The sequence below is a fragment of the Shigella sp. SIG6 genome (assembly GCF_053555815.1).
The window spans coordinates 1-49,789 of sequence record NZ_JBQZXC010000013.1; the positions used below are offsets into that span (position 1 = coordinate 1).

The window sequence follows — 49,789 nt, forward strand, 5'->3', positions numbered from 1 at the left end:
GGTCCTGGCAACCCGATGGAGCAGCCGAAAGATGCCAAAGGCACGGGTACGGAATCCGGCATTCAGCCACAGTACGGTGTACCGTATGGTGTCACGCTCAACCCGTTCCTCTCACCATTTGGTCTGCCATGTAAACAGCCAGCATGGGGTTATATCTCGGCGCTGGATCTGAAAACTAATGAAGTGGTGTGGAAGAAACGTATTGGTACGCCGCAGGACAGTATGCCGTTCCCGATGCCGGTTCCGGTGCCGTTCAATATGGGTATGCCGATGCTGGGCGGGCCAATCTCCACGGCGGGTAACGTGCTGTTTATCGCCGCTACGGCAGATAACTACCTGCGCGCTTACAACATGAGCAACGGTGAAAAACTGTGGCAGGGTCGTTTACCGGCGGGTGGTCAGGCAACACCGATGACCTATGAAGTGAATGGCAAGCAGTACGTGGTGATCTCCGCAGGCGGTCACGGTTCATTTGGTACGAAGATGGGCGACTATATTGTGGCTTATGCCCTGCCGGATGATGTGAAATAACCATAATGCCCGGAGAGATCCGGGCATATTTCCGAATACGGTCTTTTTATACCGTAAACCCTAACATCATCCCCGTATCTTCATGCTCCAGCAGATGGCAGTGCGCCATATAAGCATGTTCTTTCGGTGCGTTGTGATTAAACTTCACCAGCACTTCACTGACATTGCCTTCTACCTTAACGGTATCTTTCCAGCCCGCGCGATGAGCCGCTGGCGGTTTGCCATTTTCTGACAAGATACGGAACTGCGTGCCGTGAATATGGAACGGATGCAGCATCATGTCGCCCACGCCAGAGATAACCCAACGTTCGTACTGCCCTTTCGCCGCCGCAAACATCGGCTTATTCATATCAAACGCCTGACCGTTGATTTTATTGGCATGGTGGAAATCGAACTTCCCGCCGTGGTTCATATGATTCATATTGCCGTGCCCCATATGGCCCATCATCTGGCTGTGATCCATTCCGGCCATCGCCTGATCGCCATATTTCTCCATTAGCATCTGCATCCCCATCATATCGAGCATCGGGTCCATAGAAAGTTGCAGCTTGCGTACCGTCAGCCCTTCCAGCGAAGGTAACGCAGGCAGGCTATCAGGCAAAGCACCGGAGGCACTAATAGCAATCGGCTGAATCCGCATTACCGGATGCGGCTTGTCAAACGGTGCAATCGCCATCCCCATCTGGCTGACCGGCAGCGTCACCAGGTCAAAGGGTTTGTTGTCGTTAACCTCCACCAGCACTTCAAAACGCTCGCCCATCAGCACCGGCAGCTCGCTCACCTTCACCGGTTCAGGTAGCAGACCACCGTCGCTGGCAATCACATACAGCGGGCGATTGTCGCTGGTGGCGAAATTGAGCGAGCGGGCATTACAGCCATTGAGCAAACGCAGGCGCAGCCAACCACGCGGGGCAGCGTGTTGTGGGTAGATTGCACCGTTGGTCAGCAGCGTATCGCCAAACCAGCCCACGGCGGCGGTCATCACATCCAGTTGATAATCAATCTGCCCGTCGGCGCTAAATTTCTTATCCTGAACGATCACCGGAACATCATCGATACCCCACTGTTTTGGCAGCATTAATTTCAGAATCTCGTCATCTTCAATCACCACCAGACCAGCCAGCCCCATCGCCACCTGTCGCCCGGTCTTGCCATGTTGATGTGGATGGAACCAGCAGGTAGCGGCAGGTTGATCAACGTTCAACGTCACCGAGCGCTTGCCACCTGGCGGAATAATTCCCTGTGGGCCGCCGTCGACGTCACCCGGTACTTCCAGCCCGTGCCAGTGCAACGTCGTCTCTTCCGCCAGTTGGTTGTAGATATCAACCGTTACCGCTTTACCGCGCTGTAATTTCACCGCCGGCCCCAGCAGATTGCCGTTATAGCCCCAGGTAGTTGCAGTTTTCTCGCCAAAGGTGGACTGACCTGCGCCAATAGTTAACTGAATGCGATTACGGGCATCGGTCGTGAGCAAATCAGGGATCGGTAACGTTGGGCGTTCCGCCGCAAAGACTGCACGGCTCCACAGTGGCAAGGCTGAAGCCACACCCAGTGCGACGGAATATTTCAAGAAATCACGACGTTGCATAGTTATTTCCTTATTCTTAAGCAGGCGAAACAAAATCAAACGTTGAGCATAGTCCTTCCCCTTACGGGAAGGTCAAGCCGCAGACACAATTTAATCGACAATAATGGTCGTCGCCTCGCTCGCAGTGTGCTAACGTTTATCTTCTTTAAGCCCCTGGTAGAAGCAATGAAGACGTTTTTCAGAACAGTGTTATTCGGCAGCCTGATGGCCGTTTGCGCAAACAGTTACGCGCTCAGCGAGTCTGAAGCCGAAGATATGGCCGATTTAACGGCAGTTTTTGTCTTTCTGAAGAACGATTGTGGTTACCAGAACTTACCTAACGGGCAAATTCGTCGCGCACTGGTCTTTTTCGCCCAGCAAAACCAGTGGGATCTCAGTAATTACGACACCTTCGACATGAAAGCTCTCGGTGAAGACAGCTACCGCGATCTCAGCGGCATTGGCATTCCCGTCGCTAAAAAATGCAAAGCCCTGGCCCGCGATTCCTTAAGCCTGCTTGCCTACGTCAAATAATCCCTGATACCTTTTTGTAGAAATATTGACCGTGCATCCGCGGTCAATGTTAGCTATTATGTTGCGCCCTTTTTTTACGGGTGTTAACAAAGGAGGTATCAACCCATGGCCGAAAAAAAACAGTGGCATGAAACGCTACACGACCAGTTTGGGCAGTACTTTGCGGTAGATAACGTTCTGTATCATGAAAAGACCGATCACCAGGATCTGATCATTTTTGAGAACGCTGCATTTGGTCGCGTAATGGCGCTGGATGGCGTAGTACAAACCACCGAGCGCGACGAGTTTATCTATCATGAGATGATGACCCATGTTCCGCTACTGGCCCATGGTCACGCGAAACATGTGCTGATTATCGGCGGCGGCGACGGTGCCATGCTGCGTGAAGTAACCCGACATAAAAACGTTGAGTCAATCACGATGGTGGAAATCGATGCGGGTGTCGTGTCGTTCTGCCGTCAGTATCTGCCCAACCATAACGCCGGTAGCTACGACGATCCGCGCTTTCAACTAGTGATCGACGATGGCGTCAATTTCGTTAATCAAACCAGCCAGACCTTTGATGTCATTATCTCCGACTGCACCGATCCTATCGGTCCCGGCAAAAGCCTGTTCACCTCAGCATTTTATGAAGGCTGCAAACGTTGCCTGAATCCTGGCGGTATCTTCGTCGCACAAAACGGCGTCTGCTTTTTACAGCAGGAAGAAGCCATCGACAGCCATCGCAAACTCAGCCATTACTTCAGCGACGTTGGCTTTTATCAGGCGGCGATCCCGACCTATTACGGCGGTATCATGACTTTTGCATGGGCGACAGATAACGACGCCTTACGCCATCTCTCAACCGAAATTATTCAGGCGCGTTTTCTCGCTTCTGGCCTGAAATGCCGTTATTACAATCCGGCAATCCATACGGCAGCTTTTGCCTTACCTCAGTATCTGCAAGACGCACTGGCTTCACAGCCGTCCTAAGGAGAAGATAAGAAATTGAAAAAACTGAAACTGCATGGCTTTAATAATCTGACCAAAAGTCTGAGTTTTTGTATTTACGATATCTGCTACGCCAAAACTGCCGAAGAGCGCGACGGTTATATTGCTTATATCGATGAACTCTATAATGCCAACCGTCTGACCGAAATCCTGTCAGAAACCTGTTCCATTATCGGGGCCAATATTCTTAACATCGCCCGCCAGGATTACGAACCACAGGGTGCCAGCGTCACTATTCTGGTGAGTGAAGAACCGGTTGACCCGAAACTCATCGACAAAACAGAACACCCCGGCCCACTGCCAGAAACGGTGGTTGCTCATCTCGATAAAAGTCATATTTGCGTACATACCTACCCGGAAAGTCATCCTGAAGGCGGTTTATGTACCTTCCGCGCCGATATTGAAGTCTCTACCTGCGGCGTGATTTCTCCGCTGAAGGCGCTGAATTACCTGATCCACCAGCTTGAGTCCGATATCGTAACCATTGATTATCGCGTGCGCGGTTTTACTCGCGACATTAACGGTATGAAGCACTTTATCGACCATGAGATTAATTCGATTCAGAACTTTATGTCTGACGATATGAAGGCGCTGTATGACATGGTGGATGTAAACGTCTATCAGGAAAATATCTTCCATACCAAGATGTTGCTTAAAGAGTTCGACCTTAAGCACTACATGTTCCACACCAAACCGGAAGATTTAACCGACAGCGAGCGCCAGGAAATTACCGCTGCGCTGTGGAAAGAAATGCGCGAGATTTATTACGGGCGCAATATGCCAGCTGTTTAACGGCTCTGGCGGAGCTCCCAGGCTCCGCCAGATTTATTTACTTCTGCTGCACAAAATTGCGGTAAGCCGCCACGACCTGCAGAAAATCCTCAACGCCGCATAGCGACAGGCTTTCTTCGTCGTAGTAGTTCATCCCCTCTTCCATTTCATCGCCAGCGAATTCCAGTTGATTGGCGCGAACCATCACCTCTTCAGCGTCCATCCACAGGGTGTATTCATGCCCTGCCCGTTGCCAGGACCGTTCGCTACCTTTCAGTGCGTGCGCTGCTTGTTCCACTTCATCAAGCAAGGCCAGGTTTTCTTTCACCTCTTCATTAAACCAGTGCCCGACCACTTCATGCCCCATGGACATACGCACCTTTACCACTCCGGTAATATCGCGCAGAAATTCGTAATCCATAGTGTGTTCCTCTGCTCCCGGCAATGCGCCGAAATCGCATCGCGCCATTGATGTAATTATCGCAGCCTTACCGGAGAAAAACAGCGGAACGGCGATGGTTTAGAAATAAAAAATGCCCGGGAATCTCATTCACCGGGCATTGTGTCGTTTATGCGCAGCGCGTGCGCTTACTTATTACACCGCAGTCTGGAAAATCACCCCATCGGCTTTTTCGGTGTACTGAGAAAGCTGGTTGAAGTTCAGATAACGATAAGTATCAACGGCAGTTTTATCTACTTGCGCAACGTAGGTCTGGTACTCTTCCGGCGTCGGCAGTTTGCCAATCAGCGCCGCAACAGCCGCCAGTTCTGCAGAAGCCAGGAAGACATTCGCGCCAGTACCCAAACGGTTCGGGAAGTTACGGGTAGAGGTGGAAACCACCGTCGCACCGTCTGCTACACGCGCCTGGTTACCCATACACAGGGAACAGCCCGGGATCTCGATACGAGCCCCGCTCTTACCGAAGACGCTGTAGTAGCCTTCTTCCGTCAGTTGCGCGGCGTCCATACGGGTTGGCGGTGCCACCCACAGGCGGGTCGGCAACTGACCTTTGTGCGCATCCAGCAGTTTACCAGCGGCACGGAAGTGACCGATGTTAGTCATGCAAGAACCGATAAATACTTCGTCGATCTTCTCGCCCTGTACCCCAGACAGCGGACGTGCGTCATCCGGATCGTTCGGAGCACACAGGATTGGCTCTTTAATCTCCGCCAGATCGATGTCGATCACTGCCGCGTATTCCGCATCTGCATCGGCTTCCAGCAGCTCAGGATTCGCCAGCCATTTTTCCATGCCCTGAATACGGCGTTCCAGGGTACGACGATCGCCGTAACCTTCCGCGATCATCCACTTCAGCAGGACGATGTTGGAGTTCAGGTATTCGATGATCGGTTCTTTGTTCAGCTTGATAGTACAACCAGCGGCAGAACGCTCGGCGGACGCATCGGTTAGCTCAAAGGCCTGCTCAACTTTCAGATCCGGCAGACCTTCAATTTCCAGAATGCGACCAGAGAAGATGTTTTTCTTGCCTTTCTTCTCAACGGTCAGCAGACCTTGTTTGATCGCATACAGCGGAATGGCGTGTACCAGATCGCGCAGGGTGATGCCCGGCTGCATTTTGCCTTTGAAGCGCACCAGAACGGATTCCGGCATATCCAGCGGCATTACGCCAGTTGCGGCAGCAAACGCCACCAGACCAGAACCCGCCGGGAAAGAGATACCGATCGGGAAACGGGTATGGGAGTCACCGCCGGTACCGACGGTATCCGGCAGCAGCATACGGTTCAGCCAGGAGTGAATGACGCCGTCACCCGGACGCAGCGACACACCGCCACGGTTCATAATGAAGTCCGGCAGCGTGTGGTGCGTGTTCACGTCAACTGGCTTCGGATACGCCGCGGTGTGGCAGAAAGACTGCATCACCAGGTCAGCCGAGAAGCCCAGGCACGCCAGGTCTTTCAGTTCATCACGGGTCATCGGGCCGGTGGTGTCCTGAGAGCCTACAGAAGTCATTTTCGGTTCGCAGTACGCGCCCGGACGAATGCCTTTCACGCCACAGGCACGGCCTACCATTTTCTGCGCCAGCGAGAAGCCGCGATCGCTCTCAGCGACATCTTTCGCCTGACGGAACACATCACTGTGCGGCAGACCAAGTGCTTCACGCGCTTTGGTGGTCAGGCCACGCCCGATAATCAGCGGAATACGGCCGCCAGCACGCACTTCATCAATCAGCACGTCGGTTTTCAGTTCGAAGGTCGCCAGCAGTTCGCCTGTTTCGTGGTTACGCACTTCACCTTTGTACGGGTAAACGTCAATCACGTCGCCCATGTTCAGGTTAGAGACGTTGACTTCGATTGGCAGTGCACCCGCGTCTTCCATCGTGTTAAAGAAGATGGGTGCAATTTTACCGCCGAGGCACAAACCACCGCCGCGTTTGTTCGGCACATGTGGAATATCATCGCCCATAAACCACAGAACGGAGTTCGTGGCGGATTTACGCGATGAACCCGTACCCACAACGTCACCGACGTACGCCAGCGGGAAACCTTTCTGTTGCAGAGCTTCAATCTGTTTGATCGGGCCAACAACACCTGGCTGGTCTGGCTCAATACCTTCACGGGCGTTTTTCAGCATCGCCAGCGCGTGCAGTGGGATATCCGGGCGTGACCACGCATCCGGTGCCGGAGAAAGGTCATCGGTGTTGGTTTCGCCAGTGACTTTAAAGACGGTAACGGTCAGTTTTTCAGCCAGCGCCGGGCGATTCAGGAACCATTCGGCATCCGCCCAGGACTGCATTACCTGCTTCGCATATTCGTTGCCTGCTTTCGCTTTCTCTTCTACGTCATAGAAGTTATCGAACATCAGCAGCGTGTGAGAAAGTGCTTTGGCAGCAATAGGTGCCAGTTTGGCATCATCCAGCGCGTCGATCAGCGGATGAATGTTGTAACCACCCTGCATGGTGCCCAGCAGTTCGATAGCTTTTTCCGGAGTCAGCAGAGGGGATTTAGCTTCGCCTTTAGCGATAGCAGCCAGGAAGCCTGCTTTTACATAGGCGGCTTCATCGACGCCTGGGGGAACACGGTTGGTTAACAGATCTAACAGGAATTCTTCTTCGCCCGCGGGCGGGTTTTTCAGCAGCTCTACAAGCGCGGCCATTTGGTTTGCATCCAGGGGTTTGGGCGCAATCCCCTCAGCGGCACGCTCAGCTACGTGCTTACGGTATTCTTCTAGCACGACGGTTCTCCTCGCTCTCATTGTCATAGTGCGGCAGGCGATTCTCTTCACGCTCCTGTGAGACAGCAGTTTGTAGGGTAAATGCCCAGTACCGCAACGGGCAGAATAGCAGGATTTTGACGACGTGTTAATCTGTTTACAAAAAAGCAACATAAAAAAGTGGCTGAATCGTTAAGGATGGTCTAGAGATTGTTTCCCTCCGTAAAAACTTCGTTAATTCGCATGGTGATAATCACCTTTCTCAACGAATCCCAAGATTAGTCAAAATTTAAACTACCGCCTCTTTATACTCGGATTCACAGCACCTGCGGGTGGCAGTTCGCCGACCATTGCGATTTCCTTGAGATCCGAATTATGAAAATGACTTTGCCGTTTAAACCCCATGTGCTGGCGCTAATTTGCAGTGCCGGGCTTTGTGCTGCCTCTGCCGGGCTATATATAAAAAGCCGCACAGTGGAAGCGCCTGTAGAACCGCAATCGACACAACTGGCTGTGTCTGACGCTGCCGCTGTTACGCTTCCTGCAACGGTTTCCGCACCTCCCGTAATACCCGCAGTCGTCAAATCCGCATTCAGCACTGCACAAATAGATCAATGGGTCGCACCCGTCGCGCTGTATCCCGACGCCCTACTTTCGCAGGTGCTGATGGCATCAACCTATCCGACAAACGTTGCTCAAGCAGTGCAATGGTCGCACGATAATCCACTTAAACAAGGCGATGCTGCTATTCAGGCGGTATCTGACCAGCCGTGGGACGCCAGCGTTAAATCACTGGTGGCCTTTCCACAATTGATGGCATTGATGGGCGAAAACCCGCAATGGGTGCAAAACCTGGGCGATGCTTTTCTGGCGCAGCCGCAGGACGTGATGGACTCGGTACAGCGATTGCGGCAACTGGCGCAACAAACCGGCTCGCTGAAGTCATCAACCGAACAGAAAGTTATTACCACAACGAAGAAAGCTGTACCGGTAAAACAGACAGTCACGGCACCCGTCATACCATCCAATACCGTTTTAACTGCCAACCCCGTCATTACAGAGCCGGCAACAACCGTCATTTCCATTGAGCCCGCCAATCCTGATGTGGTCTATATTCCCAACTACAACCCAACCGTGGTTTACGGGAACTGGGCCAATACTGCGTATCCGCCGGTTTATCTGCCACCACCAGCCGGAGAACCGTTTGTTGACAGCTTTGTGCGCGGATTCGGCTATAGCATGGGCGTTGCTACCACGTACGCACTATTCAGCAGCATCGACTGGGATGACGACGATCATGACCATCATCATCATGACGATGATGATTATCATCACCACGATGGCGGTCATCGTGACAGTAATGGCTGGCAACACAACGGCGACAACATCAATATCGACGTCAACAATTTCAACCGTATCACCGGTGAGCATCTTACTGATAAGAATATGGCATGGCGGCACAATCCAAACTACCGTAATGGTGTGCCCTATCATGATCAGGATATGGCAAAGCGGTTTCATCAAACCGATGTCAACGGCGGAATGAGTGCCACGCAGCTACCTGCTCCAACACGCGACAGCCAGCGTCAGGCGGCAGCAAGTCAGTTTCAGCAACGAACACACGCCGCCCCCGTCATTACACGAGATACCCAACGTCAGGCAGCGGCACAGCGGTTTAATGAAGCTGAACACTATGGGAGCTATGACGACTTCCGCGACTTCAGCCGTCGCCAACCACTGACCCAGCAGCAAAAGGACGCCGCTCGTCAGCGTTATCAGTCGGCCTCTCCTGAGCAGCGCCAGGCAGTCCGCGAGAAAATGCAGACTAACCCGCAGATCCAGCAGCGAAGGGAGGCGGCGCGCCAGCGTATACAATCGGCATCACCTGAACAACGTCAGGTTTTTCGGGAGAAAGTTCAGGAGAGCCGCCCACAACGTCTAAACGACAGTAACCATACTGTCAGGCTGAATAACGAGCAACGGTCAGCAGTACGCGAACGTCTCTCTGAACGTGGAGCAAGAAGACTGGAAAGGTAAATTGCAGACGTAAAAAAAGCGGCGTGGTTAGCCGCTTTTTTAATTGCCGGATGTTCCGGCAAACGAAAAATTACTTCTTCTTCGCTTTCGGGTTCGGCAGGTCGGTAATGCTACCTTCGAACACTTCTGCCGCCAGGCCCACAGACTCGTGCAGAGTCGGGTGCGCGTGGATGGTCAGTGCGATGTCTTCAGCATCACAACCCATTTCGATTGCCAGGCCGATTTCACCCAGCAGCTCGCCGCCGTTGGTACCAACAATCGCACCACCGATCACACGGTGAGATTCTTTGTCGAAAATCAGCTTGGTCATACCGTCTGCGCAGTCAGAAGCGATAGCACGACCAGAAGCAGCCCACGGGAAGGTGGCGGTTTCATAGCTGATGCCTTTCTCTTTCGCTTCTTTCTCAGTCAGACCTACCCATGCAACTTCTGGTTCGGTATAGGCGATGGACGGGATAACTTTCGGATCGAAGTAGTGTTTCTTACCGGCGATAACTTCAGCGGCAACGTGACCTTCGTGAACACCTTTGTGTGCCAGCATCGGCTGACCGACGATATCGCCGATAGCAAAGATGTGCGGTACGTTGGTACGCAGCTGTTTGTCAACGCGGATGAAACCACGGTCGTCAACTTCCACGCCAGCTTTGCCTGCGTCGAGGTTTTTACCGTTCGGCACACGACCAATCGCTACCAGCACGGCGTCGTAACGCTGCGGTTCAGCTGGTGCTTTTTTGCCTTCCATCGTCACATAAATACCGTCTTCTTTCGCTTCAACGGCGGTAACTTTGGTTTCCAGCATCAGGTTGAATTTCTTGCTGATACGCTTGGTGAAGACTTTAACGATGTCTTTGTCAGCTGCCGGGATAACCTGGTCGAACATTTCAACCACGTCAATCTGTGAACCCAGCGCGTGGTAAACGGTGCCCATTTCCAGACCGATGATACCGCCACCCATTACCAGCAGGCGTTCTGGTACTTCTCTCAGTTCCAGCGCGTCAGTGGAGTCCCAGATACGCGGATCTTCATGCGGAATAAACGGCAGTTGGATCGGGCGAGAACCCGCTGCAATGATCGCATTGTCGAAGTTGATCACGGTTTTGCCGTTCTCACCTTCAACTTCCAGGGTGTTAGCCCCGGTGAATTTACCCAGACCGTTGACCACTTTGACTTTGCGGCCTTTCGCCATACCAGCCAGACCACCGGTCAGCTGATTGATCACTTTCTCTTTCCAGGTACGAATCTTGTCAATATCGGTTTTCGGTTCGCCGAAGACGATACCGTGTTCAGCCAGCGCTTTGGCTTCTTCGATAACTTTTGCTACGTGCAGCAGTGCTTTAGAAGGGATACAGCCGACGTTCAGGCAAACACCGCCAAGGGTGTTGTAACGTTCTACGATTACGGTTTCCAGACCTAAATCAGCGCAACGGAAGGCAGCGGAGTAACCTGCGGGGCCTGCCCCAAGTACCACGACCTGAGTTTTGATTTCAGTACTCATCATGACCTCTATATATTTATCTCCGGCGGTCATACCCGTCGTCTTTCAGGCCGCAGCGGCGTTAGCTTCACGCCCTCACCCCAGTCACGTACTTATGTAAGCTCCTGGGGATTCTGGCGCTTGCTACCTTGCTGCACCCAGAAATCCATAGGGTATGTGAAGTAATACCCTAACCACCACCGGGTCGTTCTATCCGTCGGTATTTTACAAAATTGTTAACAATTTTTAAACAACAAACGGCAACCGATTTGTTTATTCGCTAATAACCTCAATACATTCATGAGATTACCAGAAAAAAGCCGGCCGTTGGGCCGGCTCTTTTACTTACATCACCAGACGGCGAATGTCAGACAGCGTGTTGTTAATGATGGTAATGAAACGGGCACCATCAGCACCGTCAATCACGCGGTGGTCGAAGGAGAGAGAAATCGGCAGCATCAGACGCGGCACGAACTCTTTACCATTCCACACCGGCTCCATCGCGGACTTGGAAACGCCGAGGATAGCCACTTCCGGCGCGTTCACAATCGGCGCGAAGTGGGTAGTACCCAGGCCGCCGATGCTGGAGATGGTGAAGCAACCGCCCTGCATTTCGCCCGCAGTCAGCTTACCGTCACGCGCTTTCTTAGAAATAGTCATCAGCTCGCGAGACAGCTCGATGATGCCTTTCTTGTTGACGTCTTTGAATACCGGAACAACCAGACCGTTCGGGGTATCCACCGCCACACCGATGTTGATGTATTTCTTCAGGGTCAGACGCTGACCGTCTTCCGACAGCGAACTATTGAAGCGAGGCATCTGCTCAAGAGCTGCAGCAACGGCTTTCATGATGAAGACAACCGGGGTGATCTTCACATCCAGCTTACGTTTCGCCGCTTCTTCGTTCTGCTGTTTACGGAACGCTTCCAGCTCGGTGATATCGGTTTTGTCGAAGTGGGTAACATGCGGGATCATCACCCAGTTACGGCTCAGGTTAGCACCAGAAATTTTCTGGATACGGCCCAGTTCCACTTCTTCGATTTCGCCAAACTTGCTGAAGTCCACCTTCGGCCACGGCAGCATGCCAGGGATACCACCGCCAGTCGCCGCCGGAGCTGCTTCTGCACGTTTGATAGCTTCTTTCACGTAAGCCTGAACGTCTTCGCGCAGGATACGACCTTTACGGCCAGTGCCCTTCACTTTCGCCAGGTTAACGCCAAACTCGCGTGCCAGACGGCGGATCAGCGGGGTCGCGTGAACGTAAGCGTCGTTTTCAGCAAATTCAGATTTGCCTTCCGCTTTCGCAGCCGGAGCTGCTGCCGGAGCTTCAGCTTTTGCTGCCGGAGCCGGCGCTGCCGCTTCCTGTTTCGCAGGAGCTGCCGCAGGCGCTGCGCCTTCAACTTCGAAGATCATAATCAGCGAACCAGTTTTCACTTTATCGCCAACGTTGACTTTCAGTTCCTTCACGACGCCTGCAAACGGAGCCGGAACTTCCATAGAAGCTTTATCGCCTTCTACGGTAATCAGTGACTGTTCAGCGGCAACTTTGTCGCCCACTTTCACCATCACTTCGGTCACTTCAACTTCGTCACCGCCGATATCCGGAACGTTAACTTCTTTCACGCCAGCTGCTGGTGCAGGGGTCGCTGCCGGAGTCGCTTCCTGTTTAGCCGCCGGAGCTGCCGCGCCTGCTTCACCCGCGACTTCGAAGACCATAATCAGCGAGCCGGTAGACACTTTGTCACCCACGTTCACTTTGATCTCTTTCACGGTACCTGCAAACGGAGCCGGAACTTCCATAGAAGCCTTGTCGCCTTCTACGGTGATCAGCGACTGTTCAGCTTCAACTTTATCGCCAACTTTCACCAGGATTTCGGTCACTTCAACTTCGTCGCTGCCGATATCCGGAACGTTAACGTCTTTTGCCACCGCAGCCGCGGGTGCTGCTGCCTGAGCTGCTTCTTTCTTCTCTTCTGCCTGAGCAGGTGCAGCGTCTGCTGCACCGTCGGCGGAATCGAAAATCATAATCAGTGCGCCGGTCTGGGTTTTATCGCCAACAGAGACTTTGATCTCTTTAACGATACCCGCCTGCGGAGATGGAACTTCCATAGAGGCTTTGTCGCCTTCTACGGTGATCAGCGACTGTTCGGCTTCAACTTTGTCGCCCACTTTGACCAGGATCTCGGTGATTTCAACTTCATCAGCCCCGATGTCCGGTACTTTGATTTCGATAGCCATTATTCTTTTACCTCTTACGCCAGACGCGGGTTAACTTTATCTGCATCGATGTTGAATTTGGCGATTGCGTCAGCAACCACTTTCTTATCGATTTCGCCACGTTTAGCCAGTTCGCCCAGCGCCGCAACCACGACATAAGAAGCATCAACTTCGAAGTGGTGACGCAGGTTCTCACGGCTGTCGGAACGACCGAAGCCATCAGTACCCAGTACGCGATAGTCGTCAGCCGGTACGTAAGTACGGACCTGCTCAGCGAACAGTTTCATATAGTCGGTAGATGCCACTGCCGGCGCGTCGTTCATCACCTGAGCGATATACGGAACGCGCGGAGTTTCCAGCGGATGCAGCATGTTCCAGCGTTCACAATCCTGACCATCACGCGCCAGCTCGGTGAAGGAGGTCACGCTATAAACGTCAGAACCTACGCCGTAATCTTTCGCCAGGATCTCTGCCGCTTCACGGACGTGACGCAGGATGGAACCGGAGCCCAGCAGCTGAACTTTACCTTTGCTACCTTCAATGGTTTCGAGTTTGTAGATACCTTTACGGATACCTTCCTCAGCACCTTCCGGCATTGCCGGCATGTGGTAGTTTTCGTTCAGCGTAGTGATGTAGTAGTAAACGTTCTCTTGTTTTTCACCGTACATACGCTCCAGACCGTCATGCATAATGACAGCAACTTCGTAAGCGTAAGCCGGGTCGTAAGAGATACAGTTCGGGATAGTCAGCGACTGAATGTGGCTGTGACCATCTTCGTGCTGCAGACCTTCACCGTTCAGGGTGGTACGACCGGAAGTACCGCCGATCAGGAAGCCACGCGCTTGCTGGTCTCCAGCCGCCCAGCACAGATCGCCGATACGCTGGAAGCCGAACATCGAGTAATAGATGTAGAATGGGATCATCGGCAGATTGTTCGTGCTGTAAGAGGTCGCCGCTGCCAGCCAAGAACACCCTGCGCCCAGCTCGTTGATCCCTTCCTGCAGAATCTGACCTTTCTCGTCTTCTTTATAGTAAGCAACCTGCTCGCGGTCCTGCGGGGTGTACTGCTGACCGTTCGGGCTGTAAATACCAATCTGACGGAACAGACCTTCCATACCGAAAGTACGCGCTTCGTCGGCGATGATCGGTACCAGACGATCTTTGATCGACTTGTTCTTCAGCATCACGTTCAGAGCACGAACGAAAGCGATAGTGGTAGAGATCTCTTTGCTCTGCTCTTCCAGCAGCGCGCCGAAGTCTTGCAGGCTCGGCAGCTCAAGCTTCTCGGTGAAGTTCGGCTGACGGCTTGGCAGATAACCGTGCAGTTTCTGACGCTGAGCGTGCAGATAGGTATGCTCTTCAGAACCTTCCGGGAAGGTGATGTACGGCAGTTTTTCGATATCTGCATCAGACACCGGCACATTGAAACGGTCGCGGATGTGACGCACGCCGTCCATGTTCATTTTCTTAACCTGGTGCGCGATGTTTTTACCTTCAGCCGCGTCGCCCATGCCGTAACCTTTAATGGTATGAGCAAGGATTACTGTCGCTTTGCCTTTGGTTTCCTGCGCTTTCTTGAATGCAGCGTAGATTTTCTTCGGATCGTGACCACCACGGTTCAGTGCCCAGATCTGCTCGTCAGTCCAGTCTGCAACCAGTGCTGCGGTTTCAGGATATTTACCGAAGAAGTGTTCACGAACGTACGCACCATCTTTCGATTTGAAGGTCTGGTAGTCGCCGTCAACGGTTTCGTTCATCAGCTGGATCAGTTTACCGCTGGTATCTTTACGCAGCAGTTCATCCCAACGGCTACCCCACATCACTTTGATCACGTTCCAGCCAGCACCTTCGAAGATGCCTTCCAGTTCGTTGATGATCTTGCCGTTACCGGTGACCGGGCCGTCAAGACGCTGCAGGTTACAGTTGATAACGAAAACCAGGTTATCCAGTTTTTCACGGGTAGCGATGGTGATCGCACCTTTGGATTCCGGTTCGTCCATTTCACCGTCGCCGAGGAACGCGTAAACGGTCTGTTTAGAGGTATCTTTCAGGCCACGGTGTTCCAGATATTTCAGGAATTTAGCCTGGTAAATAGCACCAATCGGACCCAGACCCATAGATACGGTCGGGAACTGCCAGAATTCCGGCATCAGTTTCGGGTGCGGATAGGAAGAGAGGCCATTGCCGTGAACTTCCTGACGGAAGTTATCCAGCTGCTCCTGAGTCAGACGACCTTCCAGGAAAGCACGGGCGTAAACGCCCGGGGAGATGTGGCCCTGGAAGTAAACCAGGTCGCCGCCATCCTGCTCGTTGCGTGCACGGAAGAAGTGGTTAAAGCACACATCATAAATGGTTGCGGAAGACTGGAAGGACGCCATGTGGCCGCCCAGTTCGAGGTCTTTTTTCGACGCACGCAGCACCGTCATGATGGCGTTCCAGCGGATAGCTGAACGAATACGGCGTTCCAGTTCCAGATTACCCGGATACTCCGGTTGTTCTTCAACGGGGATGGTGTTGATGTAGTTGCTGATACCTGTGCCTGCGGCTACGTTTACACCGCCTTTGCGGGCTTCAGCAAGCAGTTGGTCGATCAGATACTGAGCACGCTCAACACCTTCTTCACGGATGACCGATTCGATCGCCTGGAGCCAGTCGCGAGTTTCGATCGGATCCACGTCATTTGGGAAACGTTCTGACATGGGTTATTCCTTATCTATCTAATAACGTTGAGTTTTCTGGAACCTGTCCCATTGAACTCTCGCCAGAAAGCTCAATAAGACAGGTTCTACGTTTAGTTACCGCGCTTTTATATGCGCTTGATTTACAACATCTTCTGGATAATTTTTACCAGAAAAATCACTAATTCTTTCGTTGCTCCAGACGACGCAGAGAACGCTCACGGCGGCTCTCTTCACGGCTTCTGTCGAGCAAAATTTCTTCGATAAAGGCCAGATGGCGATGCGATGCTTCGCGCGCTTCTTCCGGCTTACCGGCCATAATCGCTTCAAATATGCGGGTGCGGTGACTACTCACCAGCGGCAGCATCTCGCGACGCGAATAGAGCAATTCGAAGTTCTGGCGGACATTCTGGGCCAACATCGGCTCCATACACCTTAGCAGATGAAGCAGAACCACATTGTGGGCCGCTTCGGTGACGGCAATCTGATACTGGAGTACGGCGTTTGATTCCGCGTCCAGATCGCCAGACTGCTGCGCCAGCTCTATGGCGTGGTGGAGTTCACGGATGCGTTCCTTGTCTTCATCGGTACTACGCAGCGCGGCGTAATAAGCGGCGATACCTTCCAGGGCGTGTCGTGTTTCGAGCAAGTCATACTGTGATTCAGGATGGTCGGAGAGCAGCTCCACCAGCGGATCGCTGAAGCTTTGCCATAGGCTGCTCTGGACAAAAGTGCCGCCACCCTGGCGACGAAGCAACAAGCCCTTCGCTTCGAGACGTTGAATCGCCTCACGCAAGGAGGGACGGGAGACGTCGAACTGTTTTGCCAGTTCGCGTTCCGGTGGGAGTTTTTCGCCCGGGCGGAGAGTGCCTTCGAGGATCAAAAACTCCAGTTGCTGCTCAATCACATCGGAGAGTTTTGGTTGGCGGATTTTGCTGTAGGCCATGAGTTCCTGTCTTAAGCCACTTGCCGAAGTCAATTGGTCTTACCAATTTCATGTCTGTGACGCTAAAGTAACAAAGTATTCACCTTATGTCCATACAGGTTTTGATTGAAATCATGAAACTGTGCACATTTTAACAACTTGACATATATAACGTTTCAAAGTTGTAACTATGCACAAATGTAGACTTTACGTAGGAAAGGGATTTTTTAACGATTATTAAACTATAAAAATCCGAATTGAACCGATTCACTTACCAATTTTTTGATTTTTAAGTCAATAAAAACGAATTTAAATTCACTCTGCATATTGAGAGGGGTTGAGGCTGAGCTTTACAAACGGTTTCTTTTTAAGCAACTCATCTTCAACCATGCATAAAGCGGGTGCATTCGCTGCCGCATACCATTATTCTTGATCTGACGGAAGTCTTTTTGTAACAATTCAAACTTCCTTGATGTAAATAAATCAATACAACAAACGGAATTGCAAACTTACACACGCATCACTGCGTAGATCAAAAAAACAATCACCGCACGAGGTTTCATGATGGAAGGTCAACAGCACGGCGAGCAGCTAAAGCGCGGCCTTAAAAACCGCCATATTCAGCTTATCGCGCTGGGTGGCGCGATAGGGACAGGGCTATTCCTGGGTAGCGCCTCCGTAATACAGTCCGCAGGGCCAGGGATTATCCTGGGTTACGCCATTGCTGGTTTTATCGCCTTTCTGATCATGCGTCAGCTGGGTGAAATGGTGGTCGAAGAACCTGTCGCAGGCTCCTTTAGCCACTTTGCTTATAAATACTGGGGCAGTTTTGCCGGTTTCGCCTCTGGCTGGAACTACTGGGTACTGTACGTTTTAGTTGCCATGGCAGAGCTGACTGCCGTGGGTAAATACATTCAGTTCTGGTATCCGGAAATCCCAACCTGGGTTTCTGCCGCCGTATTCTTTGTGGTGATTAACGCCATCAACCTGACCAACGTTAAAGTGTTTGGCGAGATGGAGTTCTGGTTTGCCATTATCAAAGTTATTGCGGTAGTAGCGATGATCATCTTCGGCGGCTGGCTGCTGTTCAGTGGCAACGGCGGCCCGCAGGCGAGCGTTAGCAACCTGTGGGATCAAGGTGGTTTCCTGCCGCACGGCTTCACCGGACTGGTGATGATGATGGCGATTATCATGTTCTCGTTCGGTGGTCTGGAACTGGTGGGGATCACCGCAGCAGAAGCTGATAACCCTGAGCAAAGTATCCCGAAAGCAACTAACCAGGTTATCTACCGCATCCTGATTTTCTATATTGGTTCGTTAGCCGTTCTGCTCTCACTGATGCCGTGGACCCGCGTTACCGCCGATACCAGTCCGTTTGTGCTGATCTTCCACGAGTTAGGCGATACCTTTGTGGCGAATGCGCTGAACATCGTGGTACTGACTGCGGCGCTCTCCGTGTACAACAGCTGCGTATATTGCAACAGCCGTATGCTGTTTGGTCTGGCACAACAGGGGAACGCGCCAAAAGCGCTGGCGTCTGTCGATAAACGCGGCGTACCGGTTAACACCATTCTGGTGTCTGCGCTGGTTACAGCATTGTGCGTATTGATTAACTATCTTGCTCCGGAATCCGCATTTGGCCTGTTAATGGCACTGGTGGTATCCGCACTGGTGATCAACTGGGCGATGATCAGTCTGGCGCATATGAAGTTCCGTCGCGCCAAGCAGGAACAAGGCGTGGTAACTCGCTTCCCTGCTCTGCTTTATCCGCTGGGTAACTGGATCTGCCTGCTGTTTATGGCGGCGGTACTGGTGATTATGCTGATGACCCCAGGAATGGCGATTTCGGTATACCTGATCCCGGTATGGCTGATCGTGTTAGGTATCGGCTATCTGTTTAAAGAGAAAACCGCCAAAGCCGTAAAAGCGCATTAATCTCTCTACGCCCTCACCCGTACAGGGTGAGGGCAATAATCTCTACACCAACGCCCCGTAAATCGTCAGTAGCGCAATCACCACCACGACCACGAACGAGGTTTTCTTCGCCATTGAAACCGCTGCCTTCGGCGTCTCCACCTTATCGACATGCGGTTCACGCGCCAGAGAGAACTGCGCCAGACGCGTTAATACCTGATATTGCGAAGTATGGAAATCACCCAGCGAAGCAAACCAGGCCGGTAACGCTTTCTCACCATGACCGATCAAGGCATATACCACACCCGCAAGACGAACCGGCACCCAATCCAGTACATGAAGCACTGCATCAATGCCGGACTGTAAACGATGATGCGGCGTCTGGTATCGCGCCAGCCAGTATTGCCATGCACGCAAGAACGCATACCCCATCAGCGTAACGGGTCCCCAGGTTCCCCCCACAATCAGCCAGAACAGCGGTGCAAGATAAAAACGAAAGTTAATCCACAGCAATGCATTTTGCAGCTCACGCAAATACTCACGTTCGTCGCAGCCTGCCGGGACGCCGTGAATCATGGTGAGTTCGCCAGCCATCGTGGCACGGGCATGGCTATCATTACGTGAAGCAGCTGTCAGATAAGCATGATAATGAAGACGAACTTTACCTGCGCCAATACACAGCAAACCAATCAGCAGCCACACCAGCAGCGTGGGAACGTTGAACAATACTCCCTGCAATGCGCGTAACAGTAAAAAAGTCACACCCATCGCAATAATGGTCATGCCTAACGTACGCCCGAGAGAAAAATGTTTCACCCGCCGAAAGAACGCTTCAAGACGATGATCAAGCTGCCAGTGCTCGCCCAACTTAAACAGGCGCTCGAAAATTAACACCAGTAAGGTTGTAAATAGCGTCATGTTGTCTCCTTGCTGACCAGCGCACGAAACCGTGCCCAATCAAATGCAGGACCGGGATCGGTTTTCCGATCCGGCGCAATATCACAATGGCCCGTCATGTTATTAGCGATATCGGGATAGCGATCTATCAGTGCCCGCGTAACCGCCGCAAGCTGTTGATACTGCGCATCGGTATACGCCAGAGTATCGGTGCCTTCAAGCTCAATCCCAATAGAAAAATCATTGCAGCGTTCACGCCCCTGATACTGAGAGACTCCCGCATGCCAGGCACGTTTATCGAAAGGAACATACTGGACTATTTCACCATCACGGCGAATCAAACAGTGAGCGGAGACGCGCAAATGGGCGATCTCAGCAAAGAAAGGATGTGCCTGCGGATCAATAGTTCCAGTGAATAATGCGTCGATCCACGGACCGCCAAACTCGCCTGGCGGCAGGCTAATATTGTGCACCACCAGCAGGGTGGGTGTTTCGTCATCCAGGCGGCAATCGTAATGTGGTGAGGGAACGCGGCGCGCGCCAACCAGCCACCCCTGTTCTAACAACATGCAGGATCTCCTTATATGTGGTGCTAATACCCGGTTCAGAGTAGCATGTTTCTACCTTATGATTCGTTAGCTATCTGGAGTTTTAACATGCCGCCTCGCCGCTACAACCCTGACACCCGACGTGACGAGCTGCTGGAACGCATTAATCTCGATATCCCCGGCGCGGTGGCCCAGGCGCTGCGGGAAGATTTAGGCGGAACAGTCGATGCCAACAATGACATTACGGCAAAACTTTTACCGGAAAATTCTCGCTCTCATGCCACGGTGATCACCCGCGAGAATGGCGTATTTTGTGGCAAACGCTGGGTTGAAGAGGTGTTTATTCAACTGGCAGGCGACGATGTCACCATAATCTGGCATGTGGATGACGGCGATGTCATCAACGCCAATCAACCCTTGTTCGAACTTGAAGGCCCATCCCGCCTGCTGTTAACGGGCGAACGCACTGCGCTTAATTTTGTGCAAACCCTTTCAGGAGTTGCCAGTAAGGTACGCCACTATGTCGAATTACTGGAAGGCACCAACACGCAGTTGTTGGATACGCGCAAAACCTTACCTGGCCTGCGTTCAGCTCTGAAATACGCGGTACTTTGCGGCGGCGGAGCGAATCACCGTCTGGGGCTTTCTGATGCCTTCCTGATCAAAGAAAACCATATTATTGCCTCCGGCTCAGTGCGCCAGGCGGTCGAAAAAGCGTCCTGGCTGCATCCGGATGCGCCAGTAGAAGTCGAAGTAGAGAATCTGGAAGAACTTGATGAGGCCCTGAAAGCCGGAGCCGATATCATCATGCTGGATAACTTCGAAACAGAACAGATGCGCGAAGCCGTCAAACGCACCAACGGCAAGGCGCTACTGGAAGTGTCTGGCAACGTCACTGACAAAACACTGCGCGAATTTGCCGAAACGGGCGTGGACTTTATCTCCGTCGGTGCGCTAACTAAACACGTACAAGCACTCGACCTTTCAATGCGTTTTCGCTAATTGCTGACAGATTTATCCGCTCCATCGCGGGCGGATAATCTCCCCTTCCCCAACTTTCTTCGTAACGCCTCGCAAATTTCTTGTCTTTCGCTGCAACGAAATAAAAAACCTCGGAATCTGCTTTCCCGTTTCGTTTTTTGCCCCTCGCCTGTGCTGATGGCGTTTGCCAAAGTAGCACCAACCAAATCAAGGAGCGAAACAGATGGACAAGCAACGCGGTTTTACACTTATCGAATTGATGGTGGTTATTGGTATCATTGCCATTTTAAGCGCCATTGGTATTCCCGCTTATCAAAACTACCTGCGCAAAGCCGCACTCACCGACATGCTACAAACCTTTGTGCCTTACCGTACCGCCGTAGAGTTGTGCGCGCTGGAACATGGTGGATTAGATACCTGCGACGGTGGCAGCAATGGCATTCCCTCGCCTACTACCACCCGCTATGTTTCAGCCATGAGTGTGGCAAAGGGCGTGGTGTCGCTGACCGGACAAGAAAGTCTCAATGGGCTAAGCGTCGTCATGACGCCAGGTTGGGATAACGCAAACGGCGTCACCGGCTGGGCGCGCAACTGCAATATTCAAAGTGACAGCGCATTGCAGCAAGCCTGCGAAGATGTCTTCCGCTTTGATGACGCCAACTAAGGAGCGGCAATGAATATTCCACAGCTCACGGCCCTGTGCCTGCGTTATCAGGGAGTCTTGCTGGATGCCAGCGAAGAAGTGGTTCATGTTGCGGTGGTCGATGCCCCCTCACATGAGTTGCTGGACGCATTGCATTTCGTTACCACCAAACGTATTGAGATCACCTGCTGGACGCGCCAACAAATGGAAGGTCACGCCAGTCGCACACAACAGACATTGCCCGTAGCTGTTCAGGAGAAGCATCAGCCCAAAGCAGAGTTGCTGACTCGAACGTTACAATCTGCGCTGGAACAACGCGCGTCTGATATTCATATCGAACCAGCGGACAATGCCTACCGCATCCGCTTGCGTATCGACGGCGTATTGCATCCTTTACCGGATGTTTCACCGGATGCCGGAGTCGCATTAACAGCCAGATTAAAAGTGCTGGGAAACCTGGATATTGCGGAACATCGCCTGCCGCAGGACGGGCAATTCACTGTCGAACTGGCAGGAAACACCGTCTCATTTCGTATTGCGACCTTACCATGTCGGGGTGGTGAAAAGGTGGTATTAAGGTTGTTACAGCAGGTGAGCCAGGCACTGGATGTTAACACGCTGGGAATGCAGCCGTTACAACTGGCGGACTTTGCTCATGCCTTGCAACAACCACAGGGACTGGTGCTGGTAACTGGCCCTACAGGCAGCGGCAAAACGGTCACGCTTTATAGTGCCCTGCAAACGCTGAATACCGCTGACATTAATATTTGTAGCGTCGAAGATCCGGTTGAGATCCCCATAGCCGGACTAAACCAGACGCAAATCCATCCGCGTGCCGGGCTCACCTTTCAGGGTGTTTTGCGTGCGTTATTGCGCCAGGATCCTGACGTCATCATGATCGGAGAGATCCGCGATGGCGAAACGGCAGAAATTGCCATTAAAGCCGCGCAAACCGGTCACCTGGTGTTGTCCACGCTACACACCAATTCCACCACTGAAACGCTGGTACGTTTACAGCAAATGGGGGTCGCCCGCTGGATGCTATCATCGGCGCTTACGCTGGTAATAGCCCAGCCTCTGGTACGTAAACTTTGCCCACATTGTCGCCGACAGCAAGGGGAGCCCATCCATATTCCAGACACTGTATGGCCGTCGCCGCTGCCCCACTGGCAGGCACCCGGTTGTGTACATTGCTACCACGGTTTTTATGGTCGTACCGCCTTGTTTGAAGTCCTGCCCATTACACCAGCCATACGCCAGCTTATTTCCGCTAATACTGAAGTTGAATCGCTGGAAACGCACGCCCGACAGGCGGGTATGCGTACGCTTTTTGAAAACGGCTGCCTGGCCGTGGAGCAAGGCTTAACCACCTTTGAAGAGTTAATCCGCGTACTGGGGATGCCGCATGGCAAGTAAGCAACTCTGGCGCTGGCATGGCATAACCGGCGACGGCAATGCGCAAGATGGGATGCTATGGGCAGAGAGCCGTACTTTACTGCTTATGGCACTACAGCAACAGATGGTTACCCCACTAAGCCTGAAGCGAATCGCCATCAATTCTGCGCAGTGGCGAGGAGATAAAAGCGCGGAAGTCATTCATCAACTGGCGACGCTACTTAAAGCCGGGTTAACGCTTTCTGAAGGGCTGGCTCTGCTGGCGGAACAGCATCCCAGTAAGCAATGGCAAGCGTTGCTGCAATCGCTGGCGCACGATCTCGAACAGGGCATTGCTTTTTCCAATGCCTTATTACCCTGGTCAGAGGCATTTCCGCCGCTCTATCAGGCGATGATCCGCACGGGTGAACTGACCGGTAAGCTGGATGAATGCTGCTTTGAACTGGCGCGTCAGCAAAAATCCCAGCGTCAGTTGACCGACAAAGTGAAATCAGCGTTGCGTTATCCCATCATCATTTTAGCGATGGCAATCATGGTGGTTGTGGCAATGCTGCATTTTGTTCTGCCGGAGTTTGCCGCTATCTATAAGACCTTCAACACCCCACTACCGGCACTAACGCAGGGGATCATGACGCTGGCAGACTTTAGTGGCGAATGGGGCTGGCTGCTGGTGTTGTTCGGCTTTCTGCTGGCGATAGCCAATAAGTTGCTGATGCGCCGCCCGACCAGGCTTATCGCGCGGCAGAAATTGCTGTTACGCATCCCGATTATGGGTTCACTGATGAGGGGACAAAAACTCACGCAGATCTTTACGATTCTGGCGCTGACACAAAGTGCAGGCATTACTTTTTTACAGGGCGTAGAGAGCGTCAGAGAAACAATGCGCTGCCCGTACTGGGTGCAACTTCTGACACAAATCCAGCACGATATCAGTAACGGTCATCCCATCTGGCTGGCGCTAAAAAATGCCGGTGAGTTTAGCCCGCTCTGTTTGCAATTAGTGGGAACAGGAGAGGCATCCGGCTCGCTGGACCTCATGTTAGACAACCTCGCCCATCATCATCGGGATAACACAATGGCGCTGGCGGATAACCTCGCAGCCTTACTGGAACCGGCGTTGCTGATCATAACGGGAGGAATTATCGGTACGCTGGTGGTGGCAATGTATCTGCCAATTTTCCATTTAGGCGATGCGATGAGTGGGATGGGATAACGCTGGCGTGTTGCTCCACGCCAGCGTTGGGAGATTACAGGTTGTTGAAGATGCGGTTTTCTTGTTCCAGCACACGAATAAACGTGGTGCGCTTGGTCAGCTCTTTCAGGCGTGAAGCCCCAACGTATGTACAAGCTGAACGCAGGCCGCCCAAAATATCACGCGCGGTATTTTCAACCGGGCCTCGCAGCGGCAGCTTAACGGTTTTACCTTCTGCTGCGCGGTATTCCGCAACGCCGCCAACGTGACGTTTCATCGCAGACTCGGAGCTCATGCCGTAGAACAGCATAAATTTCTCGCCGTTCTCCTCAACGATGCGACCGCCGCTCTCTTCGTGGCCCGCCAGCATGCCGCCAAGCATGACGAAATCGGCACCGCCGCCAAAGGCTTTCGCCACATCGCCCGGCGTGGTACAGCCACCGTCGCAGACGATCATTCCGCCCAGACCGTGCGCCGCATCGGCACATTCGATTACCGCAGAAAGCTGCGGATAACCGACGCCTGTTTTGACGCGAGTTGTACAAACAGAACCTGGGCCAATGCCAACTTTAACGATATCAGCACCGGAGAGGATAAGCTCCTCACACATTTCACCAGTCACTACGTTGCCAGCACAAATGGTTTTGGTCGGCCACGCTTCACGCGCTTTCGCAACGAACTGCACGAAGTGTTCGGAATAACCATTCGCCACATCAATACAAACGAAGTTTAATGCCGGGTTCAGGTCGAGAATCTGTTTAGTTTTTTCGAAATCCGCATCAGACGTGCCGGTAGAAACCATCACATGTTTCAGCACATCAGCGGAAGAATTGTTGATAAACGCTTGCCACTCTTCGACAGAAAAGTGTTTATGCACAGCAGTCAGAATATCAAAAGAAGCCAGCGCAGAGGCCATAGAAAATGTGCCTACGGTGTCCATATTTGCGGCGATAATCGGCACGCCGGACCAGCTCTGACCTGAATGTTTGAAGGTGAATTGACGTTCCGAACGGCTTTTAAGAGTGGAGCGTTTAGGGCGGATGAGAACGTCTTTAAAACCTAACTTCAGATCTTCTTCAATACGCATGTGCGGATTCCTGGGGTTAATGGCTATAAGGGTAAGAGCGCAACTCCAGTGACGCTATCATACGCACTAATCAATGCGGCGCAAGACTGCGAAATTGTCTTTTTTTACGCTACAATCCCATAAATTTACCTGGTAAATAGTGAGCGAACGTTTCATCAATTTCACTTTCGCGCGCTCATTTTTAACGTTTTGATAATCATGATGAATTCCCGGGAATATAAATTATGGGGTATATAGTTGCCTTAACGGGAGGCATTGGCAGTGGTAAGAGTACCGTTGCCAATGCGTTTGCTGATCTCGGAATTAACGTCATTGATGCCGATATTATTGCGCGTCAGGTGGTTGAACCAGGTGCACCTGCGCTACATGCCATTGCTGATCACTTTGGCGAAAACATGATTGCTGCTGATGGAACATTGCAGCGCCGGGCCTTGCGCGAGCGGATCTTCGCCAACCCGGAAGAGAAAAACTGGCTTAACGACCTGCTGCATCCGCTGATTCAGCAAGAGACGCAACACCAGATCCAGCAAGCAACTTCCCCCTATGTACTGTGGGTTGTGCCATTGCTGGTAGAAAACTCACTGTATAAAAAAGCGAATCGAGTGCTGGTGGTGGATGTCAGCCCAGAAACGCAACTTAAGCGCACCATGCAGCGCGATGATGTAACTCGCGAACATGTCGAACAAATCCTTGCTGCTCAGGCAACGCGCGAAGCCCGCCTTGCCGTGGCAGATGACGTCATTGATAATAACGGCGCACCGGATGCTATCGCATCGGATGTTGCCCGCCTGCACGCACACTATTTGCAGCTTGCGTCGCAGTTTGTCTCACAGGAAAAACCGTAATGCAGACCCAGGTCCTTTTTGAACATCCACTAAATGAAAAAATGCGTACATGGCTGCGCATTGAGTTTTTGATTCAGCAACTCACCGTTAATTTACCCATCGTTGACCACGCTGGCGCGCTGCATTTCTTCCGTAATGTCAGTGAATTACTGGATGTTTTCGAGCGCGGCGAAGTCCGCACTGAGCTGTTGAAAGAACTTAACCGGCAGCAACGTAAACTCCAGACCTGGATTGGCGTGCCTGGCGTGGACCAGAGCCGTATTGAAGCATTAATTCAGCAGTTAAAAGCGGCGGGGAGCGTATTAATTTCCGCGCCGCGTATCGGGCAATTTCTGCGTGAAGATCGTTTGATTGCTCTGGTGCGTCAGCGACTGAGCATCCCAGGCGGCTGTTGCAGCTTTGATTTACCTACATTGCACATTTGGCTGCATCTACCCCAGGCGCAGCGCGACAGCCAGGTAGAAACCTGGATTGCCAGCCTGAACCCGCTCACCCAGGCACTTACCATGGTGCTGGATTTAATTCGCCAGTCGGCCCCCTTCCGTAAACAAACCAGCCTGAATGGTTTTTATCAGGATAACGGTGGCGATGCCGACTTGCTGCGCCTGAATCTGTCGCTCGATTCACAGCTTTATCCGCAAATTTCCGGACATAAGAGCCGTTTTGCCATTCGTTTTATGCCGCTGGACACTGAAAACGGACAGGTACCGGAACGTCTGGATTTCGAACTGGCCTGTTGCTAAGGAGTAAAAATGTCAGAAACTATTACGGTGAATTGCCCAACCTGCGGGAAAACGGTGGTGTGGGGTGAAATCAGCCCGTTTCGGCCATTTTGCTCCAAACGTTGTCAGCTGATCGACCTCGGAGAATGGGCTGCTGAAGAAAAACGAATCCCCAACAGTGGCGATCTTTCCGAAAGCGATGACTGGAGCGAAGAGCCAAAGCAGTGACATTTGTCTGATGCCTCACGTAGGCCTGATAAGACGCGGACAGCGTCGCATCAGGCATCTTGTGCAAATGTCGGATGCGGCGTGAACGCCTTATCCGACCTACAGACGCTTAAGCTTCGCAATTACCGGTTCATTGGCTGGCGGAAAATCATCGGCATTAAGACCGACCAGCGACATCCACTCACCGGGTTGCCCTTCTTTACCCCACGGCACCCCTTCCCAACTTTCGACCAGCCAGAACCACAGAGTTATATGCCTGTCCGGGAATTCATATTCCAGTTTTTCAAATAGCGAAAAATGTTGTGGGGTAATCCCGACCTCTTCCTGAAGTTCACGCACTACCGCCTGTTCCGGCGTTTCGCCCATTTCAATTTTACCGCCGGGAAACTCCAGTTTATTCGCCATGTGCGCATCTGCTGCGCGACGTGTTATAAAGATTTCATTGTTCTCGTTGCGAATAATACCTACCGCAATTTGCAGCTTTTTCATTGTCTTAAACCTATAAAAAAGGCGCAGAATCCTGCGCCTTTTACTTCAACTGTTAGCTTTTATTGCAGGCGACCATGGCACTGCTTGTATTTTTTACCAGAACCGCACGGGCAAGGATCGTTACGTCCTACTTTGCGTTCGCCGGTTTGCGCCGCCAGTGCAGCTGCGGCTGCAGAGTCGTCATCCTGATGGCTAAGCTGCTGCATTTGTGCTAAACGCTCGGCTTCCATACGACGCTGTTGTTCCAGCTCCTCAACCTCTTCAGGCATACGTACCTGAACTTTGCTCAGCGTACTGATAACTTCATATTTCAACGACTCCAGCATCGCTGCAAACATGGAGAACGATTCACGTTTGTATTCCTGCTTCGGATCTTTCTGTGCATAGCCACGCAGGTGGATACCCTGACGCAGATAGTCCATCGCTGCCAGGTGCTCTTTCCACAGGGAGTCAAGCGTTTGCAGCATGACGCCTTTCTCGAAGTGACGCATCATCTCAGCACCAACCACTTCTTCTTTACGCTGATACACTTCGATGGACTGCGCCAGAATGCGCTCACGCAGCGTCTCTTCATGCAGTTCTGGTTCTTTATCCAGCCACTCGGCAATTGGTAAATCGAGGTCGAAATCGTTCTTCAGACGTTCCTGCAGCCCCGGAATATCCCACATTTCTTCCAGCGACTGTGGCGGAATGTAGGCATCAATGGTGGCTTTGAACACATCTTCACGAATGCTGTTGATGGTTTCGCTCACATCGCTGACATCCAGCAGTTCGTTACGCTGGGAGTAAATGGCGCGACGCTGATCGTTAGCCACGTCATCATATTCCAGCAGTTGCTTACGAATGTCGAAGTTACGACTTTCAACTTTACGCTGGGCGTTGGCAATCACTTTAGTCACCCACGGGTGTTCAATGGCTTCGCCTGGCTTCATACCCAGTTTACGCATCATGCCGGATACTCGGTCGGAAGCAAAAATACGCATCAGCGCATCTTCCATCGACAGGTAGAAACGGGAAGAACCAGCATCCCCCTGACGACCAGAACGACCGCGCAACTGGTTATCGATACGACGGGATTCGTGACGCTCGGTACCGATGATATGCAGGCCACCTGCTTCCAGTACCGCATCGTGACGTACCTGCCAGTCGGCTTTAATTTTTTCAATTTGCTCTGCGGTCGGATTTTCCAGCGCGGCAACTTCTGCCTGCCAGCTACCTCCGAGCACAATATCTGTACCACGACCCGCCATGTTGGTCGCGATAGTCACCGCAGCCGGATAACCTGCCTGAGCAACAATCGCCGCTTCGTTGGCGTGGAATTTGGCGTTCAGGACATTGTGCTTAATACCGGCTTTGGTCAGTTCGTTTGACACCAGCTCCGATTTTTCGATGGAGATAGTACCCACCAGCACCGGCTGGCCTTTCGCAGTACGTTCTTTGATATCTTCAATGATCGCCTGAATTTTTTCCGCTTCAGTCATGTAGACCAGGTCCGGCAGATCTTTACGAATCATTGGACGGTTGGTCGGAACAACGACGGTATCCAGTTTGTAGATGGAGCTAAATTCGAAAGCTTCGGTATCAGCAGTACCGGTCATCCCCGCCAGTTTTTCATACAGACGGAAGTAGTTCTGGAAGGTGATCGAAGCCAGCGTTTGGTTTTCGTTCTGGATCTGCACACCTTCTTTCGCTTCCACAGCCTGGTGCAGACCATCGGACCAGCGTCGGCCCTGCATGGTACGACCGGTGTGTTCGTCAACGATGATAACTTCACCATCTTTAACGATGTAGTCGACGTCACGGGTAAACAGCGCATGAGCGCGCAGCGCCGCCGTTACGTGGTGCATCAGCATGATGTTGGCCGGAGAGTACAGAGACTCCCCTTCATCCATGATGCCCTCTTTCACCAGCAGTTCTTCAATCAGCACCAGACCACGTTCGGTCAGGTTCACCTGGCGAGATTTTTCGTCCACCGAGAAGTGGCCTTCGCCCTGGAAGGTTTCGGAGTCTTCTTTTTCCTGACGGATCAGGTGCGGAATAATTTTATTCACGCGTTTATACATTTCCGAGCTGTCTTCTGCCGGGCCGGAAATGATCAGCGGTGTACGCGCTTCATCGATCAGGATGGAGTCCACTTCGTCCACCAGCGCATAGTGCAGTTTACGCTGTACACGTTCTTCAGGGCTGAACGCCATGTTGTCGCGCAGGTAGTCAAAGCCGTATTCGTTGTTCGTACCGTAAGTGATGTCAGCTGCGTAAGCTTCGCGCTTTGCCGGTGCTGGCATGCCCGGCAGGTTGATACCAACAGTCAGGCCAAGGAATTCAAACAGCGGACGGTTGTTTTCGGCGTCACGTTGCGCCAGGTAGTCGTTGACGGTAACTACGTGCACGCCTTTACCGGTTAGTGCGTTCAGGTAAGCAGGCAGCGTTGCGGTCAGGGTTTTACCTTCACCGGTACGCATTTCGGCGATGCAGCGTTCGTTAAGAACCATACCGCCGAGTAACTGAACGTCGAAGTGACGCATACCAAAGACGCGCTTACTTGCCTCACGCACCACGGCGAAAGCTTCCGGGATCAGATTTTCCAGCACTTCGCCTTTTTCCAGACGCGCACGAAACTCTGCGGTTTTCCCTTTCAGTTCTTCATCGGAGAGTTTTTCCATCTCCGGTTCCATGGCATTGATGATGTTGACCACTTTGCGCATCCGGCGCAGGGTGCGATCGTTACGACTACCGAAAACTTTAGTTAACAATTTGATTAGCATAATAAAATCTCAAACACCCCGCGTTGCGGAGTTAATAAAATGAAGTAAAGGTTTATTGTTGTTAGGTGAGGCGTTGAGGGCCAGCACGGATGCCTTGCGCCTGGCTTATCCAGACGGGCGTGCTGAATTTTGCTTGTGGGGTAAAATGCGCATAATCAATGCGATAACCCTTTTCAGACGGCGTGCCTTCCTGGGTCAGCAGCGCACTGAGCGTATCCAGTAATGCAAGATGTTGCGCCTGAAGAGGCAAAGATTCTTCAGCAACGGGCAGTGTTTGCGGTGCCATTGCGAAAGAAAGATGACGGATTACCGTGCGAATAGCATGTTGATGCCAGTAATCAACGGAATAGTTCGAATTCGGGCGGCGCGTGTTCGCTTCCAGCAAGGCCAATTGACCAAAGTTAACTTTGGCTGAAGGCTCGTGGTTGCGGGTTGTCGCTTTTGCGGGCGCGTTTGGTTCGGCGGCGTTGCTGAGCGCAGGCAAACCTAAACTCGCCGCGACCATCCCTAATAAGAGATGCGGCCAGAAGTAGCGTTTACCAAACTGTCGCCAGCGCGTCAGTATTCCACTCACGTTATTGCCATCCCGATCGAATTCAAACGTATTTAGCGCACAAATCTTATCATTAAAGCCTGAAGTCCACAGCACGAATGAAGATAAGTTGTGCGTAAAAGTGCTTAAGAAAACAGCGTTCGCACCGTTTTTTATAGCTCTTATAAAATTCAAAAAAAAACGACTGGTTCACCTGGCCGGAGAGAGTGCCAGATTTGCCAGTCGAATTTTATACGACAGTATAAATGTCGTTATGCCAGTACAGCTGAAGGCGCTTTGAAGGCCAACGGCAGTTCTGCGTCGTCCTGGAAGGTCACATATTCCCAGGCTTCCTGTTTCGCCAGGACAGCCTGCAGCAGTTTGTTATTCAGTGCATGACCGGATTTATAAGCGGTAAATGCACCAATAATATTGTGACCACACATGAACAAGTCACCGATCGCATCGAGCATTTTGTGACGCACAAATTCGTCTTCAAAACGCAGGCCGTCTTCGTTCAGTACGCGATAATCGTCAACAACGATGGCACAATCGAAGCTGCCGCCCAGGCACAAACCACGGGACTGCAGATATTCGATATCACGCATGAAACCGAACGTACGCGCACGGCTGATCTGGCGCATAAACGCATCAGCGGAGAAGTTCATCGCATAGCGCTGGTTGCTGGAATCAATAGCCGGATGGTTAAAATCGATGGTGAAATCCAGCGAAAAACCATTGTACGGCTTAAATTCAGCCCACTTATCGCCATCTTCGACACGAACAGTCTCTTTGATGCGGACAAATTTTTTGGCGCAGTTCAACTCGTCGATACCGGCGTCAAGCAGCAGGTATACAAACGGAGCGGCGCTGCCGTCCATGATCGGGATTTCCGGCGCGTTAACTTCGATAACAATGTTATCGATGCCCAGGCCCGCGAGAGCAGCATTGAGGTGCTCTACGGTTGAAATCCGTACATCATGCTCGTTGACCAGACACGTACAGAGCATGGTATCACGCACAGATTTGGCATCGGCCGGGAAATCTACCGGTGGATTCAAGTCGGTGCGACGATAGATGACCCCGGTGTTGGCCGGCGCAGGGCGTAACGTCAGGGTGACTTTCTTGCCGGTATGTAAACCGACACCCGTCGCCTGAACGATACGTTTAAGTGTCCTTTGTTTGATCATCGTATTATCTCGCCAAATTACCTATCCAACCGAAGTGTACTATACATTCGGCGGGCCAGTTTAGCACAAAGAGCCTCGAAACCCAAATTCCAGTCAATTCTTAATCAGCTTGCTTACGTAGGAATGCTGGGATATCCAGATAATCCGGCTCTTTCGCAGTTTGCGGCGCATTGTCATTCACTACTTTAGCAACCGGCTTCTGCTCCTGGGTCAGCGGAGCCATCCCATGCTGCTGGTAGCGATCCATCACTGGCTGCTGAACCTGCTTATTGGTCACCAGAGTGATTTCAGGACGTTTGTCCATGCCGATACCTGTCGCAACAACGGTTACGCGCAGCTCGTCATTCATATCCGGGTCAAGAGAAGTACCGATAACCACAGTCGCGTTGTCGGAAGCAAATGCACGGATGGTGTTACCTACCGTTTCGAACTCATCCAGACGCAGGTCGAAGCCCGCCGTGATGTTAACCAGCACGCCGCGCGCGCCAGACAGGTCGATATCTTCCAGCAGCGGAGAAGAGATAGCCATTTCAGCAGCTTCTTCCGCACGGTCTTCACCGCTCGCCACGCCAGAACCCATCATTGCGTAGCCCATTTCAGACATTACGGTGCGTACGTCTGCAAAGTCCACGTTCATCAAACCCGGACGAGTAATCAGTTCGGCGATACCTTGCACAGCGCCTTTCAGTACATCGTTCGCTGCGCCAAACGCATCCAGCAGGGAGATACCGCGGCCCAGAACTTTCAGCAGTTTGTCGTTCGGGATAGTGATCAGAGAGTCCACATGCTTGGACAGTTCAGTGATCCCCTGCTCGGCGAATGCCATACGCTTCTTGCCTTCAAAGTTGAAAGGCTTAGTGACGACAGCAACGGTCAGGATACCCAAATCTTTTGCCACTTCAGCGACGACTGGTGCTGCACCTGTACCGGTACCACCACCCATACCCGCAGCAATAAAGACCATGTCTGCACCTTCCAGCGCCGCACGCAATGCATCGCGATCCTCATCAGCCGCATTGCGGCCAACTTCTGGATTAGCGCCAGCGCCCAGTCCTTTGGTGATACCGCTACCGATTTGAATCGTCTGTCCAACCGCTGTTTTACGCAGCGCTTGTGCATCGGTATTTACCGCGAAGAATTCAACACCTTCAATACGCTCGCGCACCATGTGTTCAACAGCATTACCGCCGCCGCCACCGACGCCGATGACTTTAATCACCGCGTCATTGGTAAGTTCCATTGGTTCAAACATAGTTTCTCTCCGATTTGTGCCTGTCGCCTGAGGCCGTAATCATCGTCGGCCTCATAAAAATTAAAACTCTTTTCGCAACCAACTATTGAGTCGCTTGATCCACGAGCCAACTGATGCTGTAACACGTTTTTCTACTTCAGCTTCACCGTTAAGATGTGACTCTTTCCCATAGTGAAGCAATCCCACCGCCGTCGAATAATACGGCTCCTGAGCATAATCCGTTAAACCGGTAATGTTCAGCGGCGCGCCGATACGCACTTGCGTATGAAACACGCGCTGAGCACAGGCTGCAAGACCTTCGATCTGCGCTGCGCCACCGGTTAATACAATGCCTGCCGCCAAGTGATGTTTAACCCCTTGTTGGCGAAGCTTTTCCTGCAACTGCAATATCTCTTCGTTGACCAGGTTGAGCAACTCGGTATAGCGCGGCTCGATCACCTCTGCCAGGGTCTGACGTTGCAGACTCCGCGGCGGACGACCGCCTACGCTCGGTACTTCCACGCTCTCATCTTTTCCAACGATGGAACCCAGCGCACAACCGTGGCGAACTTTAATCGCTTCGGCGTCGCTTGGCGGCGTGCCAAAGGCGTAAGCGATATCACTGGTCACGACATTGCCAGCATAAGGAATTACCTTAGTGTGGCGCAATGCCCCACCGGTATAAACGGCGATATCCATTGTACCACCACCGATATCGACGACGCAGACACCCAGTTCACGTTCATCTTCCGTCAATACCGAATAACTTGATGCCAGTCCGGCAAATATCAGTTGGTCAACTTTCAGCCCACAACGTTCAACCGCTTTGACGATGTTTTTCGCCATATCGTTGTGACATGTGATCAGGTGCACTTTTGCCTGCATCCGCACACCCGAAAGTCCTACCGGATTCTTGATCCCTTCCTGATAGTCAATCGCATACTCTTGCGGGATCACATGCAGCACACGATGCTCATCGCGCACACGCACCGATTTCGCGGTATGGACGACGTTTTCCACATCTTCTTGCGTCACTTCTTCTTCAGAAATAGGCACCATACCAATTTCATTCTGGCAGCTGATGTGCTTACCAGAAAGCGCCAGATATACCGAAGAGATCTGACAATCTGCCATCAATTCTGCCTGGTCAATGGCGCGTTGTACGCACTTGACCACGGATTCGAGGTCGTTCACCCCGCCTTTATCCATACCACGTGACGGGCAGCTGCCCACGCCAATGATATTGACCATACCGTCGGGCAGAACTTCCCCTACTAAAGCGGCAACCTTCGCGGTACCAATTTCCAGTCCTACTACCAGTTTTCTGTCCGTCGCCTTGATCATTGTTGTTCTGCCTGTGCCTGATTTTGTTGCTGAGTAGATTCCTCTGGCGGCAAGGGCGCCCAGCCTACTGCAGCTCCAGAGTCATAACGCAAATCAACGTAGCTAATCCGTTTGCCATCGGTTTGCGCCTGCTGCTGTAAAACCGGATAAAGTTCTACAAAGCGAGCCAAACGTTTCATCGTATCGCCCCGGCCAAGATTGAGCTTAATATCGTTATTCAGCGTCAACTGCCAGGAACGCCGCGCGGTCATCGCCGCTTCCTTCAGAGTAAATCTGTCCTTTGCCAGCATCTGCCCCATTTCGCGATAGCCCTGCAACACTTCATTAGCGCTGCCTTCCGGGCCATACAGCATTGGAAGCACCTGCTTGCTGGTGCGATCTGGCGGCACGCTGAAGGTGTTTCCTTCCGCGTCTACCATGTGTTGATCATTCCACCGCGCAATCGGCACATATTCAACCAGATGAATCTTCAATTCATCAGGCCACTGCTTTCTGACGCTCACCTGCTTAATCCACGGCAGGCGTTGTTCTATTTGCGTCTGGATGATGTTGACATCCTGGGTCATAAAGGTACCCGGCTCACCCAATGCCAGGATCGACTGCCGGATATCGTCATTACGCGTGTAATGGCGTTCACCGGTCAACACCAGCTTTGAGAGCGGCAGGCGTTGCGCATCTTCCATCCAGCTCAACACGACCCAGCCGCTCACCAACACTGTCGTTAAAACGGTCAGCAGGAAAAGGATCCCCGCCAGACGCGTTCCATTATTGCGGCGAGAAGAAACCTCTTCTTCGCTGTTTCGCGTGTTCAGAGCAGCCTGCGACATATTAGTCCGCCAGTTCCAGAATTCGTACTACCAACTGCGAGAAGCTCATACCTGCCTGACGTGCCGCCATCGGCACCAGGCTGTGGCTGGTCATACCCGGTGAGGTATTGGCTTCCAGCAGATAAAACTGTCCATCGCTGTCCAGCATAACGTCAATACGTCCCCATCCTTTGCAACCTAACGTCGTCCATGCTTTCAGCACTAATGCCTGCAAATTGGCCTCTTGTGACGCTTCCAGACCTGCGGGGCAGAAATACTGTGTCTCATCAGAGAGATACTTCGCCTCATAATCATAGAAGGTTCCGGACGGTTGAATACGTATTGACGGTAAAATTTCTTCACCGAGTATCGCAACCGTGAACTCCGGCCCACTTAGCCATTTTTCAATCAATACTTCTTCATCGTGCTGAAATGCCAATCTTAATGCATCTTGTAGAGCATTTTCTGCTACTACTTTTGACATTCCCACACTGGAACCTTCGCGGCTCGGCTTAACGATAACCGGCAAACCCAGAGCAGAAATTTCTGCTAACTGCTTATCGCTCAGGCCTTTTTCAAACTCTGCGCGGGTTAACGCTACCCACGGCGCGACCGGTAAACCGGCACCTTGCCACAGAAGTTTGCTGCGTAGTTTATCTATTGAAAGCGCAGATGCCATCACTCCGCTGCCGGTATAAGGCAAGCCCATCAGCTCGAGCATGCCCTGCAGCGTACCATCTTCACCGCCGCGACCGTGTAGCGCGATAAACACTTTCTGAAAACCCATCGACTTCAGTTGCGTCACGTCGACTTCTTTCGGGTCGACAGGATACGCATCAATACCGCCTTCACGCAGCCCGGCTAACACCGCTGCGCCAGAATTCAGAGAAACTTCCCGCTCAGCGGAAGTCCCGCCCAACAGGACCGCGATTTTATCAGTCATGTTGTTCTTCCTCCGGAGTTTGCGGCTTCAGTTTGATTTCAGCTAAAGAACGGGCAATTTTTCCGATATTACCAGCCCCCTGAACGAGAATCAGGTCGTTACCGGTTAATACCGGTGCCAGCATCTCGGCTACCTGCGCAGGGTCCGGCACCAGAATGGGATCAATTTTCCCACGTCCACGAATTGTGCGACACAGCGAACGGCTGTCCGCTCCCGGAATTGGCGCTTCGCCAGCCGGATACACTTCCAGCATCAACAGGGTATCAACCTGCGTCAGCACATTGGCGAAATCATCATACAGGTCGCGCGTACGGGTAAAACGGTGCGGCTGAAACAGCATTACCAAGTTTTTATCCGGCCAGCCTGCGCGCGCCGCTTTAATGGTGGCGTCAACTTCCGTCGGGTGGTGGCCGTAGTCATCGACCAGCATTGCCGTACCGCTTTTACCATTCACTGGCTCCAGCGGGAATTCACCGAGGAAATCAAAACGGCGACCAGTCCCCTGGAAGCTCTCCAGCGCACGCAAAATAGCCTCGTCGTCAATTCCCTCTTCCGTAGCAACCGCAACCGCAGCTGCGGCGTTCAGCGCGTTATGACGGCCTGGCGCATTCAGGGTGACGCGCATCGGCTCTTTGTCCTGACGCAGCAGCGTAAAGTGCCCCTGCGGGCCAATCTGCTGATAATCTTCTACACGCACGTCGGCATCTTCGCTGAAGCCGTAAGTTGTGGTCTGACGTCCCACACGCGGTAACAATTCGCGGATCACCGGATCATCAACACACATCACCGCACGACCGTAAAAAGGCAGGTTGTGCAGAAAATTAATAAAGGTCTGTTTTAAATTCTCAAAGTCGCCCTGGTAGGTATCCATGTGGTCGGCTTCGATATTGGTGACAATCGCCACCATCGGTTGCAGATGCAGGAACGATGCATCACTCTCATCTGCTTCGGCAATCAGGTACCGACCATGCCCCAAACGCGCATGAACCCCCGCCGCTTTTACCAGCCCGCCGTTAACGAAGGTTGGGTCGAGCCCCGCTTCTGCGTAGATGCTGGAAACCATCGCGGTAGTTGTCGTTTTGCCGTGCGTTCCTGCAATGGCGATGCCATGACGAAAACGCATTAACTCAGCCAGCATTTCGGCACGACGGATCACCGGAATACGCGCTTCATGAGCTGCGACAATTTCCGGGTTGTCGGCAGAAATGGCGCTGGAAACAACGACCACGCTGGCATCACGTACGTTTTCCGGGCGATGGTTGAAATAAATCGTCGCACCCAGATTCAGTAACTGCTGCGTGACCGGATTTGGCGCTAAATCGGAACCACTGATCTGATAACCTTCATTGGCCAGAACTTCGGCAATACCGCCCATACCGGCACCACCAATGCCGACAAAATGTATGTGCCGAACGCGACGCATTTCGGGCACGATGGAACGCAGTTTTGCCAATTGTTGTGTATTCATTCTTTACGCCATTAACTTCTTAAATTCATACGATGCAAAAGGCATCGCTACAATTACGCCCGGGCAGCCCGGCTCACTTCATTTGCCACTCGCTCGGTGGCATCCGGAATGGATGCAGCGCGGGCGCGTTCTGCCATGGTTAATAAGGTTTCTCGCGACCACCCGGCCAGGGTGTTGGCGACAGCATCCACGCTAAGCTGTGGCTGCTCGATAATTTTGGCTGCGCCCGCTTTTTCCAGCGGTAGCGCATTCCAGTATTGCTGGCGGTCTTTATGTTGAAACGGCACAAACAACGCCGGTAGTCCTGCCGCGGCGATTTCACTCACAGTTAAAGCACCGGAGCGGCAAACGACGACATCCGCCCACGCATACGCCGCCGCCATATCATCAATAAATTCAGTCACTTTATGCTGCGGTTGCCCCGCTTCGGCATACGCCTGTTCAACGGATTGTTGCGAACCTTTGCCGCTCTGATGCCAGATAGTGACTGAATCACCCAGTTTCGCAGCAACCTGCGGCATTGTCTGGTTAAGAATGCGTGCGCCCTGGGAACCACCCACTACCAACACACGAACCGGACCTTCACGTCCAGCCAAACGTTGCTGCGGCAACGGCAGCGCCAGCACATCGGTACGCACCGGGTTACCCACCACTTCCGCATTAGGGAAAGCGCCTGGAAACGCCTGCATCACTTTGGTAGCAATCTTCGCCAGCCATTTATTGGTTAAGCCCGCAATACCGTTTTGTTCATGAAGTACAACCGGAATGCCTAACGACCACGCGGCCAGACCACCTGGACCTGATACATAGCCGCCCATACCGAGTACCACGTCAGGTTTGTACGCTTTCATAATCGCCCGCGCCTGACGCCAGGCGTTGAAGATACGCAGCGGCGCAGCTATCAGTGCTTTTATACCTTTTCCACGCAAACCAGAGATACGAATGAAATCAATTTCGATGCCATGTTTTGGCACTAAGTCCGCTTCCATACGGTCGGCAGTCCCCAGCCAGCGAACTTGCCAACCCTGAGCCATTAGATAGTGCGCAACCGCCAGTCCCGGGAATACATGTCCACCGGTTCCGCCTGCCATCACCATTAATCGCTTCCCTTGACCACTCATCGTGAACCTCGTACAAACGCCTGCGCTTTCTCCAGACGCGTTTCATAATCAATACGCAACAGCATCATGATGGCTGTCGACATAATCAGTAAGCTCGAACCACCGTAACTGATTAGCGGCAATGTCAGACCTTTGGTCGGTAACATCCCCGCCGCCGCGCCTACGTTAACCAGCGCCTGGAAGCTAAACCAGATGCCAATAGAACAGGCGAGAAAACCGGAAAAACGGTGGTCAATTTCTAATGCTTTGCGGCCAATCGACATCGCACGAAAAGCGACGAAGAATACCATTAAAAGTGCTAGTACCACACCGACATAACCTAATTCTTCGCCGATAATGGCGAAAATAAAGTCAGTGTGCGCTTCCGGCAGATACTCCAGTTTTTGTACCGAATTACCTAAACCTTGCCCCCAAAGTTCGCCGCGACCAAACGCCATCAGCGATTGCGTTAACTGATAGCCGCTACCAAAGGGATCTTCCCACGGGTTCCAGAATGCGGTAACACGGCGGATACGGTACGGTTCGGCGAGGATCAGCAACACAACCGCTGAAATGCCCATACCGATAATGGCAATGAACTGCCACAATTTCGCTCCCGCCAGGAACAACATCGCCAGCGTAGTCACAAACAACACCACCACCGTACCAAGGTCTGGCTGTGCCAGCAGTAACACTGCCAACACCAGAATCACGCCCATCGGTTTCAGGAAGCCGCGCAGGTTATTACGTACTTCGTCGCCTTTACGCACCAGATAGTTGGCGATATAGCAAAACAGCGACAGTTTTGTCAGCTCCGCAGGCTGGATACGCAGCAAACCGAGATCGATCCAACGCGATGCCCCTTTAACAGCGCTACCCACTACCAGCACGATCATCAGCAGGATGATCGATCCGAGCAGCATCGTGGCACTGTAGCGTTGCCAGAACTCCATCGGCAGACGCAGCGTAATGATCGCCAGAATAAACGCCAAAATCAGATAGACACCATCACGCTTCGCGAAGAAGAACGGATCGTTGGTTAAGCGTTGCCCTATGGGCATTGACGCCGAGGTCACCATGATAAAGCCAATCGCCGCGAGGCCGAAGGTCAGCCACAGTAAGGTGCGATCGTACATGATCAGGCTGTCGGTATCTTTTTCCCGCGAGCCCATCACCCAGCCCTTTAGCGCCGTGGAGATCCAGACCAGGATACTGAATCCTGGCAGGCGCGGCATTTTCAGGCGAGGGAGAGATAAACGCATCAACCTAACTCCTTCGCCAGACGGGCAAACTCATTGCCTCGTTGTTCAAAGTTCTTGAACTGATCAAGGCTGGCACAGGCCGGGGAGAGCAGAACCATATCGCCCGGCTGAACACGCGGAGCCAGCAAGCGCATAGCCTGTTCCATAGTTTCGGTTTGTTCTGCCACTTCCGGGCGTAGCGCCGCCAGCTGCGCGCCGTCACGACCGAAACAATACAGACGTACGTTATCGCCATTCAGGTAACGCGCCAGTGGGCTAAAGTCCGCCGATTTACCATCGCCGCCCAGCAACAAATGCAGCGTGCCGTCTACGTGCAGGCCATTCAGCGCCGCTTCCGTACTGCCGACGTTGGTCGCTTTTGAATCGTTAATCCAGCGCACACCGTTATGCTCCAGCACCACTTCAAAGCGATGCGGCAGACCGGTGAAGGTGGTTAACGCTTTCAGGCTGCTGGCGCGCGGTAACCCTGCGGCATCTGCCAGCGCCAGCGCCGCCAGCGCATTGGTGTAGTTATGCTGCCCGGAAAGTTTCATCTCTTTCACATTCAGCACTTTCTCGCCTTTAACCCGCAGCCAGGTTTCGCCCTGCTGATGATTCAGGTGATAGTCACCCATGTTGACGCCAAAGCTGACGCAGCGTTCATCCGCACCGCGAATCGGCATTGTTAAGGCATCATCAGCATTAACCACGCAAACTTTCGCGTTTTCGTAAATGCGCAGTTTTGCTGCACGATACTGTTGTAAACCAAACGGGTAGCGATCCATATGATCTTCAGTCACGTTCAGAATGGTCGCTGCTACCGCCTGTAAGCTGGAGGTGGTTTCCAGCTGGAAGCTCGACAGTTCCAGCACGTACAGTTCACACTCATCATCCAGTAGCATCAACGCAGGCAGGCCAATATTGCCACCCACACCAACGTTAACCCCCGCCGCTTTCGCCATTTCACCCACTAGCGTGGTGACCGTGCTTTTGCCGTTAGAACCGGTAATCGCCACAATCGGTGCTTGTGCTTCGCGACAAAACAGCTCGATATCGCCAACGATTTCGATTCCGGCATCAGCGGCAGCGCTTAAGGATGGATGCGCCAGTGCAATACCGGGACTGGCGACAATCAGATCTGCCGCCATCAGCCATTCATCATTCAGACTGCCCGTGTGGCGTTCTACGGCTTCGGGTAATTTATCTAGGCCAGGCGGTGTCATACGCGTATCCATAACGCGCGGCGTCACACCGCGAGCGAGGAAAAAGTCCACGCAGGAAAGCCCGGTGAGGCCCAGGCCGATAATGACAACATTTTTACCCTGGTAATCAGCCATGATTAACGTACCTTCAGCGTTGCCAGACCAATCAGGACCAGCATCAGCGAAATAATCCAGAAACGCACAATGACGCGCGGTTCCGGCCAGCCTTTCAGTTCATAGTGGTGATGAATCGGTGCCATGCGGAAAATACGTTGTCCGCGCAGTTTAAAGGAGCCGACCTGCAGGATGACAGAAAGCGTTTCTACCACGAACACGCCCCCCATAATCACCAGCAGGAATTCCTGACGTAGCAGTACGGCGATAATGCCTAACGCACCACCTAACGCCAGCGAACCGACATCGCCCATAAAGACCTGCGCCGGATAGGAGTTAAACCACAGGAAGCCCAGTCCTGCCCCGACTATCGCGGTACAGACAATAACCAGTTCCCCGGCGTGTCGCAGATACGGTATGTGTAAATAGCTGGCAAAGTTCATGTTGCCGGTCGCCCACGCCACCAGCGCAAAACCACCGGCGACAAATACGGTCGGCATAATTGCCAGACCGTCAAGACCATCGGTCAGGTTTACCGCGTTGCCAGTACCCACAATGACGAAGTAAGCCAGCAGAATGTAGAACAGCCCCAGTTGCGGCATCACATCTTTAAAGAATGGGACCACCAGCTGCGTTGCGGGCGTGTCTTTGCCGGCAAGGTACAAAGCGAAAGCAACACCCAGCGCAATGACCGACATCCAGAAATATTTCCAACGAGCGATCAACCCTTTGGTGTCTTTACGCACCACTTTGCGATAATCATCAACAAAGCCAATAACACCGTAACCTACCAGCACCACCAACACGCACCAGACGTACGGATTGGACGGGTAAGCCCACAGCAGCACGGAGATCACAATCGCTGTCAGGATCATAATCCCGCCCATGGTCGGCGTACCGCGCTTGCTGAAGTGTGATTCAGGACCGTCGTTACGCACTACCTGACCAAAGGAAAGTTTTTGCAAATGAGCAATCATGCGCGGGCCCATCCACAATGAGATGAACAGCGCGGTCAGCAGGCTGACGATGGCGCGAAACGTCAGATAGGAAAAGACGTTAAAGCCGGAATAATATTTGACCAAATGTTCGGCCAGCCAAACTAACATGTCCCATTCTCCTGTAAAGCGCGTACTACCTCTTCCATGGCAGCACTACGTGAACCCTTAACTAAAATCGTAATTACCTGTTGCTCAGCAATCAGTGATTTAAGACGCGTAATTAACGCAGTTTTATCAGCAAAATGTTCGCCAACGCCGCTGGCGGTGCTGATAGCATGGCTTTGTTTACCCATGCTTAACACGCGGTCAATACCAGCAGCTTTTGCCGCCTCGCCCACCTGTACATGGCAGGCTTCGCTTTCAGCGCCCAGTTCCGCCATATCGCCCACCACCAGCACGCGGTAGCCCGGCATTTCAGCCAGTACCTGAACAGCTGCGGTCATTGAACCGACATTGGCGTTGTAGGAGTCGTCGAGCAGCAACTGGTTTTCTGCCAGTTGGATGGGGAACAGACGGCCAGGAACAGCTTTCAGATTTGCCAGCCCCGCTTTGATAGCATCAAGCGTTGCGCCCACGGACATGGAGAGCGCAGCGGCTGCCAGCGCATTCGCAATATTGTGACGCCCCGGCAACGGCAGCAGAACATCGACGCTACCGGTTGGGGTTTGTAGGGTAAATTCCATACCGTGCGAGGTCACATGGATATTGGTGGCGGTGAAATCGCTGTTGGCGGCATTGGGTGAGAAACGCCACACTTTGCGTGAGCCAATTACGCTCTGCCAGTTCAGCCAGTCGTTGTTGTCGGCGTTCATAATGGCGATACCGTTTTCCGGCAGGCCGCTAAAGATTTCACCTTTCGCTTTCGCGACACCCGCAAGCGAGCCAAAACCTTCCAGATGCGCCGCTGCCAGGTTGTTGACCAGCGCCGCTTCCGGGCGAGTCAGACTCACAGTCCAGGCAATCTCGCCCTGATGGTTCGCGCCAAGTTCAATAACTGCGTAATCGTATTCCGGCGTTAAGCGCAACAGCGTCATCGGTACACCGATGTCGTTGTTGAGATTGCCTGCCGTATAAAGCGTGTTGCCGCACTGGCTTAAAATCGCCGCCGTCATCTCTTTAACGGAGGTTTTGCCGGAGGACCCCGTCAGAGCAACCACGCGCGCCGGAACTTGCTGGCGAACCCATGCAGCCAGTTCACCAAACGCCAGACGCGTATCCTTGACGATTAACTGCGGCAGGTCGATGTCCAGCGGACGGCTAACCAGTAGTGCGCCTGCGCCGCCAGCTTTCGCCTGGTCGGCAAAATCGTGGGCATCAAAACGTTCACCTTTCAGGGCAACAAACAGGCAGCCCGGCGTCAGTTTTCGGGTATCAGTGGTTACAGCATCAAGGGTGATATCTGCACCTTGCAGTTCACCGTTGAGAATATCGGTAAGTTGGCTAAGGGTTACGCTAATCATGCAATCACCCCCAGCAGACGCGCCACCGTGACGCGATCGGAGTAGTCCAGACGCTGATTGCCAACAATCTGGTAATCCTCATGGCCTTTGCCCGCGACCAGTACCACATCATTCTCTTTAGCCTGCATAACGGCGCAAGTCACCGCTTCAGCACGGCCTTCCATCACTTTGGCATGTCCGGCATCTAACATTCCCGCCAGAATATCGTTGATGATGGCACGCGGTTCTTCGGTACGCGGGTTATCGTCCGTCACCACCGCCACGTCAGCAAACTCTTCGGCAATTGCGCCCATCAGTGGACGCTTACCTTTATCGCGATCGCCACCACAGCCAAAGACGCACCACAGCTTGCCCGCACAGTGCAGGCGCGCCGCCTGTAAGGCTTTTTCCAGTGCATCCGGCGTATGCGCGTAATCCACCACCACCGTCGGTTTGCCTGCCGCAGTGAACACTTCCATACGTCCGCAAACCGGTTGCAGACGCGCGGCGGTTTTCAGCAGATCAGCCAGTGGATAGCCCAGCGCCAGCAGTGTTGCCAGCGCGAGCAACAGGTTGCTGACGTTAAAAGCGCCCATCAGATGGCTTTCAATTTCGCCATCGCCCCAGCTTGAACTAAAGCGAATGGTCGCGCCGCTGTCGTGATAGTTCACTTCGGTCGCTTTCAACCAGCGTCCGTGACAGTTCGGATTGATATGATCTTCCATTGATACCGCAACCGCGTCCGGCAGTTTTGCCAGCCAGCGGCGGCCCACTTCATCGTCGGCGTTAATAATCGCCTGACCGCAATGATGTTCAGAATAAAGCAGCCATTTCGCAGCTTCGTAGTGTTCCATATCACCATGATAATCAAGGTGATCGCGGCTTAAGTTGGTAAAGACCGACGCCGCAAATTTCAATGCCGCCACACGGTGCTGTACCAGCCCGTGGGAGGAAACTTCCATTGCGCAAAAAGTCGCGCCCTGATCCACCAGCCCCGCCAGCTCATGCTGAACATCAACTGCCGAACCGGTAGTATTTTCTGTCGGGATCACTTTCCCCAGCAGACCGTTACCAACGGTGCCCATTACCGCGCTGGTTTCGCCAAGCAGTTGGCTCCACTGCGCCAGAAGCTGGGTCGTCGTGGTTTTGCCGTTGGTGCCCGTTACGCCTACGAGACGTAAATTGTCAGAGGGTTCATGGTAAAAGCGGCCCGCCAGTGCAGATAAACGCTCGTTGAGCTGGCTGAGATAGATGACCGGTACGCCGTGCATTTCACGGATTTCACCGTCGGTCGCCTCATCTTTCGCCTCTGCAATAATGGCAGCCACACCTTGCGCTATCGCCTGCGGGATATATCGACGCCCGTCCGCCTGATGACCTACTACAGCTACAAAGAGATCGCCCGCCGCAGCCACACGGCTGTCGAGTGTCATCTCTCGCAGTGCTCGCGAAGGTGCGTCTGGCACCCACGGAGCAAGAAGGTCGCGCAAATTACGATCTGCCACCTGTCCCCTCGCCTTGATTAATCACAAATTCATTTTTATCGCCCGTTGTCAGCGCATCCGGCTCGATGTTCATGGTACGCAATACGCCGCCCATGATGGCACCAAAGACCGGCGCGGAAACGGCGCCGCCGTAGTATTTACCCGCCTGCGGATCGTTGATAACAACAACCAGCGCGAAGCGCGGCTGACTCGCAGGCGCAACGCCTGCGGTATAAGCAATATATTTATTGATGTAGCGACCGTCCGGCCCGACCTTTTTCGCGGTACCGGTTTTAATGGCGATACGATAGCCTTTAATCGCCGCCTTCACGCCGCCGCCGCCTGGTAGCGCCACGCTTTCCATCATATGCACCACGGTGCGAACAATGGATTCCGGGAAGACACGTTCACCGGGAACCGGGGGGTCAACTTTGGTAATCGACAGTGGGCGATAAATGCCGTAGCTGCCGATAGTTGCGTAGACTCGCGCTAACTGTAACGGTGTTACCATTAGCCCGTAGCCGAAAGAGAAGGTGGCCCTCTCTATGTCAGACCACCGTTGTTTTTGAGGATATAAGCCACTGCGTTCTCCGACCAACCCCAAATTGGTCGCTTTTCCCAGTCCAAAACGTGAGTAAGTATCTACTAACGCTGAGGACGGCATCGCTAACGCCAGCTTGGAAACACCGACGTTACTCGACTTCTGTAATACCCCGGTCAGGGTTAATTCGCTGTAGCGTGCCACGTCTTTGATTTCGTGGCCGTTAATTCGATAAGGAATGGTATTGAGTACCGAGTTTTCCCGCACCACGCCACGTTGCAACGCGGTCATCACCACCATCGGTTTAACCGTTGAGCCCGGTTCAAACACGTCGGTGATGGTACGGTTACGCATCGCCTCTTTCGGCGTGCCGCTCAGATTGTTAGGGTTGTATGACGGGCTGTTAGCCATCGCCAGCACTTCACCTGTGTTGACATCCACCAGCACGGCGCTACCAGATTCAGCCTTGTTAAAGGCCACCGCGTTGTTCAGTTCGCGATAAACCAGCGCCTGCAGGCGTTCATCAATACTCAGCGCCAGGTTGTGCGCTGCCTGGCTGTCAGTAGAAGAAATATCTTCAATTACGCGACCATAGCGGTCTTTACGCACAATGCGCTCACCCGGCTGCCCGGTAAGCCATTTATCGAAACTCTTCTCAACGCCCTCAATCCCTTGACTATCGACGTTAGTAAAGCCGATGAGGTGAGCAGTCACTTCGCCGGACGGATAGTAACGGCGAGACTCTTCACGCAGATGAATCCCCGGCAGTTTCAGTTTTTTGATGTAGTCCGCCATGTCAGAGTTTACCTGACGCGCCAGATAAATAAAGCGCCCTTTCGGGTTGGCGTTAATGCGGGCAGAAAGCTGATCCAGCGGAATATTGAGCGCGTTAGCCAGCGCCTTCCAGCGGTCACCGACGCTGATACCGCCAGCGTCATGCACTTCTTTCGGGTCAGCCCAAATCGCTTTTACCGGCACGCTCACCGCTAACGGGCGACCAGAACGGTCAGTAATCATGCCGCGGGAGGTGGAAACTTGCTGAACGCGAAGAGAACGCATGTCGCCCTCTTTCACCAGCATATCCGGGGAGATAACTTGTAACCACGCTACGCGTCCGAGCAGAAAAGCCAGCGCCAGGAGAATACAGCCGCATAACAACGCAAAACGCCAACTGATAAAGTTGGCATGTTCTTCCTGACGTTTTGGTTTCTGCGTTTTCGCCGCTGCTTTCATGCGTCGCGTTTATCCTTATTTTTGCACTACGATATTTTCTTGTGACGGATCAACATGCTGCATTTGCAGCTTTTCCGTGGCGATCCTTTCCACCCGGCTATGGTCGCCGAGCGCATTCTCTTCAAGGAGCAGGTTGCGCCATTCAATGTCTAAAGCATCTCGCTCCAGCACCAGTTGTTCGCGCTGAGCGGTCAGTAAACGGGTATGGTGCGCCGTGGTTACCACGGTCACCGCCGTCAAAATAATGCAAATGAACAGGCAGAGTGGCAGCTTCCCAAATCGCAAAAGATCGTCACCGATAACACCAGGCAATGCATGGCGCTCGTGGCTTCCCATCGATCCTTTAACTTTGCTTAGAGCTTCTGTCACTCTGCTGATCATGCGTTCGTCCTCTCTGCAATACGCAGAACTGAACTACGGGCACGAGGGTTCTCAGCCACCTCTTCTTCGCCCGGCATTAACTTGCCTAGTGCTCGCAGCTGACGGCCACCCAGTTTTTTGAGCTGCTCTTCAGTCATCGGTAACCCTGCCGGAACTTGCGGACCGCGGCTGTTTTCACGCATAAAACGTTTCACAATACGGTCTTCCAGCGAGTGGAAGCTGATGATCGAAAGCCGCCCACCCGGGGCCAGCACGTTGAGCGAGCTTTTTAGCGCCTGCTCTATCTCCTCCAGTTCACTGTTTACCCAAATGCGCACCGCCTGGAAGGTACGGGTCGCGGGATGTTTAAACTTATCTTTCACCGGCGTTGCAGCAGCCACGACTTCCGCCAGTTCTTTGGTGCGGGTCATCGGCTGTTCGCGGTTACGCTCGACAATGGCGCGGGCAATGCGTTTGGCAAAACGCTCTTCACCATAGGTTTTCAATACCCAGGCGATATCGGCTTCTTCTGCGGTTTGTAGCCATTCAGCGGCTGACTGCCCACGGGTTGGGTCCATACGCATGTCCAGCGGACCATCGCGCATAAAGGAAAAGCCGCGTTCAGCATCATCAAGTTGCGGTGAAGAGACGCCAAGATCGAGGAGAATGCCGTCGATCTTGCCAATAAGATCGCGCTCGGCAACGTATTCGCCCAGCGCGGAGAAAGGTCCGTGGATGATGGAGAAGCGCGGATCATCAATAGTCTTCGCAACGGCGATAGCCTGCGGGTCGCGATCGATCGCCAGCAAACGCCCCTCTTCGCCAAGCTGCGAGAGGATCAGACGTGAGTGACCACCGCGACCAAAAGTCCCATCAATGTAGATGCCATCAGGACGGATATTGAGGCCATTAACGGCTTCATCCAGCAGCACCGTAGTATGTTTATAGTTTTCCATCATTTTATAGAGACAAGTCCTGCAGTCGCTCCGATAAGTCTCCGGTAGCCAACTGCTCTGCGTCGATATCTTCCTTGACCTGTTGATGCCAGGTTGTTTCATCCCACAGCTCAAACTTGTTGAACTGTCCAACCAGCATCACTTCTTTTGTCAGCCCGGCATGTTGCCGCAGTACTGGCGCGATTAACAATCGACCTGCGCCATCCATCTGACATTCGCTGGCATGACCTAACAGTAGGCGCTGCACACGGCGCTCAACCGGGTTCATGCTCGACAGACGCGATAATTTTTGCTCGATAATTTCCCATTCAGGCAGGGGGTAAAGCAGCAGGCACGGGTGATGAATGTCAATGGTGCAAACCATTTGACCGGCAGCGTTCTCAAGCAGCTGTTCCCGATAACGGGTAGGCACTGATAAGCGCCCTTTGCTGTCGAGATTGACTAACGTTGCTCCCCGGAACATGCCAGCCTCACCCCTTATTCCCACTTTGCCCCACAATTTCCCACTGAAAGGAGTTTACGGAGCGGAGGAAAAGCTTGTCAAGCCAGTCACAAGGCATACCGAGGTAAAAAACCCGATGTTTACGGCTAATATCAGCGTTGTTTATTTTACGTCCAACGTGCGAAGCAAATTAACGTTATGAATAGCTGTAAGAAAAAATCCCTCATCGTCATCACTGTTTTAAAATGACTCACTATTTTCCACAGCAAATATAAAGTGTCAGTTTGCGACGCGAGCGGCATTTTAGGACATATCTTCCCCGGTTAACAGTCCTTGTTACGTCTGTGTGGCGCTTGATGCCAGCGGGTTTGCGCAAAAGCAAAGAAAAGTGTTTGTTAAATCGGCAATTCATCGCCGCATGTAACAAAATAATGCAAAAACGCGCTGTCGATATCACTTAATTATTGTGAATTTCAGCTGGTGAGTTAATTAACGGGCGGGTTTAAAACCATTTATCAATAATAGTCAGGAATAGTCTTATTTACTTTAAGGATATTGATGCC

Annotated in this window: 42 protein-coding genes and 1 pseudogene; 13 read left to right on the forward strand and 30 right to left on the reverse strand. The window is 52.6% G+C overall.

The window, feature by feature from the left end; translation table 11 throughout:
* Positions 1-531 (forward strand): outer membrane protein assembly factor BamB family protein (locus ACUU1M_RS03920; protein ID WP_449144644.1); only part of this gene is annotated, 531 nt, incomplete at its 5' end.
* 46 nt (positions 532-577) lie between these two features.
* Here the strand turns inward: ACUU1M_RS03920 and cueO are convergent.
* On the reverse strand, positions 578-2,119 hold the full coding sequence (cueO, locus tag ACUU1M_RS03925; protein ID WP_001189591.1) for a multicopper oxidase CueO: 1,542 nt from the start codon (positions 2,117-2,119) through the stop codon (positions 578-580).
* 165 nt (positions 2,120-2,284) lie between these two features.
* Here cueO and ACUU1M_RS03930 point away from each other — a divergent pair, with 165 nt between their 5' ends.
* From ACUU1M_RS03930 to speD, 3 genes are all read left to right on the forward strand, one after another.
* On the forward strand, positions 2,285-2,632 hold the full coding sequence (locus tag ACUU1M_RS03930; RefSeq protein ID WP_001295568.1) for a YacC family pilotin-like protein: 348 nt from the start codon (positions 2,285-2,287) through the stop codon (positions 2,630-2,632).
* A 105-nt stretch (positions 2,633-2,737) separates the two neighbouring features.
* Positions 2,738-3,604 (forward strand): polyamine aminopropyltransferase, encoded by an 867-nt coding sequence (speE, locus tag ACUU1M_RS03935; RefSeq protein WP_000818423.1) that lies wholly within the window; start codon positions 2,738-2,740, stop codon positions 3,602-3,604.
* Between the two features lie 15 nt (positions 3,605-3,619).
* Positions 3,620-4,414: an adenosylmethionine decarboxylase gene (speD, locus tag ACUU1M_RS03940; RefSeq protein WP_000734287.1), complete on the forward strand. Its 795-nt coding sequence runs from the start codon at positions 3,620-3,622 to the stop codon at positions 4,412-4,414.
* 37 nt (positions 4,415-4,451) lie between these two features.
* Here speD and yacL read toward each other — a convergent pair whose 3' ends face one another.
* Together yacL and acnB are read right to left on the reverse strand one after the other, a co-directional pair.
* A complete protein-coding gene (gene yacL / locus ACUU1M_RS03945; RefSeq protein ID WP_005053505.1) occupies positions 4,452-4,814 on the reverse strand; it encodes a protein YacL in 363 nt (120 codons plus the stop codon).
* 174 nt (positions 4,815-4,988) lie between these two features.
* Complete coding sequence (gene acnB, locus ACUU1M_RS03950) at positions 4,989-7,586, reverse strand: bifunctional aconitate hydratase 2/2-methylisocitrate dehydratase (protein ID WP_449144645.1); 2,598 nt, start codon at positions 7,584-7,586, stop codon at positions 4,989-4,991.
* Positions 7,587-7,940: 354 nt separating this feature from the next.
* On the opposite strand from acnB, the gene ACUU1M_RS03955 reads away from it, so the two are divergent.
* Complete coding sequence (locus tag ACUU1M_RS03955) at positions 7,941-9,602, forward strand: DUF3300 domain-containing protein (RefSeq protein ID WP_000784428.1); 1,662 nt, start codon at positions 7,941-7,943, stop codon at positions 9,600-9,602.
* A 70-nt stretch (positions 9,603-9,672) separates the two neighbouring features.
* Here the strand turns inward: ACUU1M_RS03955 and lpdA are convergent, their stop codons facing one another.
* From lpdA to pdhR, 4 genes are all read right to left on the reverse strand, one after another.
* Positions 9,673-11,097, reverse strand: coding sequence for a dihydrolipoyl dehydrogenase (lpdA, locus tag ACUU1M_RS03960; protein WP_005072614.1), 1,425 nt, complete (start codon positions 11,095-11,097; stop codon positions 9,673-9,675).
* Positions 11,098-11,421: 324 nt separating this feature from the next.
* On the reverse strand, positions 11,422-13,314 hold the full coding sequence (gene aceF / locus ACUU1M_RS03965) for a pyruvate dehydrogenase complex dihydrolipoyllysine-residue acetyltransferase (RefSeq protein WP_449144646.1): 1,893 nt from the start codon (positions 13,312-13,314) through the stop codon (positions 11,422-11,424).
* Between the two features lie 14 nt (positions 13,315-13,328).
* The gene (gene aceE / locus ACUU1M_RS03970; RefSeq protein WP_000003820.1) at positions 13,329-15,992 is read right to left on the reverse strand and encodes a pyruvate dehydrogenase (acetyl-transferring), homodimeric type; all 2,664 of its coding nucleotides are present in this window, start codon (positions 15,990-15,992) and stop codon (positions 13,329-13,331) included.
* A gap of 160 nt (positions 15,993-16,152) precedes the next feature.
* Positions 16,153-16,917, reverse strand: coding sequence for a pyruvate dehydrogenase complex transcriptional repressor PdhR (gene pdhR / locus ACUU1M_RS03975; RefSeq protein ID WP_000331776.1), 765 nt, complete (start codon positions 16,915-16,917; stop codon positions 16,153-16,155).
* A 540-nt stretch (positions 16,918-17,457) separates the two neighbouring features.
* Here pdhR and aroP point away from each other — a divergent pair.
* Positions 17,458-18,831, forward strand: coding sequence for an aromatic amino acid transporter AroP (aroP, locus tag ACUU1M_RS03980; RefSeq protein ID WP_000969912.1), 1,374 nt, complete (start codon positions 17,458-17,460; stop codon positions 18,829-18,831).
* A 42-nt stretch (positions 18,832-18,873) separates the two neighbouring features.
* On the opposite strand, the gene ampE is transcribed toward aroP, so the two are convergent.
* Positions 18,874-19,728 carry a beta-lactamase regulator AmpE gene (gene ampE / locus ACUU1M_RS03985; protein WP_000172005.1) on the reverse strand — a complete coding sequence of 285 codons (855 nt, stop codon included), beginning with the start codon at positions 19,726-19,728 and terminating at the stop codon, positions 18,874-18,876.
* Complete coding sequence (gene ampD, locus ACUU1M_RS03990; RefSeq protein WP_000923711.1) at positions 19,725-20,276, reverse strand: 1,6-anhydro-N-acetylmuramyl-L-alanine amidase AmpD; 552 nt, start codon at positions 20,274-20,276, stop codon at positions 19,725-19,727. Before ampD ends, ampE begins: the two co-directional genes overlap by 4 nt.
* Positions 20,277-20,363: 87 nt before the next feature.
* Between ampD and nadC the strand changes: the two genes are divergently transcribed.
* The 4 genes from nadC to hofC all read left to right on the forward strand — a co-directional run bounded on the left by nadC (position 20,364) and on the right by hofC (position 24,487).
* Positions 20,364-21,257 (forward strand): carboxylating nicotinate-nucleotide diphosphorylase, encoded by an 894-nt coding sequence (gene nadC / locus ACUU1M_RS03995; protein ID WP_001135156.1) that lies wholly within the window; start codon positions 20,364-20,366, stop codon positions 21,255-21,257.
* 202 nt (positions 21,258-21,459) lie between these two features.
* Positions 21,460-21,900 (forward strand): prepilin peptidase-dependent pilin, encoded by a 441-nt coding sequence (gene ppdD, locus ACUU1M_RS04000; RefSeq protein WP_000360900.1) that lies wholly within the window; start codon positions 21,460-21,462, stop codon positions 21,898-21,900.
* A gap of 9 nt (positions 21,901-21,909) precedes the next feature.
* Positions 21,910-23,295 (forward strand): type II secretion system protein GspE, encoded by a 1,386-nt coding sequence (gspE, locus tag ACUU1M_RS04005; protein WP_152028876.1) that lies wholly within the window; start codon positions 21,910-21,912, stop codon positions 23,293-23,295.
* Positions 23,285-24,487, forward strand: a complete 1,203-nt coding sequence (gene hofC / locus ACUU1M_RS04010) for a protein transport protein HofC (RefSeq protein ID WP_000157257.1) — start codon at positions 23,285-23,287, stop codon at positions 24,485-24,487. The genes gspE and hofC overlap by 11 nt, the downstream gene beginning before the upstream one ends.
* A 34-nt stretch (positions 24,488-24,521) precedes the next feature.
* Here the strand turns inward: hofC and guaC are convergent, their stop codons facing one another.
* Positions 24,522-25,553, reverse strand: a complete 1,032-nt coding sequence (guaC, locus tag ACUU1M_RS04015; protein WP_001217370.1) for a GMP reductase — start codon at positions 25,551-25,553, stop codon at positions 24,522-24,524.
* 161 nt (positions 25,554-25,714) lie between these two features.
* Positions 25,715-25,753 (reverse strand): annotated as a pseudogene (locus tag ACUU1M_RS04020) (hypothetical protein).
* Between the two features lie 24 nt (positions 25,754-25,777).
* Between ACUU1M_RS04020 and coaE the strand changes: the two are divergent.
* From coaE to yacG, 3 genes are read left to right on the forward strand one after another with little or no spacing between them, the layout of a single operon-like run.
* Positions 25,778-26,398 (forward strand): dephospho-CoA kinase, encoded by a 621-nt coding sequence (gene coaE / locus ACUU1M_RS04025; protein ID WP_000540596.1) that lies wholly within the window; start codon positions 25,778-25,780, stop codon positions 26,396-26,398.
* The gene (gene zapD, locus ACUU1M_RS04030) at positions 26,398-27,141 is read left to right on the forward strand and encodes a cell division protein ZapD (protein ID WP_001194737.1); all 744 of its coding nucleotides are present in this window, start codon (positions 26,398-26,400) and stop codon (positions 27,139-27,141) included. The genes coaE and zapD overlap by 1 nt, the downstream gene beginning before the upstream one ends.
* A 9-nt stretch (positions 27,142-27,150) precedes the next feature.
* Positions 27,151-27,348, forward strand: a complete 198-nt coding sequence (gene yacG / locus ACUU1M_RS04035; RefSeq protein WP_000005035.1) for a DNA gyrase inhibitor YacG — start codon at positions 27,151-27,153, stop codon at positions 27,346-27,348.
* A gap of 99 nt (positions 27,349-27,447) precedes the next feature.
* Here the strand turns inward: yacG and mutT are convergent, their stop codons facing one another.
* From mutT to mraZ, 19 genes are all read right to left on the reverse strand, one after another.
* Positions 27,448-27,837 carry an 8-oxo-dGTP diphosphatase MutT gene (gene mutT, locus ACUU1M_RS04040; protein ID WP_000736027.1) on the reverse strand — a complete coding sequence of 130 codons (390 nt, stop codon included), beginning with the start codon at positions 27,835-27,837 and terminating at the stop codon, positions 27,448-27,450.
* A 59-nt stretch (positions 27,838-27,896) separates the two neighbouring features.
* Positions 27,897-30,602: a preprotein translocase subunit SecA gene (gene secA / locus ACUU1M_RS04045; RefSeq protein WP_000905792.1), complete on the reverse strand. Its 2,706-nt coding sequence runs from the start codon at positions 30,600-30,602 to the stop codon at positions 27,897-27,899.
* A 61-nt stretch (positions 30,603-30,663) separates the two neighbouring features.
* Positions 30,664-31,176, reverse strand: coding sequence for a secA translation cis-regulator SecM (gene secM / locus ACUU1M_RS04050; RefSeq protein WP_000014321.1), 513 nt, complete (start codon positions 31,174-31,176; stop codon positions 30,664-30,666).
* A 230-nt stretch (positions 31,177-31,406) separates the two neighbouring features.
* Positions 31,407-32,324, reverse strand: coding sequence for a UDP-3-O-acyl-N-acetylglucosamine deacetylase (gene lpxC, locus ACUU1M_RS04055; protein ID WP_000595482.1), 918 nt, complete (start codon positions 32,322-32,324; stop codon positions 31,407-31,409).
* A 100-nt stretch (positions 32,325-32,424) separates the two neighbouring features.
* Positions 32,425-33,576: a cell division protein FtsZ gene (gene ftsZ, locus ACUU1M_RS04060; protein WP_000462776.1), complete on the reverse strand. Its 1,152-nt coding sequence runs from the start codon at positions 33,574-33,576 to the stop codon at positions 32,425-32,427.
* 60 nt (positions 33,577-33,636) lie between these two features.
* The gene (ftsA, locus tag ACUU1M_RS04065; protein ID WP_000588474.1) at positions 33,637-34,899 is read right to left on the reverse strand and encodes a cell division protein FtsA; all 1,263 of its coding nucleotides are present in this window, start codon (positions 34,897-34,899) and stop codon (positions 33,637-33,639) included.
* A complete protein-coding gene (ftsQ, locus tag ACUU1M_RS04070; RefSeq protein ID WP_000075753.1) occupies positions 34,896-35,726 on the reverse strand; it encodes a cell division protein FtsQ in 831 nt (276 codons plus the stop codon). Before ftsQ ends, ftsA begins: the two co-directional genes overlap by 4 nt.
* Position 35,727: 1 nt before the next feature.
* Complete coding sequence (ddlB, locus tag ACUU1M_RS04075; RefSeq protein WP_000130035.1) at positions 35,728-36,648, reverse strand: D-alanine--D-alanine ligase; 921 nt, start codon at positions 36,646-36,648, stop codon at positions 35,728-35,730.
* Positions 36,641-38,116, reverse strand: coding sequence for a UDP-N-acetylmuramate--L-alanine ligase (gene murC / locus ACUU1M_RS04080; protein ID WP_001096033.1), 1,476 nt, complete (start codon positions 38,114-38,116; stop codon positions 36,641-36,643). Before murC ends, ddlB begins: the two co-directional genes overlap by 8 nt.
* Before the next feature lie 53 nt (positions 38,117-38,169).
* Positions 38,170-39,237, reverse strand: a complete 1,068-nt coding sequence (gene murG, locus ACUU1M_RS04085) for an undecaprenyldiphospho-muramoylpentapeptide beta-N-acetylglucosaminyltransferase (protein WP_000016582.1) — start codon at positions 39,235-39,237, stop codon at positions 38,170-38,172.
* Positions 39,234-40,478: a cell division protein FtsW gene (gene ftsW, locus ACUU1M_RS04090; RefSeq protein WP_001239796.1), complete on the reverse strand. Its 1,245-nt coding sequence runs from the start codon at positions 40,476-40,478 to the stop codon at positions 39,234-39,236. The genes murG and ftsW overlap by 4 nt, the downstream gene beginning before the upstream one ends.
* The gene (gene murD / locus ACUU1M_RS04095) at positions 40,478-41,794 is read right to left on the reverse strand and encodes a UDP-N-acetylmuramoyl-L-alanine--D-glutamate ligase (protein WP_000796481.1); all 1,317 of its coding nucleotides are present in this window, start codon (positions 41,792-41,794) and stop codon (positions 40,478-40,480) included. Before murD ends, ftsW begins: the two co-directional genes overlap by 1 nt.
* 2 nt (positions 41,795-41,796) lie before the next feature.
* Positions 41,797-42,879 carry a phospho-N-acetylmuramoyl-pentapeptide-transferase gene (mraY, locus tag ACUU1M_RS04100; protein WP_000964128.1) on the reverse strand — a complete coding sequence of 361 codons (1,083 nt, stop codon included), beginning with the start codon at positions 42,877-42,879 and terminating at the stop codon, positions 41,797-41,799.
* Complete coding sequence (gene murF / locus ACUU1M_RS04105) at positions 42,873-44,231, reverse strand: UDP-N-acetylmuramoyl-tripeptide--D-alanyl-D-alanine ligase (RefSeq protein ID WP_000626675.1); 1,359 nt, start codon at positions 44,229-44,231, stop codon at positions 42,873-42,875. Before murF ends, mraY begins: the two co-directional genes overlap by 7 nt.
* On the reverse strand, positions 44,228-45,715 hold the full coding sequence (gene murE, locus ACUU1M_RS04110) for a UDP-N-acetylmuramoyl-L-alanyl-D-glutamate--2,6-diaminopimelate ligase (protein WP_000785122.1): 1,488 nt from the start codon (positions 45,713-45,715) through the stop codon (positions 44,228-44,230). The genes murF and murE overlap by 4 nt, the downstream gene beginning before the upstream one ends.
* Positions 45,702-47,468 (reverse strand): peptidoglycan glycosyltransferase FtsI, encoded by a 1,767-nt coding sequence (ftsI, locus tag ACUU1M_RS04115; protein ID WP_000642214.1) that lies wholly within the window; start codon positions 47,466-47,468, stop codon positions 45,702-45,704. Before ftsI ends, murE begins: the two co-directional genes overlap by 14 nt.
* A 15-nt stretch (positions 47,469-47,483) precedes the next feature.
* A complete protein-coding gene (ftsL, locus tag ACUU1M_RS04120) occupies positions 47,484-47,849 on the reverse strand; it encodes a cell division protein FtsL (RefSeq protein ID WP_000625662.1) in 366 nt (121 codons plus the stop codon).
* On the reverse strand, positions 47,846-48,787 hold the full coding sequence (gene rsmH, locus ACUU1M_RS04125; protein ID WP_000970479.1) for a 16S rRNA (cytosine(1402)-N(4))-methyltransferase RsmH: 942 nt from the start codon (positions 48,785-48,787) through the stop codon (positions 47,846-47,848). Before rsmH ends, ftsL begins: the two co-directional genes overlap by 4 nt.
* Before the next feature lies 1 nt (position 48,788).
* Positions 48,789-49,247 (reverse strand): division/cell wall cluster transcriptional repressor MraZ, encoded by a 459-nt coding sequence (mraZ, locus tag ACUU1M_RS04130; protein ID WP_001295770.1) that lies wholly within the window; start codon positions 49,245-49,247, stop codon positions 48,789-48,791.
* Positions 49,248-49,789: the final 542 nt, after the last annotated feature.

Bases quoted from the DNA above. Each gene is read 5' to 3' on its own strand.
- cueO (WP_001189591.1), bottom strand. From the start codon at position 2,119: ATGCAACGTCGTGATTTCTTGAAATATTCCGTCGCACTGGGTGTGGCT.
- ACUU1M_RS03930 (WP_001295568.1), top strand. From the start codon at position 2,285: ATGAAGACGTTTTTCAGAACAGTGTTATTCGGCAGCCTGATGGCCGTT.
- speE (WP_000818423.1), top strand. From the start codon at position 2,738: ATGGCCGAAAAAAAACAGTGGCATGAAACGCTACACGACCAGTTTGGG.
- yacL (WP_005053505.1), bottom strand. From the start codon at position 4,814: ATGGATTACGAATTTCTGCGCGATATTACCGGAGTGGTAAAGGTGCGT.
- ACUU1M_RS03955 (WP_000784428.1), top strand. From the start codon at position 7,941: ATGAAAATGACTTTGCCGTTTAAACCCCATGTGCTGGCGCTAATTTGC.
- lpdA (WP_005072614.1), bottom strand. From the start codon at position 11,097: ATGAGTACTGAAATCAAAACTCAGGTCGTGGTACTTGGGGCAGGCCCC.
- aceF (WP_449144646.1), bottom strand. From the start codon at position 13,314: ATGGCTATCGAAATCAAAGTACCGGACATCGGGGCTGATGAAGTTGAA.
- aceE (WP_000003820.1), bottom strand. From the start codon at position 15,992: ATGTCAGAACGTTTCCCAAATGACGTGGATCCGATCGAAACTCGCGAC.
- pdhR (WP_000331776.1), bottom strand. From the start codon at position 16,917: ATGGCCTACAGCAAAATCCGCCAACCAAAACTCTCCGATGTGATTGAG.
- aroP (WP_000969912.1), top strand. From the start codon at position 17,458: ATGATGGAAGGTCAACAGCACGGCGAGCAGCTAAAGCGCGGCCTTAAA.
- ampE (WP_000172005.1), bottom strand. From the start codon at position 19,728: ATGACGCTATTTACAACCTTACTGGTGTTAATTTTCGAGCGCCTGTTT.
- ampD (WP_000923711.1), bottom strand. From the start codon at position 20,276: ATGTTGTTAGAACAGGGGTGGCTGGTTGGCGCGCGCCGCGTTCCCTCA.
- nadC (WP_001135156.1), top strand. From the start codon at position 20,364: ATGCCGCCTCGCCGCTACAACCCTGACACCCGACGTGACGAGCTGCTG.
- ppdD (WP_000360900.1), top strand. From the start codon at position 21,460: ATGGACAAGCAACGCGGTTTTACACTTATCGAATTGATGGTGGTTATT.
- gspE (WP_152028876.1), top strand. From the start codon at position 21,910: ATGAATATTCCACAGCTCACGGCCCTGTGCCTGCGTTATCAGGGAGTC.
- hofC (WP_000157257.1), top strand. From the start codon at position 23,285: ATGGCAAGTAAGCAACTCTGGCGCTGGCATGGCATAACCGGCGACGGC.
- guaC (WP_001217370.1), bottom strand. From the start codon at position 25,553: ATGCGTATTGAAGAAGATCTGAAGTTAGGTTTTAAAGACGTTCTCATC.
- coaE (WP_000540596.1), top strand. From the start codon at position 25,778: ATGGGGTATATAGTTGCCTTAACGGGAGGCATTGGCAGTGGTAAGAGT.
- zapD (WP_001194737.1), top strand. From the start codon at position 26,398: ATGCAGACCCAGGTCCTTTTTGAACATCCACTAAATGAAAAAATGCGT.
- yacG (WP_000005035.1), top strand. From the start codon at position 27,151: ATGTCAGAAACTATTACGGTGAATTGCCCAACCTGCGGGAAAACGGTG.
- mutT (WP_000736027.1), bottom strand. From the start codon at position 27,837: ATGAAAAAGCTGCAAATTGCGGTAGGTATTATTCGCAACGAGAACAAT.
- secA (WP_000905792.1), bottom strand. From the start codon at position 30,602: ATGCTAATCAAATTGTTAACTAAAGTTTTCGGTAGTCGTAACGATCGC.
- lpxC (WP_000595482.1), bottom strand. From the start codon at position 32,324: ATGATCAAACAAAGGACACTTAAACGTATCGTTCAGGCGACGGGTGTC.
- ftsZ (WP_000462776.1), bottom strand. From the start codon at position 33,576: ATGTTTGAACCAATGGAACTTACCAATGACGCGGTGATTAAAGTCATC.
- ftsA (WP_000588474.1), bottom strand. From the start codon at position 34,899: ATGATCAAGGCGACGGACAGAAAACTGGTAGTAGGACTGGAAATTGGT.
- ftsQ (WP_000075753.1), bottom strand. From the start codon at position 35,726: ATGTCGCAGGCTGCTCTGAACACGCGAAACAGCGAAGAAGAGGTTTCT.
- ddlB (WP_000130035.1), bottom strand. From the start codon at position 36,648: ATGACTGATAAAATCGCGGTCCTGTTGGGCGGGACTTCCGCTGAGCGG.
- murC (WP_001096033.1), bottom strand. From the start codon at position 38,116: ATGAATACACAACAATTGGCAAAACTGCGTTCCATCGTGCCCGAAATG.
- murG (WP_000016582.1), bottom strand. From the start codon at position 39,237: ATGAGTGGTCAAGGGAAGCGATTAATGGTGATGGCAGGCGGAACCGGT.
- ftsW (WP_001239796.1), bottom strand. From the start codon at position 40,478: ATGCGTTTATCTCTCCCTCGCCTGAAAATGCCGCGCCTGCCAGGATTC.
- murD (WP_000796481.1), bottom strand. From the start codon at position 41,794: ATGGCTGATTACCAGGGTAAAAATGTTGTCATTATCGGCCTGGGCCTC.
- mraY (WP_000964128.1), bottom strand. From the start codon at position 42,879: ATGTTAGTTTGGCTGGCCGAACATTTGGTCAAATATTATTCCGGCTTT.
- murF (WP_000626675.1), bottom strand. From the start codon at position 44,231: ATGATTAGCGTAACCCTTAGCCAACTTACCGATATTCTCAACGGTGAA.
- ftsI (WP_000642214.1), bottom strand. From the start codon at position 47,468: ATGAAAGCAGCGGCGAAAACGCAGAAACCAAAACGTCAGGAAGAACAT.
- ftsL (WP_000625662.1), bottom strand. From the start codon at position 47,849: ATGATCAGCAGAGTGACAGAAGCTCTAAGCAAAGTTAAAGGATCGATG.
- rsmH (WP_000970479.1), bottom strand. From the start codon at position 48,787: ATGATGGAAAACTATAAACATACTACGGTGCTGCTGGATGAAGCCGTT.
- mraZ (WP_001295770.1), bottom strand. From the start codon at position 49,247: ATGTTCCGGGGAGCAACGTTAGTCAATCTCGACAGCAAAGGGCGCTTA.